Below are 48,662 nucleotides of genomic sequence, written 5' to 3' on the forward strand. Positions count from 1 at the left end.
GACGCGACTTTGGTTGAAGCGGCCGTGTCGGGTCCGGGGGCGAGCGGTTCCTACGTGCGGCAGTTGAGCCTGCTGGCCTACGAGTTATTGGGTGGGCCGCGGGGGGTGTTGGAGAGCCAGGGCCGGTACACGCCGTTGGCGGCGTTGGCGGAAGAGGGCAACCAGGTGCTGCGGCGGGGATTGGTTGACGAGATCGGCACGGCGGAGGAGTTGGTGCGGGCGCTGGCGGCCAGCCTGGGCAGCCGTCCGGGTGCTGCTTCCTCCGTTCAAAGCGTTTCCACTGCGTCGCTGGCTGCCGCAGCGTCGAGCAGGACCGGCCCACCGGCCTCGCAAGCTTCAACTCCGGTCAGCTCATCCCTTCCGGACTCAGCGGAATCGCAGGCATCAACGGCGCGAGGCCGCGAAAAGGCGCCGACGCCGAGACGTGGATTACTGTTGGCCCTGCTTTTGACCGCGGTTGCGCTGGCGGCCATCGCATTATACGGCTACAGCGTTTACCGGTCCGTCAATTCCACCCGGAAGAAATCGTTTACGCTGCAGTCGCCGACTCCGGTGCTGCGACCCACGGCCAAGCCGGCGTTGCAATCCCCGGAGCTCATGACGACATCCAGACCGGCCGCTTCATTTACCGCCAGAACCGCGCTGCCTTCTCCGGCGCTGGAAGCCGCGGGGCGGACCGCCGTGATCGGTATCCCGGAAGCGGATTCGCTTGAGCAGGCGTTAGGTGACGCCCAGAACGCCGGCCGAAACGGGAATTGGGACAGGGCGCTTTCTGCGTACGTCGACTTGGCTGAACGTTATCCCAACCGGCCGGAACCGCGCCAAAGGCTGGCCAACCTGCTGGCTGAAGGCCACAGAAATGGCGTTCGCGTCAATGAAGAGAACTTCGCGACGTTGAGACCCGTTTTGGAACGGGCTTCCCGTCTGGGGGTGGTCCCGGCGATGCTTCTCGTCGCCCAAAATCTCCGGGCGAACCAGCCGTATGAGGCGTTATCCTGGTACGAGAAAGCGGCCCAAAAGGGGAACTCTGATGCGATGGTCCAGGCCGGGTTGCTCTACAGCGTTCGCCACACTGCCGAGGATAACCGGAAAGCCCTTGAATACTTCATCCAGGCCGCCGATGTCGGTAACAGGGATGGAAAATATCTTGCCGGCGAGTGCTATTTTTACCCGAAGCCGGGCTTGGTTCCCGATGAAGCCAAGGCGTTGCAGTACCTGCACGACGCGGCGGCTTTGGGCGAATTGAGATCCATGAACCTGCTCGGCACGTACTACCGCAAGATTCGCCGGTACGACGAGGCACGACGGTATCTGGAAGAGGGAGCGCGCGGGGGCTTACCGCTGGCCATCGCGAACCTGGGCGTGCTTTATATAAACGGCGAGGGCATACCCAAGAACTCGGAAAAGGCCGTTGAGCTTTTCCGCCAGGCAGCCGAGCAGGGTGAACCGGGCGGCATGTACCTGTACGGGCAATGCTTTTTCAACGGGGTTGGCGTGGCTAAGGACGTCCGCACGGCCAATGAATGGTTCCGCAAAGCGGCGCGCGCCGGGAACCCGTCGGCGATCGAATACTGCCGGCGCAATAACCTGGAGTACCGGTAAGGGGTGCCGGGTGTCGGGTGTCGGGTAAAATTCGGGATTCGGACACCTCCCGAAAGGCACGGAGGTCAGTGGCGCCACCTGGCTCCACGGCCAAACACACGAGCACGTCGGTCAGCGCCGGGAGCGGGTGATAGAAACACAACGTACGACGTTGGTGTGGAATTTAGCATCGTAACCCGATCGAGATGCGCTAACCTCCAAGGATGAGCTTGGACGAAATCATGGCCGAAGTTGCCTAAGTTTACGGGCGCGGCCAGCAACGGTGGCGGCCTTCCTCATGCGCTGCCTGTTCACCAGGTTGGCCGAGTACCCCGCCGGGCCGGGGTGGTGCGCGATACAGGGTTCGAACCTGTGACCCCTACCGTGTCAAGGTAGTGCTCTACCACTGAGCTAACCGCGCATGGTTTTCCGAGGAGTGACAGCGTAAACGGGTCTGGCCCGAATGCAATCGGTTTCGTTCAACCCTCGACCGGCTTGCGCGCCCGCTGCGCCAGAACGTGCGCGAGGAACGGCTGCTTGTAGTTTTCGAAAACCGTCGTGACGATGGCGGCATCGTCTGCACGCCCCATGCCTGGGATATGGTCGGGGATGATGTCGATATGTTTGTGCACGTAAAACAGGGCGAACGCCGATTCGGCAACGGCCGTGTATGGAATGTCCCGGCTCAGGCCCGAATGGAAATCCTCGATGATTTCCGCCAGCAATTCCACCTGATCGGCCAAGTGCGGAAACTCGTGGACCTGCGTGACGGCCAGCCGAATCCGGGGCAATAGACGGATGAGTTTCTCAAGGCGGGCAGGCGTGATCCCGGCCGCACCTTCGGCGATAAATCGTTTAAGTTCGTCGTTCATAGGGTATCGGTCAGCAGCGTGGACCAACACCCTATCATGAACGAACGGCCGAGGGCCAGCCGGGATGGTGCCGGCCTTTCATCCGAAGCGTTTGCGCAGTTCCGCGAGAACCTCGTCAACCTTGCCCGGCTCCTTGCCCATACCCCGGGCCAGATCCGGACGGCCCCCGCCTTTACCACCCAGGCGGCTGCAGACTTCCTGAGTCAATTTGCCGGCGTGATACCCTTCTTTCGCGGCGTGCGGCCCGACGTACACCTGCACCCCAACCTGGGCGTCCCCGGGGGCAAGGAGCACCGCCACGCCGCCGTAGCCTTTGGCTTTCAGGGCGTTGGCCAGGTTCTGGAGCAAGTCGCCTGAGGCTTGCGCCACGCGCTCAATGAGAGCCGGCCGGGTCAGGTCCAGATGGGCCAGCATCTCGTTGGCTTCCCGTTGCAACGCCTGCGCCCGGTCTTTTTCGATCTGTTTTTTCAGCTCGAGATTTTCCCGCTGCAGCGCCTGCAGGCGGCTTTCCTTTTCCGCCAACACGTGCTGGACATGATCGTACGATGCCAGACCCGTCACCGCCTCGATCCGGCGGACGCCGGCCGAAATGGCGCCCTCGCTGACGATTCTGAAAAGCCCCAACTGGCCCGTGCGCAGGACGTGGGTGCCCCCGCAGAGTTCCATGGAATACCCGTCAAAACGCCCCGCACTGCCTCCGATCTGGACGACCCGAACCAGTTCGCCGTATTTTTCGCCGAAGAACTGCATGATGTCAGGACGCGCCTTGACTTCGGCGTACGGAACTTCGATCCAGGACACCGCGTCGTTGGCGATCACGCGAGCGTTTACGAGGCGTTCGACGGCCCCGATCTGTTCCGGGGTCAACGGCTGGCTGTTGAAGTCAAACCGAAGCCGGTCCGGCCCGACGTACGAACCTTTCTGGCTCACGTCGGGGCCGACGATTTCATGCAATGCCCAGTGCAGGAGGTGCGTGGCGGTGTGATTAGCCTCGATCTGGCGCCGGCGTTCCCGGTCAATGGCGAGGACAACCTCGGAATCAGGAGACGTTTCCAGGGGCTCGGCCAGCCGCAGGTAAAAAGTCCGCCCCTGTTTAACCGCGTGCTCGACCCGGACGCGCGCACCGGAGGCGGTGCGAACCTCACCGGTGTCACTGACCTGGCCGCCCATTTCGGCGTAAAACGGTGAACGGTCGATGGCCGCGAGGATCGCGTCGCCCTGCCGGAGCAGACTCACCACGTGCCCCCGTGTCTCGCCCTGCTCAAAGCCGACGAACTCGGTGGCAACGCCTTCCTGGATGGCGGTGATGGTTTCTTTCTCCTGGGCCGCCCGCGACCGTTCCCGCTGCTGATCCAGCAGCGCCTCGACTTTTTGCAGATCCAGCGTCAGTCCCCGCTCCCTCGTGAGCACCTCCGTCAAGTCAACCGGGAAACCGTAAGTGTCGGAAAGTTTAAAGGCGACCTCAGCCGAGAATTCGTTCCCGCCCTGTCCGGCCGCGGCCTCCTCGAAGATACGCAAGCCGCGGTCGAGCGTGCGGTTAAAAAGGGCTTCCTCAGACCTGAACACTTCGACGATTTTGGTTTCCTGGCGTTTAAGTTCCGGGAAAACCGGGCTGAACTCCGCCACAACGGTCGGCGCCAGCCGGTCGAGAAAGCCTTCCGAGCCGAACCCCAGGTAACGGCCAAACAGGACCGCGCGGCGCAGAATCCGCCGGAGCACGTAATTGCGGTCGGTGTTGCCGGGAATGATCCCGTCGGCAATCGCGAACGACAGCGTGCGCAGGTGGTCGGCGATCACGCGGAACGCCACATCCACTTTTTCCTGCTCGGAAAGATTGGCCCGTGAGCTCGGCAGGGTGGCGGTATAGCGTTTGCCGCTGAGGCGCGAAATCGCGTTAAAGAGCGGCCTGAACACATCGCTGTCGTAATTGGAAGTCGGCCGGGAAAAATCCTGAAACCGGCGGGAACCCGCGACGATTCCGGCCACGCGTTCGAACCCCATGCCGGTGTCGACGTGCCTGGCCGGCAACGGCGAAAAGGTGCCGTCAGGATTGGCGTTAAACTGGATGAACACCAAATTCCAGATCTCGATGCAGAGCGGGTCGCCGGCATTAACCAAGGCGCCGGCCGTGTTCCCCTGCGGCGTCAGATCAATGTGAACCTCCGAACACGGGCCGCACGGCCCGGTGTCGCCCATCATCCAGAAATTATCTTTCCGGCCGCCCGAGACGACGTGGACCTCCGGATCCAGGCCGGCTTTCCGGAAGCGGCCAGCCCAATGATCGTGGGCTTCCTGGTCGAAAGCAGCCGGGTCACCCGGGCCGGGTTGATAGACCGTGGCATAAAGCCGTTGCGGTGGAAACTTCCAATGTTCGACCAGCAGATCCCACGCCCAGGCGATCGCCTCCTTTTTGAAATAGTCGCCAAAGCTCCAGTTGCCCAGCATCTCGAAAAACGTGTGGTGGTAGGTATCGAACCCGACGTCATCGAGGTCGTTGTGCTTGCCGCCGGCCCGGATGCACTTCTGGGTGTCGGCGGCCCGCGGCGGCTGGAAGGGCGCCTTTTCCCGGCCCAGGAAATAAGGCACGAACTGGTTCATGCCTGCATTGGTAAAAAGGAGGTTCGGCGAACCCGGCAGCAAGCTTGAAGAGGGCACGATCGTGTGCTGCCTGTCCCGAAAGAAATCGAGGAACGACTGGCGAATCTCGTTGGCGGTCATGCGTTGCGTTATCGCCGCTTGGCCGCTTCCTCTTCGAGGGTGGCTTTCACCGTGGCCTCGATCTCCTCATAGAGGCCCTGGTCAGCCCGCAACGCCTCCTTGGCCGCATCGCGGCCCTGGGCCAGTTGCTGCCCTTTGTAGGAGATCCAGGAGCCGCGTTTCTCGAGAATATTTTTCTCGAGGGCTAGGTCAAGCAGGGCGCCGATGTTGGAGATGCCCTCGTTGTACATGATGTCGAACTCAGCTTCCCGAAAGGGGGGCGCCACCTTGTTCTTGACCACTTTCACCCTGGTCCGATTGCCGGCTACTGTGCCGTCAGTCAGCTTGATCGCGTTAATCCGGCGGATGTCGACGCGAACGCTGGAGTAAAATTTCAGCGCCTTGCCGCCCGGGGTCGTCTCCGGGTTGCCGAACATAACGCCGATCTTTTCCCGGATCTGGTTGGTAAAAATGCAGCAGGTGCGCGCCTTGGCGATGAGGGCGGTCAGTTTGCGCAACGCGGCACTCATCAGCCGGGCCTGCGACCCTACGGTCGCATCGCCGATTTCGCCTTCGAGTTCCGCCTTGGTGACGAGCGCCGCGACTGAGTCGATCACGACGACGTCGAGCGCGTTGGACCGGATCAGCGTCTCGCAAATGCGCAAGGCTTCTTCGCCCGAGCTCGGCTGTGAAACCAGCAGGTCATCCAGGCTAACGCCCAGACGGCGGGCGTACTGGGGATCAAGCGCGTGCTCGACGTCGATAAAGCCGGCCAGCCCGCCGCGCTTCTGCGCCTGCGCGATGACCGTCAGCGTCAGCGTCGTTTTACCGGACGATTCAGGTCCGAAAATCTCAACAACCCGGCCTCGGGGAAACCCGCCGACGCCCAGGGCGTGGTCGATCAGGATGTTTCCGGTAGGGATCACCTCGACGGCAGCCACCCGTTCATCGCCAAGGCGCATGATCGCGCCTTCGCCGTAGTCTTTGGCAATCTGCTGGAGAGCGAGGTCAAGATTCTTCTTACGCGCCGCCGATGCGGGATCAACGGCCGCAACATCATTGTTTTTAGCTGCCATGTTCTTCAAAAGAGCTTACCGGGACCGGGTAAGAAAACAATCCATTACCTTGCCTTGGATCGCGCACACGGAGAACATAAAACCCAGGCCCGGGCACGCGGTTAAATGCTGTTGAGTCGAGACGACGAGAACTTATCCGGACTCGCCGCTTTTTCAAGCTGCCGGTGCGCTTTGAAAGGATCTTTTGAAGGCCAAAAAACGCTGGGAACGCCACCGCGGCAGCAATGGCGTTCCCTCTGCGATACTGGTCAGCCTGACCAGCGGGCTCCGGCCATCCTGGCGGCCGGCAGCCGTGCAAAATCAGGTCTTTATTCGACGTTGATCCGCCGCGGTTTCACCGCCTCGGCTTTGGGCAGTTTCACGGTCAGGATGCCTTGATCGATCCTGGCGCTGACGCGGCTCGCGTCGAGCGACGGATCAAGTTCGTAAACCCGCCGGAAATCGTGCTCGCGACGTTCGCGGTAAATTCGCCGGCCGCTCACCTCGGCCGGGCGACGATGGCCCACCAAGGCCAATTGGCCGTTTTCGACGGTGATCTCAACGCCCTCTTTGTTTACTCCCGGCATTTCAGCCACTAACTCATAGCCGTCTCCCGTCGAACGGATGTTCACAAGGGGAGTAGCATAATAACGAGCCTGCTCATTTTGCTGGCCCTGCGGGGCCTCGCGATCGGGTTGTGAAACCATGCTCATATAAAAAACCTCCGCCGCCGCCCGGCGCGCCCGGATCGGGCCCGCCGGACAACCGGAAAAATTGATGTTGATCAGCTAACGGAAACTTCGATCTGTTTCGGCTTCGCCTCTTCAGCTTTCGCCAACTCGATCTTCAGGATGCCGTCCTGGAGACTGGCGCGAACCCGCTCGGCGTTGACTTCCGCCGGGAGGGTTACCGTGCGCTGGAACCGGCCGAAGTAGCGTTCGGAACGCAGCCCTTCTTCTTTACCTTGCGATTCCTGTTTACGCTCGCCCGAGATGGTCAAAGCCCCTTGATGGAGGGAGATTTCGACCTCATCTTTTTTGAACCCGGGCAGGTCAACCAGCACTGTAAATTGATCCTTGTCCTCGTACACATCCAGCGCCGGTGCCCAGCCGCTGAATGAAGCGGTACTTCCGAAGAAGGGACCGAACGAGGTGTCAAACAGGCGGTCCATCTCCTCACGCAGATTCGAGAGACGATTGAAAGCAGAGGGAAGCTCAGAATGTGGATTCCGTTGATAACGGACGATATTCATAGGATTGAACCTCCTAACGATTTGCATTTACGGCCATACTGATAGCTAGTTCGGTGCCAGCGGTGCCCGAACCATGTAAAGAAAACGAAATCAACGAGTTATGCAAAAGGGCCAACTGAGCGAACCGCTTCACCAGCGACAATATGTCTCACACCCCGGGCGCCGTCGCGCCCCATGCGACAATATGGCTCAAGGGCGCGCCGGAGGGGGTCGGCCGCCGGGTTCGGGAACGCCGCACGAGGGACTGCTCGATGCCGGCGGGTTGAGAGGCTGGGATCTCCAAGCTGCGCTGCACCCTGGCCGCCCCGGCGGAGGCATGCCGGTAACCGGGCAACGCGGTTGGGGGCGCAAAATCTGCCCCGGCAGGTAAGGTCATCCACCATCAACGGTGGGAGATCATTTTACCTGGTACAACAGCCGGTCTTCCTGCTTTTCCAATTCTTTGACGACGGTGCAGAGGTATACTGTCCGGTCTGTGAACCGCTTGTATTTCGTGATTTCCGACCGGTTCAACACTTTGAAACCGTAACGCTTGAAAAGTTTGAAGCCGCGCCGGCTATCGAAGGTAACGATTTGGGCGTGCACCTGCTTCACGCCGGATTCGTAAAGAAACGCCAGATAAGTTTCGAGCAGTTGCCGGCAGATCTCGATACTGCGCGCTCCCGGCAGGATATTGAGGTGGAAATGCCCGATCGACCGGGGTGCGGCCGGGACTTCCCGCCAGGCGTTCAGGATGATCCAATGCACAAAACGCCGCGATTCAGGCTGGTACCGCCAATAGCGGCAGGCGAGTTTGGCCACGAGGCGTATGGTATGGAAGAAACTGAACGCCTGATGTTTCAGGGGAAACCGTGAACCGAGCAAGTAACCCTTGGTTTGACCGTCGACCGTAACGACGAAAGCCGACTCGGGTTCGTGGTTCAGGTAATATTCGGTGAGGAAGTCGGCAAAAAGTTCGCGATCTTCGAAAACTGGATCAATTGGGTCACCAAGGAAGCCGGTGTCGCAGCACAGCGCGCGCAGCGTTGCTCGATCTTCCGGCCGGTACCGGCGGACGATCACGCCGCGAGGTTCCATAGCCGTAAAGTGCATCGCTATCTAAATCCTGATCTGCTGGTAAATGTCAAACATGGTGCGGAAAACCGAGTTCCAGGAATAGCGGGCGGTGACCCGTTTGCTCGCTTGCAGACCGGCTTTGGCCAGGTCGGTCTCGCTTATGGCGAGAATGGCGGCCGCCAGGGATCCCGGTGAATTTTCGGCCGACCAGTGGGATTGGTCGGCAAAGATTATACGGTCCATGTAACTGCCGCGGATTCCGACGACCGGGGTGCCGCAGGCCTGGCTCTCAAGGGCGACCAGCCCGAAGGTTTCCTGCACGCCCGGATGGACGAAAAGGTCTGCCGCGCGGTAATAGCGGGCAAGCTGCGCCTGATCGGAGCAATAATTGATCCAGGTAACGGCGTTTGTGCGTTTCTGAAGTTCGACCAGGTGTTCACGCTGCGGGCCGTCACCGACCACCAGCAAGGCAAATCTGCCGGGAGCAAGCTGGTCTTCAAGCAAGCTGAACGCGGCAAACAAAGTCTTAACGTTTTTTTCCGGGGCGAGCCGGCCGACGTAGAGCAGCAGCCGGCGCTTCGGGTCCATTTGCAGCGTGTGCCGGGTTTCACAACGGTCGTGACCGGCTCGAAAGGTGTTCGTGTCCACGCCGAGTTCGCAGAGCACGGCATTTTCCACGCCCCATTCCCGGAGCACCTGGGCGAGCCCGAGGGAGGACACGAACGTATGGGTAAAATGATTGTAAAGCGACCGGACGTAATGCTTCACCACGTCCATCATGATGTCGCCGGCGGTCTGGCCGAAGTATTTCAACGTGGTGCGCAGGTAAGCCTCGGGAAAATGGGAATGGTAAAACCCGACGACCGGAATTCGAAGGGCGTCCCCGGACGCGATGGCTTTCCAGGCGACCTGGTAAGGGTCACTTGACTCGATCACATCCGGGCGTTCGGCCTCAAGGATGGTTTCCACCGCGTTGAGGTTCAGCAGCACACGGTAACGGGAGGTCTTGGAGACGAGCGGGGCGGCGATGGAGTAAGTACGCGCCTGGGGCGTCGCGATGGTCTCCGTTTTCGGGCCCGGGATGATCAGGATGTGCTCGTGGCCGGCGGCCTCGGCGTATTTACGCTTTTCCTCCAGGTAACGCTTCACCCCGCCGCTGAGTGGCGAATAAAACTGCGTCAGATCGCAGACCTTCATCGAAAACATGCAGACAACCGGCACGCCGGCTCGTTGCGGGGGCGTACGTGCAGCTGGCGCCGGTGCTGGGCCGCTCGTGCTTTTTTCCTAATAGAGCGGCAGCGAAGTGCCGACCTCCTCAAGCCGGGCCGAGTCGATCTCAACCAGGTAATGCTCGGCGTCGATCGCGGCGGCGCAACCCTGTCCGGCCGCCGTCACGGCTTGGCGGTAGATCGGGTCGGCAACGTCGCCGGCGGCAAACACGCCCGGAAGGTTGGTCTGGGTGCCTTTTCGCGTCAGCAGGTAACCGTTTCCGTCCATGTCCAGCTTACCACGAAACGGCTGGGTGTTGGGCGTGTGGCCAATCGCGACAAAAACGCATTTCACCGCCAACCGGTTGCGTTCGCCGGTTTTCAGGTCAAGCAGATCCACAGCTTCCATTTCGCCCTGGGCGTCTCCGACGTAGCGGGTAGCGACCGTGTTCCAGACGGGCTCGATTTTCGGGTGCGAAAGCGCGCGGTCAGCCAGGATGGCCGAAGCCCGAAGGTGGTCGCGCCGATGGATCAGGTAAACCTTGGAAGCGAAACGGGTCAGGAAAACGGCTTCCTCGCAAGCGGTATCGCCGCCGCCGATCACCGCTACGGGGACGTCCCGATAAAACGCGCCGTCACAAGTGGCGCATGACGTCAAGCCGTGGCCCTTGAACTTTGATTCATTCTCCAGTCCGAGCCACCGGGCCGAAGCGCCGCTGGCGATGATCACGGTATGGGTCTCAATCCATTCGCCGTCAATCTTCAGACGATGGTAACCGGCCGCCGGCTCGAAGGCTTCCACCTCGCCGAAACGGAAACGGGCACCAAATCGCTCAGCTTGCCGGTGCATGTTGATGATCAGGTCCGGGCCATCAATGCCTTCGGGAAAGCCGGGGAAATTCTCGACGAGCGTCGTCGTCGTCAGCTGACCGCCCGGCTCGCGCCCTTCCAGGACAAGGGGATTCAAATTTGCCCGCGCCGTGTAAATGGCTGCGGTGAGGCCTGCACACCCAGTGCCGACGATGATGACTTTCTCCATGGCCCCCTTAAGTGACATCAAAAGCACCACCCTGCAATCGCCGGTCACACGGTCACACGGCGGGCACAGCGGGTTTGGCGGGCACGACGTAAGAGTTCACACGGCGAACACGGAGGGCCACGGCGACCACGGCGGAAAGAGGGGGAAAGCGTTCGGAGTTCGGGGTTCGGAGCGACAGAGAATGCCACAAATGAGGAGAAGTGCCGGGTGCCGGGTAAGAGAGACGCTATATCCGCCGTGTGCCCTCTAATCTGTGTCAATCTGTGTAATCTGTGGATGTTTTCTCTTTTCTGCGTGTTCTGCGGATGATTTATCTTCTCACTGTGGTCGCCGTGGCCCGCCGTGTTCGCCGTGTGAACTCTTACGTTGTGCCCGCCACACCCGCTGCGGCTGCCGTGTGCCCCCTAATCTGTGTCAATCTGTGTAATCTGTGGATGTTTTCTCTTTTCTGCGTTCTTCTGCGTGTTCTGCGGATGATTGGGGGAGATCGGACGTGGTTCTACGACCCCTCCGAACTCCGAACTCCGAACTCTTTCTGCTGTGCCCGCCACCCGTTACGCGTTATCCGTTACCCGCAACTGATCGATCAATCATGTTTACCGGGATTGTCGAAGCAACTGGCAAGGTGGAACGCCTGGAGGAAACGGGGGTGGCCGGGTCATTTCGGCTGCGATTGGAAACGCGTTTGGCGGCAGCGCTCAAGATCGGGGACAGTCTGGCGGTCAACGGTTGTTGTCTGACGGCCGCCGAATTGCGCGGAGAAACGATTCGTTTCGATTTGCTGGCCGAAACGCTGCGGCGGACCAATCTCGGGGCACTTCGTCCGGGCAGCCTCGTCAACCTCGAACGGCCCATGGCGGCCGACGGCCGTTTTGACGGCCACCTGGTGCAAGGGCACGTCGACACGGCGGCCGAGATTCTGGCGATTGAACCGGCCAGCGGCGATCACCGCGTCGAAATAGCCTTACCGGCTGCGTTCGCGCGTTACGTCGTCTTCAAAGGCTCGATCGCCGTAAACGGCATCAGCCTGACGGTGGCGGAACTTCTCGAGTCGAGTTTCGTCCTGTGGATTATCCCGCACACCTGGGAGGTAACCAACTTGCGCGCACTCAAGCCGCGAGAGCGTGTAAACCTGGAATTCGACCTTGTGGCCAAATACGTCGAGCGCATGATGGCGGAATCGCTGAAAGCCGGTCGAGTTTAGGTTAGGGTTGGTCGGGCAACGCAACCCGCCGGCGGGTCCGTTTCACGGCTGCCCGCCGCTGTTTGGATTCGTGGATTTCCCGCTTCAAGCCGGCCGGCCGCCGTGAGTTCTGGCGGCGCACCTTTTCGCGGGCGGCGCGTTTCGCGGTCCGCTCGTCCTCGCGACGCCGTTCCAGCAGGTTGATAAGGCGTTCGAGGGCCAGTTGGCGGTTGCGGTATTGGGACCGCGAATCCTGCACCGTGACGGCGAGGCCCGAACCCCGGTGACGCAAGGTGACAGCAGTCGAAACCTTATTCACATTCTGTCCCCCTGGTCCGCCGGCACGCGCGAAGATCTCGTCAAATTCCTCCGGCCTGAAACCGAGTTTTTCGAGCCGCCTGAGCTGGGTGTTATCGCTGATCAGCATGGGATACTCCTTTCGCACAACCTTGATATGGATTGCGGACCAAACGGTAGTTTACAGCCTGTGGCCGGCTAACAACCTTTGACCGGCGTCCGTATAACCCGGCCTGCGGTCAGGGAGCAACCCGGTGAATCGCTCGAAGCTGCCGGTGCCGGGTTGCTTCCGTGGGCAGAGTCGCCGGGGCCGGCCTCAACGATCGATCCCGGTGCACGCCACGGATCAGGAGCACTTTTCCCGGTTGACGCCTTTTGAAGCCCGTCCTATGTAGCAGAACGCTTACCCCCCTCAGCAGAGACAGCGACCCCCGCCATGAACATCCACGAATACCAAGCCAAACAGCTTTTTGAACGTTTTGGGATTGCAACCCCGAAGGGAGGCCCGGCCGAGGCCCCTGAACAAGCCGAAGCGGTCGCGGTGAGTCTGCACACCTCCAACCTGGTGATTAAGGCCCAGATTCATGCCGGCGGCCGCGGCAAAGGCACGTTCCTGAACGGGTTCAGAGGCGGTGTGCACCTCTGCTCGAGTCCGGCGGAAGTACGGGCGGTGGCCGAAAAGATGTTAGGCCAAACGCTGGTCACGCACCAGACCGGGCCGGCGGGTAAAATCGTCCGCAAAGTGTTGGTAGCCGAATCGGTCGAGATTGCGCATGAGCATTATCTGGCCATCCTGACGGATCGCGCGACGGGCGCCCCGGTCGTGGTGGCCAGCACCGAAGGTGGAGTCGAAATCGAAAAGGTAGCCGAAGAATACCCGGAAAAAATCATCCGGGAACCGGTACACCCGCTCGCCGGGCTGCAACCTTACCAGGCCCTGAAAATTGCGAACGAGCTAGGTTTTGGAGGAAACCAACTCAAGGCTGCGTCGAAGCTGATGAACAACCTTTTCAAACTTTTCATCGCCCTGGATTGCTCCCTGGTTGAGATCAACCCGCTCGTGGTTACCAAAAAGGGTGAGGTCCTCGCCCTGGACGCCAAATTTAACTTCGACGATAACGCGCTCTTCCGGCATCCGGAAATCGTCGCGATGCGGGACACCGAAGAGGAAGACGCGCGTGAAGTTGAAGCGTCCAAGTACGGCCTTAACTACATCGGGCTGGACGGAAACATCGCTTGTCTGGTGAACGGCGCGGGGTTGGCGATGGCCACGATGGACATCATCAAGTACGCCGGGGGTGAACCGGCCAATTTCCTCGATGTGGGCGGCGGCGCGAGCGAGGAGCAGGTGACGGAGGCTTTCAAAATCCTGGTTTCGGACAAAAACGTGCGGGCCATCCTGGTGAACATTTTCGGCGGGATCATGCGTTGCGACGTCATTGCCCAGGGCATCATCAACGCGGTAAAGGCCGTGAGCCTGCCGGTGCCGCTGGTGGTACGGCTGGAGGGCACCAACGTCGAGCGTGGCAAGCAGCTGCTGGCCGAATCGAAGCTGCCGATCCAAACCGCTTCGGACCTTGCTGAAGCCGCGCGCCTGGCCGTGTCCGCAGCAAAAGCCGCCTAGCTCCGTAGATCACCCTCACTCACACCCAACTACTTTCCATGTCTATCCTGGTCAACAAACAGACTCGATTGCTCGTACAAGGGATTACCGGAAGTTCGGGCGCCTTCCATGCCCGTGGTTGCGCCGAGTACGGCACCAACGTCGTGGCCGGAGTCACGCCCGGCAAAGGCGGTCAGAAGTTTGACGATAAGGTACCGGTATTCGACACCGTCCATGAGGCCCGGCGGGAGACCGGTTGCAATGCGACGATGATCTTTGTGCCGGCGCCATTCGCCGCCGACGCCATTCTGGAGGCGGCGGATGCCGGTGTCGAACTGATCGTCTGCATCACCGAAGGCATCCCGGTGAATGACATGATGCGGGTCAAGGATGTTCTCAAAGACAAATCTAACCGGCTGATCGGTCCGAACTGTCCGGGCATCATCACCCCGGGTGAATGCAAGATCGGCATCATGCCCGGCTACATTCACAAGCCGGGTACGGTGGGCGTGATATCGCGCTCAGGCACATTGACGTACGAAGCCGTCTGGCAATTGACCCAGCGCGGTTATGGCCAGTCAACGTGCATCGGCATCGGCGGCGACCCGATCAACGGGACCTCGCACCTCGATGCGGTCAAAATGTTCGCCGCAGATCCCGGCACTGAGGCGTTGATCCTGATCGGCGAAATCGGCGGTACCGCGGAAGAGGAAGCAGCCGCCTGGATCAAGGATAATTACAAAAAGCCGGTGTGCGGGTTCATTGCGGGTGCGACCGCGCCGCCTGGACGGCGGATGGGGCATGCCGGAGCGATCGTGGCCGGCGGGAAGGGAACGGCCGCAGGCAAGATCGAAGCGTTACGAGCGGCTGGCATCGCCGTGGCCGAAACGCCGGCCTCGATCGGTGAAACCCTGATCGGCGTGATAAAAGGATAACCAGCGTATGACCGCGCTCAGCAAGGGACTTGAAGGCGTCATCGCCAATGAGACCCGGATCGGGGACGTCAGGGGACAGGAAGGCCAACTCATTTACTCCGGTTACGACATCAATGAACTGGCCGGAAAAGTCTCTTTCGAAGAGGTTGTTTACCTGCTGTGGAACAACCGGCTGCCGAACCGTGCTGAGCTCCGGTCGCTTAAAGAACAGCTTGCGTCTGAGCGGCAGCTTCCCGAGCAGGTCATTGCTTTCATCAAAGGAGCGCCGAAGGCTGCCGCGCCCATCGATGTATTGCGGACGGCGGTCTCGATGCTTGGTTTGCACGACTCGGCCGTGGCCACGGACAACAGCCCCGAGGCGAACCGGCATCGTGCGGCCAGCCTGGTGGCCAAGAGCGGGGTGATCATCGCCTACTTTCACCGGGCCCGGAACGGCCTGGAACTCCCCCCGGTACGCCAGGACCTGAACGAAGCCGGCCATTTCCTTTACCTTCTGGACGGTAACGAACCTTCGAAGCAGAAAACCAAAACCCTCGACGTGGCCTTTGTGCTGCACGCCGAGCACGGTATGAACGCTTCCACCTTCAGCGCGCGGGTGACCATTTCCACCCTGACCGACATCTATTCGGCCGTAACGGCGGCGATCGCGACGTTGAAAGGACCGCTCCACGGGGGGGCCAATGAAGGCGTCATCCATATGCTCCAGGAGATCGACACGCCGGACCGGGTGGACGCCTACATCGAGAAAGCGTTGGTTGAGAAAAAAAAGATCATGGGCATCGGCCATCGCGTTTACAAGGTGCTCGATCCCCGGGCGCCGCACCTGCGGAACATGGCGGTGGAACTCAGCCAGGAGCTGGGTGAACCGAAATGGATCGAGATGTCGGAACGGATTGCGGCCTTGATGAAGGAGAAAAAGGGGCTGTACGCAAACGTCGATTTCTATTCGGCGACCGTCTACTACTCCCTCGGCATCCCGACGGACTTGTTCACCCCGATTTTTGCCATCTCCCGCATGGCCGGTTGGACTGCCCACGTGTTGGAGCAATTGGCGGACAACCGTCTTTACCGGCCCCTGAGCCAATACACCGGTGAACCGCCCGGCCGCACGTTCGTGCCGATCGAGGAACGGTAGGAGTTCGGGGTTCGGTCACACGGCGGGCACAGCGGGTTGGGCGGGCACAACGTGGGAGTTCACACGGCGAACACGGCGGGCCACGGCGACCACGGCGGGAAGAGGGAGAAGGGGAAAGCGTTCGGAGTTCGGAGCGGCAGGATGGGGGTCGGTGCGAGTGTCAACCTTAGAGTTGCCGCCAAGTCCTCTTAATCTGTGTCAATCTGTGTAATCTGTGGATGTTTTCTCTTTTCTGCGCTCTTCTGCGTGTTCTGCGGATGATTCCGTCTTCCCGCCGTGTTCCGCCGAAAGATTGGCTCCAGTTATAGGACGTCTCCGAGCTCCGAACTCCGAACGCCGAACTCCGAACTCCGAACTCCTACGCCGCGATGGTCGCTGAATCGATGCCGCTCAACCGGTTGAACTCCGTCAGGGCCATCGCCACGACCTGGTCCATGTTACAATAACGGTAGGTGGCCAGCCGGCCGATAAAGCTGACGTTGCGCTGGGCTGCAGCCAGTTGCGCATACCTGCCATAAGCGGCTCTGGCTTCGGGCGTAGGGATCGGGTAATACGGTTCTCTACCCGGGCCGTAATCTTCCGGGTACTCCCGGACGATGGTTGTTACCGGCAGGACCTGGCCCGTAATGTGTTTGGTCTCCACAATCCGGGTGAACTCGAAATCGTTCGGATAGTTAACCTGCACCGCCGGCTGGAAAAACGGCACCGGCAAGGTCTCGGGTTCGAAACGCAGCGACCGGTACGGCAACGGCCCGAACCGGTGCCGAAAGAACTCGTCCACCGGTCCGGAGTAGACGAGGTGCTTGAACGACACCTTATCGATCACGTCGCACAAGCTGGTGCCTAACCGCACCTCAATTTTAGGGTGGTCAAGCATGCGCTGTATCAGCGGGGTGTAACCGTCCGCCGGGAGCGCCTGGAACCTTTCGGTCAGATACCGGTTATCCCGGTTGGTCCGGACCGGGATGCGGCCGCACACCCCGGGGTCAAGTTCGGACGGGTCGCGGCGCCATTGTTTACGCGTGTAGTGTTTGAAAAATTTCTCGTACAGCTCACGCCCGACCTGGGCGACGATGACCTCCTCGGAGTTCCGGGGTGGTCGAGCCAGCGGGACCCGCCATTTGGCGAGGGTCGCGTCCATTTCTTCGGTGGATGAGGGGCGTCCCAGGAGCTGTTCGAACGTGTTAAGGTTGATGGGGAAATTCCAGAACCGGCCGTCGCTGAAGGCCAGGATCTTGTATTCGACGGCGCGCCACTCGGTGAACTGGCTCAGGTAGGCCCGGACGCGCTCGGAGTTCGTGCGGAAATAATGGGGACCGTACCGGTGGACCAGCACGCCGGCACGGTCGTACTCGTCGAATGCATTACCGGCGACATGAGTCCGGCGATCGATAACCAGAGAACTCTTGCCAAGCACTCGAGCAAAGCGTTCGGCGAGCACCGCCCCCGCAAAACCTGCCCCGGTTATCAGGAGATCAAATGCGGGCTTCATCTTTCGCGCGACCAACGCACATCGAGCGGCCATCTTAATGACTCGCCGCGCGGACGCGACTGAAATCAGCGTTTTTTCGTCGCTTGACGCCGGGCCTTTCGTACGCACGTCCGGCGGTTTCGGTCGGCACGGGTGGCCAATTTGTGGTAGACGAATTCCCTCGCGTAACTCGCATGAAAGTGGCTTTCATCACGACCGATAACCGGGAAAACGAGCGGCAATACCACCTGACGCAGCCGGCGTTTGGTTCGGCTCCGGAGGCTTTACTGAGCGGGTTCCGTGAACTGAAGGGTATAACCGTGCACGTTATTTCCTGCACGCAGCGGGTGGTGCAAGCCCCCGAAAAGCTCGCCGATAATCTGTATTTTCACAGCCTGCACGTCCCCAAATTTGGCTGGCTCCGAACCGGTTACCAAGGCTGTATCCGGGCGACGCGCAGTCTCTTGCGAACGTTGCGTCCCGACGTCGTGCACGGCCAGGGAACGGAGCGGGATTGCGGCATCGCCGCAGTCATGAGCGGCTTGCCGAACGTCATCACCATTCACGGCAACATGCGGCTGATCGCAAAACTTGCGAAGCCCAAAACCTGGTCCTACCTGAACCTGGCCGCGTTGCTTGAGGGACCTACCGTGCGGATGGCGGGAGGGGTGGTCTGCATCAGCCGGTATACCCAGGCGGCCGTTAGCGGCATTGCGCGCAGGACGTGGCTGGTGCCAAACGCGGTTTACCCAAGCTTCTTTGACGTCGAACGCAGGCCGGCCGATCCGCCCTTGATTCTGTGCGTCGGCGTGATCAGCCGCAGAAAAAATCAGCTGGCGCTGCTCACCGCTCTGGACCGGCTGGCACCCAAATTCCGCTTTCGAGCCCGCTTTATCGGGCCGGCTTTTCCAGGTGACCCGTACGGTCAGGAATTTCTCAGCCGGGCCGCCAGGGCAGCTTGCGTCGATGAAGTGCGGCCGATGGGGCGGGACGATCTCCGCGAAACGTTAAAGCGCGCTTCCCTGCTGGTGTTGCCTTCGCTTGAGGACAATTGTCCGATGGTTATCCTGGAAGCGGCGGCGGCCGGCGTGCCGGTGCTTGCGTCCAGGGTTGGCGGAATTCCGGAGTACGTCGAAGATCGGGTGAACGGATCCCTTTTTGACCCGAACGAACCGCATGCATTGGCTGAACGGCTGGCAGAGTTTTTGACGGATCGGCAACCGTTCGAAAGAGCGGCCATCGAAGCGCGCCGGAGGGCAATCGCCGAGTTCCACCCGCGCGTGATCGCGACGCGGCACGTCGACGTGTATCACCAATTGCTGGAATCGCCGATGCCCGCATGCGCCTGAGCCGCTATGGCCGCCATAATTCGATGGATGCCGTGACCACACCGCAGCCTGTTTCCGGAAAGGTTCCACTAAGCGTTTTCTGCGCCCTCGTTTTCGTCCTTTTTGCGACGTGGCTCAACCTGTGCGGCTGGATCCTCTCGGGTGTCCACGCGCTCAATGCTGCCGGGTACGCCTTTTGCCTGCTGCTCTTCTTCAGTTCCGCCGGCTTCGTTTTGAGGCGGGGCCGGTTCGGGGCCGCTGCGCTCCTTGCCTTAACCCGCTGGCGACGCCGGGTCCTGCGGCCGCTGCCCGCCCTTTGGCTCCTGGCCTTCGTCCTGGCCTTCGCGGGCGGGCTTTTCTTTGAACCGAGGAACTATGATTTTTTAACGTACCGGTTAAGTCGCATTCTGCACTGGTGGGCTGAAGGCCGGTGGCACTGGATCACGACAAATAATGACCGCATGAACATCAGCGGGCCCGGCTTTGAATGGGTGCTCACCCCGTTCGTGATCCTGACCCACTCGGCGCGTCCTGCCGCGTTGCTCAACCTGCTCAGCTTCGGGCTCATGCCCGGGCTCCTGTTCCGTTCTCTAACCGCCTTGCGGGTTCGACCCTCAGTCGCTTACCAATGGATGTGGCTTTTTCCAGGCGGCTATTGTTTTGTTACCCAGGCGGGCAGCGCTGGAAATGACGCTTACGCTGTCACTTACCTCCTGGCCGGCATAACCTTCGCCTTGGAAGCTGATCGAACCCGCAACGTGGCCTGGTTGTACGCCAGCATTCTGGCGGCCGCCCTGCTCACGGGCGTCAAAGCCAGCAACATTCCACTGATCGTACCGGTCGTGACGAGCTGGTGGCCCGTTCGCAAACTGCTGTTCCGGCGGATCACACTCCTGGTTGCGGTGGTGGCCGTTGCAGCCCTGAGTTCCTTTGCGCCGGTCGCGATCGCCAACCACCTTCTCACAGGCCAATGGGCCGGTGACGCCGGAGGGGCAAGCGGGCTGCAAATCTTCAACCCCATCGCCGGCGCCATCGGCAACCTGCTGCAGCTGGCGGTGAACACGTTGTTATCCCCCTTTGTGCCGTTTGCCTCCCTGTGGAGCAACGTTGTCGCCCCGCGCATCCTGCAGCTGCCGTTCGGGACGTGGCTCCGTCACGGCTTTCCCCGGCTCGACCTTACCGTTCGCGAGGTTGCGTCTGAGGAAAACGTCGGTATCGGGCTGGGCGTCGCCGTCCTTTGGATAGTGTTGGCGGCTCGTAGAGTCATCCCGCACGCCGGTACGGCATCCGTGCCTTCCCGTTCCTGGCCGGTGGGTAGGATGCCTGTCTTCCTCTCCATCGCCGGCCTCCTCAGCCTGGGCGTGTTTCTGGCGAAAATGGGATCGGAGGCAGGCCCCCGGCTGCTTGCGCCGTATTACCTCATCTTCCTGATCGTTGTCCTGCTGTTTGCAGGTAGCCGGCACCCGAGGCTGCGCGGGGCGTGGTTGGGCTTCTGCGTCGTGGTTCAATCCGTTCCGGTGCTGCTCCTGCTGGTAGAACCTAACCGGCACCTGCTTCCGGTGTCGCCGATCGCCCATTTTGTGATGCATTCCCCAAACGCGCTCCTGGCGCGGATCGACGTGGTCTATTCAACTTACCAGTCGCGTGCTGACGTCCTCGCCCCGTTGCGGGACCTGATTCCTTCCGAGGCGACCACCGTCGGCTTCATCGCCGATCCGGACGAACCAGAGGTTTCGTTATGGCGCCCTTTCGGCAGCCGCAGGCAGGTGGTGGATGTGGTTGATTTGGAGAAGAGGGAGTCCTTGCCTGACTATTGCGTGGTGCTCAACTCGTGGATTGAAGAAGCCAGGCGAATGCCGCTGGGCGAGTGGGCGCAACTGATGAGGTTGCATGAAGTCGGACGCAGGACTATCTCCATGCGGGCGCACGACGAACCCCAGATCTGGGCGGTGTTGACAAAAGTCGGCCCGCCTCCAGCGGAGGCCGAGGCCGCCGCGAAACCGTCCGATCGATCAACTGACTGCCAGACCATTCAATCGTTCGGACCACGACCCGCGCTGCCCTGGCTGACTCCCGTACGGTTTATGGAGGGAAAGTCAGGATCGGGGTGCGTGCTGAATCCGAGGTCTTGTTTCCAGTAAGTTGTCCTGCGTTGCGGCAGAAATTCCGGTCGCACCGAAGCGGTCAGCCCGATGATCCATAGCTTGCCCCGGAATGGAATAATCAGCACGCGTCCCAGCGACTCCCCGGTCCGCTGGTCTTTCAGCCGGACGCCAAAGGTATGAGCGCATCGTAAAAGGATAATACGAATAATCCTGGTCAGCAGTGCAATGGGAAGGCGATCAAAGGCGGCGACCATAGGATTTATTCGTCCCAGAGCGTCTTGACCGGGTGCACGGACCACGCGCCGGCCGCCTGAAGCTCGCCCATGCGGGACTGCAGTTCGCCCGCGTTTTGGATAAAGCGTTGTTGGCGGACCATCCCCCGAACCCTGAAGCCAAGGTGATGGGCTGCGGTCGGGATGAAAAGTTCGAGGTACACCGGAGGAGTGTCGCGCAACCCTGCCACCGCGTCGAAGGCGTCGCGGCGCCAAAAGGAGCCGGTGCCGAGCATCGACAGTACGACCGAACCGTTCTCGCGCACCGTAATCTCGCGCCAGAAGTTCGCGAACCTCGGGTCGAAAGCGTGATTCAGGAAGTGAGGGTTAGACGTGCCATCCACTCGGACCACATGAAAACCCGCCACGTCGCAGGCCTCCGTTTGGATAAAAGCCAGATGCAAGGAAACGAAATCTTTCTGCACCGGCACCTGGTCGTACTCGACGAAGTGCACGAACCGGTAATCTTTTCCGCGCAGCCATTCCCGGGCAGCATGGAATAAATCCTGATAGCTCTGCTTTTGTCTTTGATGGTCCCTGGTCTTCAGCCTCGGCGAGTCGATGAGGATGCGCTGGTCGTGATCAAGGTGGCGAAACTCCGGGGGCGGGCCGCCGTACGCGATGAGAATGTCCTCCACGGGAACGAATTCACGCCAATGATTCAGCATTCGCCTGATCTGGGGCGCCTTCTGGTGCGTGAGGAGAAGGGTCAGGGTGTCCGGCATGGCCGGCGTTCAACATGGGCCGGGTATGCTGACGCGTCAAAAGGGGGCCATCTTTCCCGGGCCGGAAACCATGGCCGGAGCGGCACCGGACCCGGCGCGGCGATGAGGTGATGCGGCATCCCTGATCGGCTATGCTGGAGGGGGGTGCAGTGTCGCACCGGTAAGAATTCTCAGGAACCGCTAAAGCGGACGCGGCGGCTCCCGTATTACCTTCCATAAATACCATAATAACCATGTTTAATGTATTTATGAGAAACTGGAAGCGGCGCCTCGGTGCCGCGATGCTCTTCAGCAGCGTTGTGTTCGCCGCCGCCGCCGCCGTCGCCAACACCGATATCTATCTGGCCGTGAGAACCGACGGGAAATCAGGGTCTGGCACGCAGGCCGATCCTTTTGACGCAAGTTCAGCCCCGAAGTTTGATGCGCTCCTCGCCCGCTTCAAGGCCAACACCAATTTCCATTACGCCGCCGGCACCTACCAGACCACCGGCTGGCATTTCCAAACCGCCCAGACCGCGAACCCCGGGTGCGTCCACCTCGGCGCCGGGATTGACCAAACCGTCATCCAGTTGACCGGCGTGACCAATTACCCGACCAGCGGGGTGATCTTCGGGTGCGATTATAACCTGACCTGCGACGGCTTTCAGCTTCAGAACATGACGCTGGACGTCAACGCTACCAAAAACCCGGTGTGGTCCGGCGCCACCGGGTCCCTCGGCGCCGTCGCTGTGCAAGGCAACAACCTCCTGATCAGCGGCTGCAAAATGATCAATTTCGGCACCTCGCGTTCCGGCAGCGAATGCTTCACCCTCTTTATCTGCCCGGGACCCGTCTTCGCCGGGCGCACCTTCAACAACATCCAGGTCCAAAACTGCATCTTTACCAATCCCGCCACCGGTAACCAGGACGGCTTGACCGCGTGCACCGTCGGCTCGGACCACACCGTGACCCTGACCAACGCTGCCGTCACCGGCTGCTCCTTCGTGGACGTCGAGTCCGACTTTACCTACTCCCACGCCTTTTCGGCCAACGTTGCCCAGAACAACTTCGTCACGGGTTGCGCCACGGGTTTTTATTGCGAACCCACTCAGGTATTCAATGCCGCCGTGAGCGTGGTCAACAACACCTTCATCGACGTGTCCGTCGCCGCCGCGATCTGCTTCCATGCAAACGGCGGGTTCGGCAGCCTTAATTTCAGCGGCAACAAAGTCGTCCTGCGTGACCAGTACAACACGTATTCGGCGGCTGTAAACGTGATGAACTTTGACCAGCAAGGCGCCATCCCGGTCATGCAGTCACTGTCCATGACCAACAACCAGATCATGGGCGTCGGCCAAGGCCCGCTGGCCACGCCGGCTTATCGTGCCGTCGACTTGCGTTGTCCGGCCGCCAACCTCATCATCAAGAGCGTCGCCATCCAGGGCAATGCGCTGGGAACGTCCATCCCTAACGGCGTTGAATTCGACGTGACGCGGTCGAGCACCGTGCTGCCGAATCTGCAGTACGGTATTAACCGGTACGCGAACGGCCTGCCGGTGTCGATCATGCGAGAAATGTGAGAAGAAACAACGATTGCAAGTTTGCGCGCTGCCGAACAAAGAAGGCTGCCGGTCCGAGTGCCCGGCAGCCTTTGTTTTGTATTGAATGGCTGGCGCGAGCCGGCTGACGCTTGCGCCGTTTTCAGGATCATTGGCGCTTGCGGAATGAACCGGTTGCTTCACGCGCAAGCACGCCGAAGGGTCCGGCATCGTGCCGAGTCCGGCGGCCGATCTAAACCAAGCCGTTCAGGAACCAAACTACCTTGCCGGCCACGACGCTTTGTCTAGTTTTTGCGTATTCCACGGAGCATAAACCTGAATGGGCCTGGATTTCAGAAGCGCGGAATTTCTTTGCACAGAGGTGAAACGAGGAATCTCCCTTGGAGACCTGCTGCTGCTCGGCCGGCAAACCGTTTACATGGCGCCGCGGGAGATTGCCACGGTAAAGGCCTGGACTGGAATCGGGCTTGAGCCGTCCGGTTTCGCGGACGAGTTTTTCCGGGCGCTTGGTGCTGAAAGCATTTCATTTCTTGACCACTCAGACTACGAGGGAGCAAACCTCGTGCATGATCTGAATGAACCCCTTGCGCCGGAGTATCACGCGCGGTTTCACACCGTCATCGACGGCGGCACCCTGGAGCATGTGTTCAACTTTCCGGTCGCGCTCCGGACGTGCATGGAATCGGTCTGCAAAGGCGGGCGGCTGGTGATTCTATCAATTGCGAACGGGCACATGGGCCACGGATTTTATCAGTTCAGCCCGGAGCTTTTCTATCGCGCGCTTGCTCCGTCCAACGGGTTTGAAGTCGAGCGCTTGCTCATCAGACACGCCGGCCGGTGGTACGAAGCGAACGATCCGGCGGCGGTCGGGTGCCGAATCGAGGCAATGACTTCCAGGCCGGCCTCGATTTTTGTGTCCGCCAGACGCGTTCACCTCACGAAGATTTTCGCCAACTGGCCGGTCCAGAGCGATTACTCCCTGCCCGCGTTGGCGCAGGGCGGCGCATCCTCCCCGGCATCCTCGTGGACCGATCGAGTGGCGGCCCGATCCATGACCATGGCTGAACTACGAGCCAGGTGGCGATCCTACCGGGGTTCACGGCACCGGCGCTTATCGAACCCGAGGTTTTTCCGGCAGCTGGGCGCGTCTTTACTTTGAGACCGTGGCCAAGGTCCGGCGGTGGCGAGGATATCCGGCGCGCCGGCGACCTGCCGGCCTGGATCGATCCGCGTGCCCTCGAGTTGACGCCCTTGGAACGACTTCCTAGAACTCACTCAGTCCGTGCACGAACTCCACGAGGAACCCTCATGGCAACGAATCGTCAGAAATCAGTCAGCTACGCCTGCCGAAAGTTGGTCGCACTCACTTGCAATCTGCTCAGGATCAGTCGAGCCAATCCATCCGGACTGCGTCACGTGCTCGGGGTAGCGCTTTCCGGGAGCAGCGACGTGATCGACGCGGACGCCGATGTGCGGTCGCTTCCGGAAATCACGGTGGCCGCGCTGCTTGGGGACCAGCCCTCGGTTCGCGCCGTGGTCGAGGTGTTCAACGACGGCGGAGCCGCCATCTCCGGGTTGGAGTGCGTCGCCCTCTCGGCTTTGATGGTTGCAAACCGGTGCCGCCGAGTGTTCGAGTTCGGAACTTACAAAGGCATCTCCACTACCCAGCTCGCCCTGAACCTGGCGCCGGGGGGAACGGTTTTCACCATCGATCTGCCCGAAGGCGATTCCCGCTACCGCCTCGACATTTCTTCACCGGCAGAGCAGAGATTGACCAAGGAAGCGGGTAAAGGGCGGCTGGTCCCGGAGGATCTTCTGGCCAGGGTGACGTTCCTGCGGATGGATTCCGCAGAGTTTGATCCTGCACCCTTTCTCGAATCGATTGACCTGGCCTTCGTGGATGGCGCGCATAGTTACGACTACGTGAAGAACGATTCGCTGAAGGCATGGCAGATGTTGCGTCCGGGAGGCTGGATCGTCTGGCACGATTGCAACCCGCGGCATGGCGACGTGGTTAGGTTTCTGAAGAATTTTCCGTGTCCGGTAAACCGGGTGGCCGGTACCGATCTGGCGTTGAGCCGAAAGCCTGAATCGAAATAGTCAGTCGTACGTTCCGCAAGCCGCCGTGCATCATCCGGCCCGTCGAAAGATGAGGATCCTTTACGATCATCCTACCCCGTTCTTCCTGGCGCACGGGGGACTGCAAATTCAGATCCGGCAGACCATGGCGGGTGTGCGGGCTGCGGGTCACGAGACAGAGTTCTTACGGTTTTGGGAGGAAGAGGCCGGCGCCGACGTGATCCATTACTTTGGTCGCTGCTCGGGTTTCTACATCGAGATGGCCCGCAGCAAAGGCATTCCGGTGGTGATGTCGGACCTCCTTTCCGGCACCGGTTCCCGAGCCCCTTGGAAACTCACGCTTCAGGCCGCCGCGATTCGCACGGCACGCTCTGTCCTGCCCGGTTTCTTCACCAACCGGATGGGGTGGGAGTCTTACCAGCAGGCTGCCGCCCTGGTGGCGCCGACCAAGGTTGAGAAACGGCTGATGATCCGCCTTTTCGGTGCGGACCCGCACAAGGTGCACATCGTCACCAACGGGGTCGAGGATTTTTTCTTCCGGCACGAGCCGGGTGACCGGGGCGCGCGGCTGGTTTGCACCGCGACAATTACCGAGCGCAAGCGGGTTTTGGAACTGGCGGAAGCGGCCGTGCTGGCTGCGATCCCCATCCGCATCGTCGGCCGGCCGTACTCGGAACAGGACCCGTATTACCGGGCGTTTGCTTCCGTGGCACGAAAGCACCCTGACCTGGTTCTTTACGACGGGCCGGTTAACGATCGAAGGGCGTTGGCGCGCCTCTACCAGCAGAGCGCCGGATTCGTGCTGTTAAGCACCATGGAAAGCCTGAGCCTCTCCTCCATGGAAGCCGCGGCGAGCGGGTGCAAGCTGCTGCTGGCTGATCTTCCCTGGGCACGGGACGCCTTCGGGGCAAAGGCGTGGTATTGCCCGGTGCCGGCTGCCGTCGAACGTACGGCGCAGATCCTCAAAAATTTCGTACGGAACCTTTCCGGAGTGCCCACCCCGCCGGTTCCGTTTACCTGGAACGAGATCGGGCGGCAATTTGCCCGAATCTACGAGGGCGTGGCGAACCCAAACACCGCCGGAAAATCCGGCGGTGGTGGGGGCGGTGGTGGTGGTGCCGCGTCGTGACGCGCGGCGCGACCCGGGTTGCAAATCTTCACACCGTCCGGTATCAAGAGCTCCCATCATGCTCCGGGTCAGCCATCCCCGTTGGAAAGCCCATGACGTCCGTCCGCATTTCAAGCCGGCTCGAGAGCATTATGCACCTGCCGACCAGCCGATGTTTGAGGCTGCCTATGCCGAGCTTTGCCGGATTGACCTGAATGGGAAAAACGTCCTCGAGGTCTGTTGCGGAGCCGGCATGCTGGCAGTGTGCCTGGCCAGGGTTTTTCCGGATGCCCGGATTACGGCCCTCGACCGGTACGCCGATGCGGGCGGCGAGATCACGGCCGTGCAACCTGAGTTGCCCAACCTCAAGTACGTCGTCGGCGACGCCTTGAACCTTCCGCAGTACGCCGATGGGTCATTCGATCTGATCTATGGGCAGGCCACCCTTCACCACCTCGCGCACGATTGCACCCGCGTGGCGCTGGAGTACTCACGACTGCTGAAACCGGGCGGCCGCCTCATTTTCATCTATGAGCCGCTTGGTCATAACCTGCTGGTGGACGTAATCCGAGCGGCACGGATCGCCCGCCGGGAACTTGGTGATGAAAGTAACCTCTACCTTTCCATGCTTGAAGGGATCACCCGGGCTTTTTCCCACTGCGCCGGCTGCGAAGTCCAGGTTTTCAACCTGCTAAGCTATGCGGTCAAGGGAGTTCAAAACCAGGCGATCCTGGCGGCGGCGCACAACCTGGATGCATGGATCCTGGAGCGTCATCCGAAACTTTTAAGGTATTGCGCGAACTGCAACATCGTCTTCACGAAGGCTGCCCGGCAAAATTCTCCGGCCGAGCCCGCCGGGTGAGGCGCGTAAGGATAACGTCGTCTTTCGCGGGAGAATCTGCGCGCGACGCCTTCTGTCGCCCCTACAGGGCTCATCATGATTTTACGGTTCCCCAGGGTAAACCCTGGGCTATGTTCTACCGCCCCTTCGGGGCTGAAATCCGGTCGGAATTCTATCAATACAACTGTGTAAATGATAAAGGCCGATTTAACGCCGTGCGGAGCCTCCGGCGGCGTCGCCCTGCCAGAATTTTATCTGAACAACTGTCTAAATGGTATTAGGCTCGGGTACCCCCCGCCATAAAGGTATCACCTTACTAACTGCCCTTGGAGGGGAGGAGGCTCCTGATGATTCGCTCGTAGCCGTCGAGCACACGCGGCCAATGGTACTGCCGTGCGACGGCCGTCCGGCCCGCAGCCGCCAGATCCGCCCTGGTAACGTTGTCAAGCAGCACGCGGCGGAGCGCCCGGACCAGGCCAACGTTAGTGAGCGCAGTGATCCCTCCCGGCATTTCCGTAATTGCTCCGCTTGGTACGGCGACGAACGGAACACCGTTTGCCATGGCTTCCAAGAGGACGATCGGCTGGGTCTCGGCGTTAGCCGTCAACAGGAATGCGTCCGCGGCCCGGTAAGCGGCGCAAGTCTCCGCTCGAGAAAGCCCGGCCAGCAGCCTTACGTCGCCCGTGAACCCCCCTGCGCGCAGCTTTGCCAGCGCAGCTTCCAGCTCATTCATGTATTCATTGTGTTCACTCCCGATAAAGACCAGGGCTGCACCGGGCACGGCGGCTTCGGCGAAAACCCGGAGCGCCCGGATTTGGTTTTTTCGTCCGCTGTAATTCGCGACGCAAAGGACCAGCCTGGCACGATCATCGATGCCGTGGAGGGCGCGAAAAGGGATTGCGGCATTTGCGAATTCCTCCGGCCGTACGCCGTTTGGAAGCACCGTATGGCGCCGGTAACCGGTCAGATCGGCAACCAGATGGTCGATGAACCGGCGAAGATTGCGCTTCTCGCTAAGTAAAACGACCTGGTCATAACGGCGCAGGTCCGAGGCCAATCGAAGCGCGATCGGCAACCGCCCGATCCATTGGCCGATCCCGAAATAAGGCGGCCGATGGAACGTCAGCAGGTGAGTGGAAAAGCCATGACTTACCAGCACCTTGCGCGCCGTCGTGGCCGGAAAGACGTTTTGTGCCAGGAACGTTGACCAGACATTCCAGTATTGGCAGATGATAACATCGCACGGAAACTGTGCGACGAAGCGCTGATAACCGGCAACCTCACCCCGCATGCCGGTCCGCCACCCGGGTCGACCTTCAACATCGAATTCATAAACCGGGATCCCGTTTACCGGCGATCCTTTGCGCTCAGGATGCGGGCAGGTGACGACGGACACGGCAAATCCGCGTTCGGCGAGGCCCTCGGCCAGATTGGCTGCGGCCACGGCAACGCCGTCGTAAGCCGGCAGGTAGGTTACCGTGGTGAGGAGAACTCGCGGCGGTGCGCTCATGGAACGCTGGTGACGGAACGCTGGCGCGCACGCTGAAAAAGTTTGTGCACAAACGCGATCCTTCGCAGGTAACCGGCCAACTCCAACCGCAGGTGCGGGTCCAATCCCACCGACCAGGCCAAGGCGGCGCCGATGAGGCCGGCCGTGCCCGAGATTAGAAACAACGGCAGGCCGCGTTCCGCGCCGGGCAACCGAAAAAGCGCTTCGCAACACACGGAAAAACTGAGGATGAAGGCAAAACTCCGTTTCAACCAGCCCCAGGTGACCTGGGGCCACGGTAATGAGAAATACAGGCTCACGAAGCGGGTTCCGAACCACATGCCGCAAAGCAGGTTGGCCACCAGTGACGAGATGAACACACCGGTAAACCCGAGCGGTTTGGCCAGGATCAAACTCAGGGCGACCACCAACACGCCTTCGGCTAACGCATAATACTTGTACTTCCCGACCAGCTTGGTAATCCCGGTCATGCCCGTGTAGCATCGGCTTACGCAGAAAACAAAAAGGCAGGCCGCGGCCGCGAGATCACTGCCTGCATCCCAGGTGACTCTACCGCCCGTCCAGACAAACACGAAATGCCGGTTTGCCGCGGCTCCCAGGACTGCAAAGGTGCCTGCCAGCACCGCGGACAGAGAGACGACGTTTGCCAGCCGGTACTGCAGCCTGGCCCGTTCTCCCCTTGCCACCATCTCGGAGAGCGCCGGTGAGGAGGAATCGAAGAGTCGCGAGATGAGCTGCTGGGTCATCGAGAACGCCTTGGTGCAGATCGACCAGACACCAGCCGCTCCAAAACCGAGAAAATGCGAAACCACGACGAGCTGCGTCGCCGAGGTGAGTTGGGCCGCGACGGATAACACAAAAAAATCGCGGCTGAGGCCGGTGACCGCCCTGAACAATGGAAAGTTTAGCGGGCCCCAGTACCTCGTGTGAGGAATAAGCTTGAAATGGATGGAAAAGAACGCCGTCGACAACGTGTAGATCGTGACGCCGACCAGGCCGGCATAACCCAGGCTGAAATAGGAGCAGCCCGCCTTGAGCGCGATCCACAGCGCCAGGAGGCTCGCCAGGTGCACGGCGATGTTTGTGTAATGGATGATGTCCAGGCGCTGGTGACTCCAAAGGGGGAGCCCGAAAGGCTGGGCCAGCATGCTTACGCCGAGCACGGTGCATTGAAGCAGCAGAAGGGACGAGAAATCCCCTGCCCGGTCCGCACTGACGCCAAGGAGCGTTGCGAGCCATGGGCCTGCACAGGCGCCGCACGCCACGATCACCAGGCCGAGCACGGCAAACACGATAAACGCGGCTTTAAACACGGCCCCGTACGTTCCCGCTTTGGGATCATCCTTGAAGTCGATCAACACCCGGGAGATAGACTGGGCGAACCCGAGGTCGAGCAACGTCAGGTAACTTGCCACCTGGGTGACCACGGCCCAAAGACCGAAGTCGGACGCCTTCAGGTAATGCAACGCGATCGGGATCGACAGCCCGATCGAGATGGCATTGGCCGCCAGAGCGAGGTACCCGGCGCCGACCGCCACCATAAGGCGTCTGGTACGACTCATGAGGATGCCGGTTCAGGTCACGCTGTGGTCGAGCGCGGCAACCGCCGTATGGGGGGCCTGCACTTGGTTCCAAGCGGCAAAATTGTTTTCAACAAGTTTGAACAAGCCACACGTAAAAAGCGTGGTCGGAAGACCTGAATCGTAGCCGCCAAAGATGAACACGTACTGAAACGGCTCGTAGAGGGCCGGCAACACGGTCATCATCGCGATCGGGAAATAAGGCGAACCCATGGTGACCCGCAGCAATCCGAACCCGTGCACCGCCAGGTACACAAGCAATGCCAGGTAAAGCATGAGGCCCACCACGCCGACAAAACGAACGGCCGAGATCGGCCCGCTGTGAAACGCGCCCTGAATCATGAACACCTCCTGGGCTTCGTGGCCGATATAATCCTGACCGGATTGCATGATGGAAAGCTCGTAGGCGCTGAACCCGAAGCCGTCGCCGAAAACCTTGTCCTTGATGAAGTCACTCGTGCTCAGAGCCGTGCGCCACATGTACACGCGCCAGTCGACGGAGGTTTCGGCATCGCTGACCGCTTCAGGGTCCCACTTGCCCGGCAAGAACGAAAGGGCGCGCTGCACGTTGACCGGCAGGTGAACGCCTTTGGCCTGCAAACCGCATAGCAGCAGGAGCATCAGCGCGAGGACGGCCCCTAATTGTACCAGCTTCGAAAATCCGTGCCGCACAAAGGCGGAAAGCGCGAACAGGCAAACCAAAAAGAGAATGCCGTTCCGGAACCCCGCCAGACCCATCGCCGCGAAGCACGCCAGAAACCCGAGGCACCGGGCCGGGCGAAGGGGATTGATCAGCGAAAACGGATCGAAATAGCTGGCCAGGGCGACGCCGCACGCCCGCGCCCCGGTTGCCAGATCGAAGATACGGTCCACGCTTTCATCCGCTGCGCCTGCCGGTTTAAGGTCTCGAAAAAAGCTCGAGACATCGATGCCGCCGTAGAAGTAAGCGATGTAGGGCAGGCTGCCCGGAAACAAGTACCCGATTAAGCCGAGCAGGGAAACCAGGGCTGAAGGAATGACCGCCAGCGCCGGCAAACGCAGGGCCAGTTTTGGGCCCATCCGGCTCCGGGAGAGCACAAAGTAGGCTAAAAACCCGATCAGCGCGTCAAAGTAAGGCCGCCCTCCAACCATCGACGAGCCGAAGGCGGCAACCCCTACCGGGTGACGTGCATAGACAAACATCACGTAAGCCAGGTTCAGATAGAGCAGAAGGTCAACGGCGGTGGTGCGTGTGCGGAGGGGCAGCCCGCGCAGGGCCATCAGCGTGAGAAAAACGGCCGCGGCCAGCAGGACGGCGAGTTCCCTGACGCTGAACGGCAGCGGCAAAAACCCGAGGCGGCCGGTGAGAAACCAGGCGAGCGGAATGAAGACCCACACGTAGCTCTGCATTCGAAGCACCAGGGCAACGATTGCAGCCGCACCGAATACCGCCAGCACGGAAACCCATTCGTCCGAGCCGATGCAGATGCCGAGAGTCACCGCACCGACCACCCCAAGGACGGTGACCACCGTGAGGGTAAGGCGTGCTTCAAGGAGTCTCGGGTCCATACGTCAACAAAGCCACCGCTGCATCTGCCGGTGCAAGATATTGATTATCGGCGGTAATCAACCACCCTGTACCGAATCCGTGGGATGATTGGAAAGCCAAAACCCGCCGGTTTTTCGAGGTGCGGCCATGAAAAGCTTGACTCACTTCCAGCCGGTTTTGCTTTGCGGGAATTCCGGCGGGAGAGTTGCGACCCGATCTGACCGATCTGATTTATGGATTCCGCCATCTCAATCGTCACCCCCGGTTTTCGCCAGCCCGACCTCCTGAAGCTGTGTTCACGGTCCGTTCTTGATCAGGCCGGCGTCGAGGTGGAGCACGTCATCCAGGAAGGCGGCGGGCCCCCGGCGCCGGGCGCCTGGCAGCCGGACGATGCTCGAGTGAAGCTGACCGTGGAACCGGATCACGGAATGTACGACGCCCTGAACCGCGGTCTGCGGAAGGCGCGCGGGGCGATCATCGGTCACCTGAATTGCGACGAGCAATACCTGCCGGGTGCGTTGCTGCGTGTAAGCAGGTTCTTTGCGGCTCACCCTGGTATCGAAGTGGTGTTCGGTGATGCCGTTTTGATCGACCTGGAGGGAACGCCGCTCAGTTACCGGCGAATTTTGGCGCCCAAGTGGAACCATACGCGGCACGCTCACCTGGGCACGCTCACCTGTTCCACCTTTTTTCGTCGCTCGTTGCTGGATCGCGGATTCTTCTACCCCGACCATTACCAGGCAATTGGTGATGCCGCGCTGGTTTTGCGATGGTTAAAGGCCGGGGTGGCCATGGCGACCCTGCCCGTGGCCCTGGCCGCATTCACTTTCACGGGACGTAACCTCGGCGCCAGCGAAGTGGCCGCCAGGGAAAAGGCGATCCTGGAGCGAGAGTTTGGGACGGACCTTGCCCGGCTCCGGCCCTACTTCGTCCTCCAGCACCGCTTCCGCAAGGCCCTTGCAGGGGCCTACTGGCCAAGGAGGCTGGCGGTCCCCGTTTACAGCCGGCGTTCGCCCGAACGCCGGGAAACCCGGATACTCAGCGGCTGGCGGTATCGCTGGCCGGCCGAACTGGCCCGGTAGAAAGAACGGGTAACGGGTAACGGGTAACGAGTAACGGGTAACGAGTAACGGGTAACCAATAGCGGGTGTCGGTCACACGGCGGGCACAGTGAGGAGGGCGGGCACAACGACTGAGTTCACACGGTCACACGGCGGGCACGGCGGGTTTGGCGGGCACAACGACTGAGTTCACACGGCGAACACGGCGGGCCACGGCGACCACGGCGGGAAGAGGAAAGAGGAAAGAGTTCGGAGTTCGGAGTTCCAGCATGGGGGTGGGTGCGAGTGTCAATCTGTGTAATCTGTGGATGTTTTGTCTCTTTTCTGCGTTCTTCTGCGTGGTCTGCGGATAATTTTTTGTTTTATCTGTGGACCCGCTGAGTGAAAGGAACGCCAGCGCTGGCGTAGATGCCGGCGACGCGGCGCAACCAAAGGTCCCGGCCGAACTCACGGCGCAGTTTGCGTTTGCCTTGTTCGGCCAGGGTGGCGGCAAGTTTGCGTTCCTGCAGCGCTCGTTCCAGCGCGCAGGCAAACCCGTCCGTATCCTCCACCCGGGCAACCAGGCTCGCCCCTTTTCCGGTTTCAGGAAGCGAGCCCCAGTCGGAAACCACCAGGCCGCGCCCGTTAGCCCAGGCCTCAAGGACGACCAGGGGAAACGGTTCATCCCAAACCGAGGGGATGACGGCGAACTTAGCCCCGGCCCAGAGCGCGCCTTGTTCGGACGGCGGGACGAACCCCGTGAAGGATACGTTAGGCAGATTCAAAGCGTTGACCAGCGCCCGGCATTCCCCTTCCAACGGCCCCGTGCCGGCAATCACGAGCCGGCCCGCTGAGGTCGGGATCCCGGCCCAGGCACGGATCAACTGGATAACGCCCTTTTCGGGCGAGAGCCGGCCGAGAAACAAGGCGTAGCCATCGTCCGGTACCGCCGTTTGAAAGTTGGGCGTGGGTTCCAGGTAATGGGGGAGGACGTGAAGCTTGCCTTCCGGCAACCCCATCTTGAGGTGGAGCCGTTTTTGCACCTCGCTCAGAGCCACCCACGCGTCGACCTTTGAGAAGGTTTTGAGCCAGCGGACCCGCTGGAGGGTGATTCCCATGGTCCCGCAGGCAACCCGGCTCTCCCGCCAACACCTGGTCAAAACCGCGGGAAGAAAATTCCCACGAATGCACCGGTGACACGGTTGGCCGTGGTTGAGGAAAAAGCCGTTCACGCACGACAGACGATAATTGTGGAGGAAGTGTACGACCGGCACGCCAAGCTCGAAAGCGGCTTTATAGATGCCGGGCGACAATGCCGGAAGGACGTTGTGGATCTCAAAGGCCTGATACCGGCGCTCACGCTGCAACGCGCGGAGGTGATTCGCAGCCGGCGCGTTATGCACCACTTTGAGCGGAGCCTGGATGCGTTGTCCCCAGCTTTTACCCAGGAGGTCGTCCGTGGAGTATTCAAACCAGTCCGCTTCCAGGTAATCTTCGAGGTCCGCATGAATCCTCTTCGCCACGGCTTCTTCGCCCCCGAAACGCTGGTAACGTGCGAATATCCGTAAAACGCGCGGCCTCATTTTGAGCTTACAAGATGGCCTCGAAACCTCCCTTTGTCGAAAGGACCGGCCACCGGTTACGCGCGGCTCCGAGGTCTACGCTTGTCCATTACCCGGAAATTGTGTATCGAACCGTCCGCACGTAATGAATTGGCGCCGGCTTTCTACCCGTTACGATTGGCTTATTCCGGCAGCGACCAGCGCGGTGGCTTTGGCTGTCTTATTCGCGGGAGTCCCGTACTCTCTCGGGTACGGCCTCCGGCCAAGTTCGCTGTTCAGGCAGACCTGGTCGATGTGGATGGCGTATCCGGAGTGGGGCCACGGCCTCCTGGTCATTCCGCTCGCCGCGTTTCTGGTTTACCTGAAGCGAAATGACCTGAAGCAAATTCCCATTCGAGGATCGTGGTGGGGGCTGCCCGTGCTGATCCTGGCGATCGCATTATTTTGGGCGGGTTTTATCACCGACCTCCAATACGCCGGGTATGCCGCCCTGCAACTTTTCACGGCCGGCCTGGTGATTTGGTTTCTGGGCACGCGCTTTTTCGGCGCCGTCTTTTTTATCTGGCTGTTTCTGAGCTTCGCGTGGCCGCTGGTTTTCCTTGACCAATACGTGGCGTTCCCGCTCCGCCTGCTCATGAGCAGCGCGAGCGCGCACGCCCTGAACCTGCTGGGAATAGCGACCATTCGAGCCGGGACGGCGATTTTGTCGGGGCCGGATCCGGCGGCCGGGGTTGTGACCGGCCAGCGGTTCAGCGTGGATGTGGCCGACCCATGCAGCGGGTTGCACTCGCTGTTTGCGCTCACGATGGTTTCAGCCCTTTATGGCATCGCGGTTTTTCGGCGCTGGTGGCAGGTCCTCGTTTTAGTCCTGGCGGCGTTTCCGCTGGCCATCTTCGGGAATTTCTGCCGGATCATCCTGCTCACTTTCGGCACCATTTCCTTCGGGAGCCGTTTCGCGTTGGGTTCGGAGGAACACCCTGCCTGGTTTCATTCCGCGGCAGGATTTTTCGTCTACGGCGTCGCGCTGGCGGGCCTGCAGTTGCTTGGGATCGCCCTCAGCCGTCTGTCCGCGAAGCCTTCGGCTGCAGATTGATTCGTTACACCCTCACGCCATGAGCCTTCATGCCCCGGAAACCAAAAAAGCCGCGCCAAATGCTTCCGGCAGTGTTCCAAACCGCTTTCCGTGGTGGCGCTCGGCCCTGGTTCTGGCGCTGGTCCTGATCGCCGCCGGCATGATTCTGCTCGACGGCGGAATCAACCGGCCCAGTGAAGCCGGCGTCGTGATGGACTTGCCGGACAGCGTTGGGGCTTACCTTGGGTTTAATCAGGACGTCACGGAAGCTGAAAAGCGTATCCTGCCGCCCGACACGGAGTTTGCGAAAAAACAATATATAGGCGGCCCGTTAGGCGAGGTTAATTGTGAAATTGTCCTCAGCGGATCGCAGAAAAACAGCATTCACCGCCCTCAGGTCTGTCTGGCCGGCCAAGGCTGGACGATTTTGCACGAACAGCCGGCGACTATACCCCTGCCGGATGGGAGAAAACAACGGGTGCGGGTTCTAACCCTCTCACGAGAGATCGGCGCACGCGCGGTCAACGGGTATTTTGTCTACTGGTTTGTGGGCCGGGATAAAACGACCGATGACCATTTCAAGCGCATCCTTTACACCAGTTGGGATAGGCTGGCTCACAGGGTTAACCATCGCTGGGCGTACATCATTGTCAGTGGGATGATTCCAGAAAAATCTGACCCGCAGGCTCCGGCGGCACAACGTATCCTGGAACGGCTGCTCGAGTTCACGCGGGACGTGATTCCTGCAGTTGAGAAGCCAGGCGTCGTACCGGAGGGTTAGGGTAGAAGGCTCAGTCCACATAGTGAGGATCCTTGAAGTCAGCCGCGAGCCACTGCTGAAATCCGTTTGCCGGGCGCAAACCGACTGGCTGAGCCTTAAACCGCCGCTGGAACCTTCCCGGCGCGAGTATGACCATTTATCCACGGGATTTGGTGAGTTAATGCTTCTGGGATGGCGTTTGCTGTGGCGCGAATATGCCGTCATTCTGTTGCCCGCGGTCCACGGCGGCTGGCCGCACGATCTCTCGCGGCTGAAGAGGTGTGTGCGCAGGGGCCTGGCCGCACTAAGCCGGCAGCCGCTGGCATCACGATTGATCGCCTGGGGTCTTGGAACGGGAACAAAGATCGGAGTTTATGATTTTGATGATCACCCCGGCATCTCCAGTGAGACCATGCGGTTAATTCCAAATCTCAGCTGCTATTTCAAGAGGGAACTCAACGCCGCCGACCCTAAGCGCGATGCCCGGATCCGGTTCCTGCCGTATGCGTTGGAGAGGACTCCCTTCGACGCGGTGCACGCCGCTGAGAAGACGACCGACATCTTCTATGCGGCTTCCTTAAACTCGCCGGAGCGAGAAGAGGCCACTCAGGTTCTGCGGCAGATGGGCAATGATGGGTTTCAAATCGACATGCCCGAAGGCCGGATGAATCGTGACGAGTTTTTGCGGCGTTTGGCCGCGGCCTGGCTGGCCGTGGCGCCTCAAGGATGCGGTTGGCATAGTTACCGGCAGTACGAGGCTGGATTTCTCGGCACGGTTCCGGTGAGTAACCGGCCGGCGGGGCCATGGGCAAATGCGGTCTATGAACTCCAGGACGGCGAACACTGCTTTTATTACCAGGCGGGGACCGGACAACTTCGGACCGTGCTGGAGCAGGCCTTGGCTGACAAGGAGAAACTCGCCCGGATGGCGAGTTCGATTCAGCAACTTTGCCGGGAGCGCCACACGCGTGAAGCGGTGGCGCGCTACATTCTCCGCACGCTCGGCCTGGAACCCGATGCAGGCGTCGAGTGCCGGCCGCCTGCGTAGTTTGCGCGCGCGCGTTGTTCCTAACATGATCAGGACGGCTCCAACGAGGTGATGAAGTGCAGGCAGTAAGCGTTCGAGAGATCGTTAAGGCGATTACCAAAGCGACGGTCTTCAGAAACCTTTCGCTTGCTAGCCGGCTCTATGGCTTCGTGCAAAGGGCCGGCTTCCACGTCGCGCCCGGCCCGGACCCGACGGCTGCACTACTGCGCGCATTTGCGATCTCGTGCGTTTTGGACGTCGGCGCGAACAGCGGTCAGTTCGGGCGCCGTCTGCGTCTGGCAGGGTATAACGGCCGGATCGTCTCGTTTGAACCCGTTGATGAGCCTTACCGACGGCTGGCGGAAACTGCAAAGCACGATGCCCGGTGGCGCGCCGTGCAACTGGCGCTCGGCGATCGCGCCGGGAGCGCAACGATCCACGTGTCATCATACAGCCAGTACAGCTCGTTGCTCGGGCAGACCGGTTTTTGTATCCAGAACCACCCTGGCGCAGAGCCGATTGCCGACGAGGTCGTGCCCGTCAAGCGCCTGGACGACGTCTTTCAGGATTATGTGCGTGCGGACGACCAGGTTCTCCTGAAGGTCGACACGCAGGGCTTTGAGCGCGCCGTTCTGGACGGAGCGTCTGCGGTGCTCCCGCAGATCCGCGGCGTTCACCTGGAAGTGTCGTTCAAGGCCATGTACCAGGGGGAATTGTTGGCTCCGGAGATGATCGATCGACTCTCGCGTGACGGCTTTACCCTCGTCCTGCTTGAGCCGCTTTATCACATGCTCGAACCCGGGAAGCTTGCCCAGGCTGATGCACTCTTTTTCCGGCTACCCTAAACCCATTCTCAGGATGGTTGAGCCGCTATAGTTGCTGAACCAGCGGACCGACAACCCCTTTCTCGGTGCCCCGCGAGTGAAGTGGTAGTTGCAACCTGGTGAACTTATCTTCTAATCGGGACGGTGGTGAGGGGACCGCAATAAACCCGCATTTTTGAAGAACACGAATTGCCGGACCATTTTTGCTGAAACACCGGGCCTTCAATTTAGACAGGGTAGGAATCCTGGCGGCAACGCCCACGAGAGAACAACACACTTCGGAACCGAATCCGCGGTTCTGGTAGGGGCTGCCGATCCAGAACGCGATCTCCGCCTCTTCACGTTCCGTGGAGAAACTATGCAGGCCGCAACACCCGATCAGGGTATCCCACGCGATTAGCGCGAAAGTTACAGATGATCCCTTCTCGGCTTCAGCCATCCGCCGGGCGATGAAATCCGCTGCCGACGCGACGGAATCGATGAATCCGACGTTTGCCCATTTGGAGATGCATGGGTCGCCGGCCAGGAGCGCTAGAGAAAACGCGTGTTCAGGGCGAACCGGGACGAGACTCGCGCCGATTGCGGGAGCGATTGCTAACCGCATCGGGGCCAAAAGGCTCTTCGTATCCATATCGTTGCCCACAGACGCAACGGTCGATCACCTCATTTATTCTCGCCGTTCGCTTTCTGCTGAAGCCTTTGTCTCGCCCGATCGAGAGCGGCGTGCAAACGACTCTTTAGCATGCCGACCGGGATAGGACGCGCGAGTTGAATCTGCATCTTGTCATCTGCCTTTTGCGTGGCGCGGATGCTCTTGCGCGATTCCTTTACCAAGGAGTGCGCGCCTTTGTTAAAACCGGACGCGTCGCCCAGATAAGCGTCCCGGATGAGAAGCTCTTCAAATGGCACTTCCGCCCATTGCCCGTCCTTGACATGAGCATGGAAACGGAGCGCAGTCACCTTACCTTCGCGTTTCAGCTTCCACAGAACGGGCAGTTCATCGTTCCAGAAAATACTTCCGACCGTCAGCCCCCTTGGGATCCAGACGTGCACCTCTCCTTGCAACCCTTCCGCGTACACGGCAGAAACGGCGCCCCAAAACTTGAGCGCAGGTGCCAGGGTGTTGGCGAAGTCTTCTTCCTTTGCGGAATCCGGCTTAGGATAGAGACGCATGGCTTTGACGTTCCGCGCAAGCTCGCCGAGAGCGGTTTCCGCGAGCACATGACCGGTGCCGCCAAGTTGTACAAGGTGTTCTTTCGCCTTTTCCTGGCCAACCTTGGGATCAGCCCAAAATGCGCCTGTGGTGGGCATTGCGATTTGGGCATCCCTAACCAACTTTTGGGCAAATTGCAGTAAGTTTTCCTGGTCGCCGAACGCGACGCCGGTAACAAAAAGATCCGTAAGGTCGGACTTCCATGTTTTGTTGTTTATTTTTTTCTTAAGCATAGGCGCCTGATCGGCGGGTAGGTGGTCACATAATTTACCGAGGGCGCTGCCCAGCTGATCGGTAAGGTTTTTCTTGGTCTTTGGATCAACTACCATGACCGCTACCGGCTGGCTTCCCCGCGCTGTTGGTTCGCTAAACTCCGAGACCTCCAATTTCAGGCTAAGTTGCGGCGGGGGGTTCGGCTTGCTGGTTTGGTTTGATTCTTCCATCGTTAACTTTCGCTTTCCTTTTTTATTGGTTAGGCGCGCCTGGGCTTCGGTTAAGGGGCCAGGCTTGTCCTTGGCTCGCCGCTGCGCGAGCGGTGTTTACTTACTCCAACGAGGCAAACGCGCCGGTGCCTCAAAAAATTTTTTGCCGGGCCGAAAGAAATGCTGAGGGCTGAAGCCGCCGCCGTCGTTTAATCGATAAAGGGGATTTGAAAGCCCGGATGCCCGGCCTAGGGTTCGACGGCGCAAAATGGATGATTCACGTTTAGACGAAGACCTTAAGGCGCTGGCCAAGCGTCCCCGGCCGGACGTGCCTGCCGGCTTCGACGCCCGGGTCTGGTCGAAGGTTCGGAGGCGCGAGGAGGCCCCCCGGGCAGGCTGGGGGTCCTGGCTTCAGACGCTTCGGTGGGCGTGGGCGACCCCGCAGTGGGCAGCCGGCGCATTGGCCCTCGCCCTAATGGCCGGTTGGGGGTTGGGGCGTCTCACGAGCCGTTCACCAGGACAACCGGCTGAGACCAGGGTGGCCGGGACCGTGACGGGCGAAGCGATCGATGTGGCGTGTTACTTTGACGACGGGGCCAGCGGGCCGGCGCATGCGGCTTGCGCCAGGCGCTGCATCGAAAGCGGGTTGCCCGTCGGGTTGAAGACCAAGGACGGCAAAGTCTATGTGCTGATCGGCGAACAAATGCCGCCGGGCCCGCAACCGGGTCCCAAGCACGAGTCGTTCAACGCGCAACTGGCGCGATATGCGGCCATGACGGTGACCGTGAGCGGCACCCTGGTGAGCAAGGAAGGGGTGACCGTGATCGAGAACGCCCGGTTGCTCACGAAAGACACCGCCACCGGCGAGGGCATCGACAGCGTTCGGTTGAGGGGCGGCACCCTGGCGGCGGCAGAAGCAGAAGATTGACGCGCGCCCGCCGTGCGTTCACCCCCCCCGGTTTTAAAAGCCCATCTTGTCCATCCTGGCCAGAAGCAGTTTGCGAGCCCGGTAGACCTTCATGCCGACGGCTTTCTGCGAGAGCCCGAGCAAATCCGCAGCCTCCGCCTGGGAGTACCCCTCCAGCGCGGTCAGGATCAAGGGTTCCTTGAGGTCCGGAGGCAACTCGCGGATAGCCTTTTGCAAGGCGTCCAACTCTTCGCGACGCTCGGTTTGTTCCAGCGGATCGCGTTCGCCGGCCCGGATCGGCCCTTGTCCTTCGCCTTCCTCGGCAGGTGCATCCGCGGATATGGTCTGAAGGGAATCGCGGTAAGCCCGGCTTCGGGCGTGGTCCCGGCAAAGGTTTAACGCGATTTGGTACAACCAGGTCACGAACCTGGCCGTGGGCTCAAAGCTGCCGATGCGGAAGTAGGCGCGGACAAACACCTCAGCGGCAAGTTCCAGGGCGTCGGCTTCGTTCGGGACGTGGCGCAAGACGAAATGAAAAATCCCTTGCCGATGCCGGTCCATGAGGGCCGTGAGGGCCTGATCTTGGCCCGCCTTGAGCGCCTGCACGAAGCCGAGGTCTGGGTCGTCTGAGATCATTGCGCTCCCAACGGGGCTTGTCCTTCCCAAAGCCCCTTGCGCCAACCCCCGGGCCAAACTTTACGCCGGATCATTCCCAAACTCACGCGCAATACTTTCCTCCCTGGATGAAACTGAGGGATTCACCCGGCAAGTGAGGCCCGCTTATGTTTACCCCACCCGCTGAGCGCAGCGCCGTCTTAGCGACTACCTGATCATAGATCCATTGATAGGTCGATGTCAGGCCGTCCCGCAGACGGATTGACGGTTCCCAGCCGAATACGCGTTTGAGCAACGTATTGTCGCTGTTGCGCCCATTAACCCCTTTAGGCGCGGAAAGGTTATAACGCCGCTCGAGGCGGATTCCAGCGATACCCTCCACGATGTCAACCAATTGGTTGATGGACACAAGCTCGTTGCTGCCCACGTTGATCGGATCGACGAAGTCACCGGCCATGACCATCCGGGAGCCGTGGATGCAATCGTCGATGTACATGAAGCTGCGCGTCTGATGGCCATCACCCCAGATCTCAATTTCATGCCTGCCCGAGAGCTTGGCCTCGATCACCTTGCGGCAGATCGCGGCCGGTGCCTTCTCCCGTCCGCCGGCATAGGTGCCGTGCGGGCCGTAAACGTTGTGATAACGGACCATCCGCGTCTGCAGCCGGTAATCTTCCCGGAAATGCCGGCACATCCGTTCGCCGAAGAGTTTCTCCCAACCGTAACCGTCCTCAGGCAGGGCAGGGTACGCATCCTCCTCCTTTAACGCCGTCACTTTCGGATCGCGTTGTTTGTCGGCGTTGTAAACGCACGCCGAAGACGCAAAAAAGAATCGTTCGGCACCGGCTTCTCGAGCGGCTACGAGCAGGTGCGTGTTGATGAGCACGCTCAACATGCAAGCCGCCTTGTTCAATTCGATAAAGCCCATCCCGCCCATGTCGGACGCCAGGTTGTAGATCCATTTGGCGTCTTGCACCGCACTCCGGCAGGCCGGCAGTTCCCGCAGGTCGAGCACCTGATTGTCCAGGTCGTCAAACCGCTGGAGCCATTCGGAAACAGGTTTGCGATCCACTGCCCGGAGCCGCTTGAAGCCTTCCGCCCGCAGGTTAGCCGCCAAGTGGCCGCCGATGAAGCCCCCGGCGCCGGCGATCACGATGAGGTCGTCACGATCGATCATCATTTCCGCTAAAAAGGATGCACCTCAATCCGGCTTTGCGGTCGATGCAGCCGCCGGCGCTCAGACCGGCAGTTCATACCGGCGGATGCCGGCAAGTTGCAAGCTGATTGCGTAAACGAAAGCCGGATTATTGACCAGGTACCGCCGCCATAACCGGCGGGGTTCGGTGCACAGGCGAAAAAGCCATTCCAATCCACTCCGCTGTATCCAGCGGGGCGCTTGCTGCAGCAGCCCGGCATGGATGTCAAAGGCGGCGCCTACCCCGATCATGATCGGGACGGGCAACCGGTCCAGGTACCGGTGCATGAACCTCTCCTGCTTCGGCGTGCTCAGGCCGATCCAGAGGATGTGCGGTTTCGCGGCCGCCAGGGTTTGCACCAAAACGTCCTCTTCTTCGGGGGTGAGAGCACGGAACGGCGGAGTGTAGGTTCCGCAGATCACGGCCCCGGGAAAGGTGTCCCCCAGTCTCCGCCGGAGGCGCTCAGCCACGCCCTCCTTGCCGCCGTAAAAGAAATGCCGCACGGAACCGTCGGCGGTTTGGCGGAAGATCTCCAACATCAGATCCGGGCCGTAGACGCGGTCCATCTCACGATGTCCCTGAGCGCGTCCGACCCAGGTCATGGGCATGCCGTCGGGCGTGGTGAGAAACGCGCGGTTAAGGATGCGTTTAAATTCGTGGTCACGCTGCGCTTCCATAACCCCATGCACGCCGGTAACGGCAACGTAGCCTTTGCGGCCCAGGCGCGCCGCCCCGATGATGAGCTGCGCAGCTGCCGGCAGGTTCAGCGCGCTGAGACCTACGCCCAGTACATTGGCACGGGCATGGTTTCGTTCGGCGGCTAACGTCCCGGACGTGGTTTGCTCCTGCATGACTACCGTTTTGATGGAACGCCGATACCGCTGGGGTTGTCCTGCCGGGCGCTCCAAATGCATGGCTTCGCCGCATTCATTACCCTTATCGGCACAAATCAGTCCGGGTACACCCCTCGAAGCAACTCGAAGCGATGGGGCTGCGCCGGCCTTGATCATGCGGGCTAGTGAACACCGTGGAAAAGCATTGACGCAAGACGCAAATCCGGGTTGCGCGCCGGATCGGACCTCAACCTGGCCGGCCAAACACCCGTGCCGGCCTCGGCGCGCGGCCTGCGAAAGAGTGGCTTGGCGCACTGAGCGGCGAGCCGGATTCAGGGGGAGCTTGGCTTGGCCCCGCGCGATTGGTCATGCGAATCGCAACCGTGGACAAGTTTTTTCGGTGAGCCCATGCGAAGATCAATGACACAGACGCAACCGGGATTGCGCATCAGAAGGGGGGGCAGGTGGCGGAGGGAAACCGCCTTTTTGACACGCAACCTGCAGAAATGACAGATGTTGCCCAAGGTCCATATCGCCGTCACGGGTTTGCAGGGTGAAGCGGTTTTTTCCGAACCGTTCGACCTGCTCGCGACTGAGTTGGCGCCGCGTCTGTGCGAGCGAGGTCACCGCGTCACGTTGTACCGTGCCGCTCAGTCCGGGCCAACGTGCCCGGCCCGGCCGCCGGGGCTGAACGAAGCGGCGCTGCCGGGCACTGAGGCGACGCTGGGCCGGAGTCTGACTACGAACCTGTTTGGCACGATCCAGGCCTGCCTTGGTTCCGCCGACGTTCTGTTGCAAGTGCACGCCGGGGGTGGCTGGTTCCAGTGGTTCCCGCACCTGCTCGGGCGCCGCATCGTTTTGCAGGTGGCCGGCCTGGATGCGCTTGACCGGCGGCACGGCCCGGTCGCGGACGCCTGGTTGCGGCACGCCGCCACCGTCGGATGCCGGCTCGCTTCCCGGGTGGTGGTTGAGTCGGAGCATGCCCGTCGCATTTACGAGCGCCGCTTCGGTAAACCGTGTGAACTCATCAGTTACGGTGCGAACCTGATCAGTTCGACGAACCCGGCGTTGCTGGCGCCCCTTGGCCTCATTGCCGGCGGTTATTACCTCTGCGTGGCCGAGCTCCTCGGCCTCGAGCGGATCGAGCTCATCGCGGAAGGGGGCATGCGATCCGGCACCCTTCGGCCGATCGTGGTGGCGGCCCGGCAGGAATGGCCGCTGGACCATCCTGCCTCCGAGAGTAATCTCACGCAGGTAACCCAGGAAAGACTCGGCAAATCCACGAAGGTAGTCAGGGTTCCGCCAGATTCGGCGTTATGGCGGGAGTTGCTGGTCCATGCCTTCGCCTATATCCACAGTGATCCGCCCGGCAGGCCTCACCCGATGATCCTCAATGCCCTGGGCGGCGGTGCCTGCGTACTGGCCGAAGACACTCCGTATGCCCGTGAAGTGCTCGCGGAAGGTGCCTACGGCCTTTTCTGGACCGCATCACCGAGGAACGTGGCAGAGCAGATCCGGCAACTCGAGCACAACCCGGCGTTACCGGAAAGATTTCGCCAGCTTGCCAAACGCCGCATCCAGGAACGCTATTCATGGGACCGGATCACAGACGAATACGAGCGGCTTCTGGTCCAGGTCTGCTCAGAATCCGCGCGTCCCACGGAGAGAGAAAGTTAGGCCGGTTGCCGCGCGCCCGGACCGGCCGACGGGGCATATAGGGGTTGCGGATCAACCGGGGTTATCCCGTAAACCGCAACCGCAAACGGCTGCTTTGATCCGCAACCCGCAACCCGCAGTCCGCATAACTGATCAACGTCTCGGGTTAACTTCTTAACTTCTCTACCGTCCCGCCATCGTCAGCGTGACTGTTCTAACACGTAAATATGCATTGCCGGGGGAAGCGACCCGGGCGTGAGCTCGAGTTGGGGGCCGCCGACCCGGGTGATCGACTCGGCCGGATAGCGTGCCAGGAAGTCGTCAACCGGCAGGATATTGAGCACGCCGCGCGGGCTGTAATAATGCATCGGAATAATCGCCCGGGGTTGGATCGCCTTGATGGCGGCATCCAGATCATCGTATCCGATCGTCGCGTGGGCACCGGCGAGTGCCAGAAGCAGGTCGACGTTCCCCCGTAACGCCTCCAGATGGGCGGGTAAGATGGGGTTTCCGATGTCGCCCATGTGCAGCACGCGGATGCCGCCGAGGGTGAAGAGGTACAACGCGTTCGCGTCCGGATCGCGTCCGAAATCCCACGTGTAACTCTCCATGGCCGGAAAGGAACGGATCTGCAACCCTCGTACGGTCTTTCCCTCCGGCGGCAGTTCCAGCGCGTTGATCACGGTTGGGCTGCCGAGCACGTGACTCGGGTCGGAGTGGAACGAATCGGTGGCCGAACTCATGATGACGAGGTCGGCGGGTTCGTTGATCGGGTCAAAGCCGGACCCTTTCGGGCCGGGCGTGTAAGGGTCAGTAATGACGGTCAGCCCGTCAGCTGCGAGGCGAAAACTGGCATGAGCATAAAAGGTGATCTTCATTAGCCTCCTTCTGAGGTGGGAACAATCAAAGTGTGTGTTGGGTAAGCTGGCATGGCCGCGTCAGGATGCGTGCCGGCCTCGCGGCAGGCGGCGGCAAGTACCGCATCGCCGAATCCATCGCCGTTGCGAGTCAGGCAGAAGCCACCTTCTCACCTAAGAACAGATCCCAAACTTCCACCATGCCTTCGGTGTTGTTCGGGAACGCCTTCAGGTGCGGAGATTCCATGTGCCGCTCCCAAACCGGACGGTTGGCCCAGTTTTCGTAGAACATGATCGTGCCCGGGTCTTCGACCGAGCGGAACATGTCATAGTTTATACACCCTTCCTCAGCCAGGGTCGGCGCGATGAGTTTACGACACTCCTCAAAGAGTTTATCCTCGGCGCCGCCTTTGGCTTTCAATTTGGCGATAACGGTGAGTTGCGACATTTGGCCACCTTCTTTGATCCGCTGAAAAAGTGTCAACAAAAATGCCGCCGGCGGACTTTACCCGCGCTTTTAAGAACGGTTTGGTTGAGATGCGCCGGCCGGCTTCCGGCCGTGCATAGAACTGCATTCGACTGAAGGCGGCTGCCCCGCCTCCGGAAAGGAAGTTAGCTGCAACGGGCCCGCCTCTCCGGGCATCTGCTCACAAATTGCGGGTTATTGCATATCCCCGCAAATTATGTTCTCCCGGTCCGGCAGCCCGTAAGACGGGCTCCTGACGACTACCTGTGCGGGTAAGGCCCCAAACCCAGCCGGTGCAGGGCAGACACGAATGTCTACCCTGACTCCGGCTGCTCAAAGGCGCTTCCTGATTTTTTCTGATCACACCGGGCGGCGGGCAAAGCCGGCCGGCTCAGACTCCGACCGATTCCAGGGCTTCTTCCGGCGGGACGGTTACAGCGGTTGCAAACCGGTCGTTGAGCATCCGGTTAACGGCATTCAGGTAAGCCCGGGCGCTTGCCTCGATCACATCGGTGCTGGCGCCTTTTCCACTGATGAGTTTGCCGTGACCGAAATCGCATTTCACCGTGACTTCACCAAGCGCATCTTTACCGCTGGACGTCGCATGGACGTGGTACTCAACCAGGTTCCCTTGCTGGTTCAGGATGCGGTCCACGGCTTTCATCGAGGCGTCCACCGCCCCGTTACCCGGCGCAGAATCCTGCCGGACTTCGTCGCCGCGACGCAACCGCACGGTGGCGGTCGGAACGGTGTTGGTTCCGGAAGTCACGTTGATGTAATCCAGTTGCCAGGTTTCGGCGGCCAACCCCATCGTGTCATCCACCAACGCCCCCAGGTCGTCGTCGTACACGAACTTCTTCTTGTCACCGATCTCCTTGAACCGGACGAAGATCTGATCCACCTCCGGTTCGCTCAGCCGGTAGCCCAGGTGCTCGAGGCGCTTGGCCATCGCGTGGCGGCCGCTGTGCTTGGTCAGGGGGAGTTCGGTTTCGCCCCAGCCGATTTCCCGCGGGTCCATGATTTCGTAAGTTTCCCGCTTCTTCAGGATGCCGTCCTGATGAATGCCGGCGCTGTGCGCGAAAGCGTTTTCACCGACGATCGCCTTGCTGCGCGCCACGTAGAGGCCGCTCATCCGGCTGACCAGGCGGGACGATTTCACGATTTCCTGCGTGTTCACCCCGGTGCAGAAATCTCCGAAGTAATCGTGCCGGGTCTTCAGGGCCATGACCACTTCCTCGAGAGCAACGTTGCCGGCGCGTTCGCCGATGCCGTTGATCGTGCCTTCGACCTGGCGCGCCCCCGCCTGGATGGCGGCGAGCGAATTGGCGACGGCCAGACCCAGGTCGTTATGGCAATGGACGCTGATCACGGCATCGTCGATGCCGCGGACGTGGTCACGCAGGTACCGGATCAGGCTGCCAAATTGTTCCGGGACGGCAAATCCGACCGTATCCGGGATATTGATGGTTGTAGCGCCGGCATCGATGGCTGCCTGCACCACCTGCGCCAGGAATTCCGGTTCGGTCCGTGAAGCGTCTTCGGGGGAGAATTCCACGTCGCGGATCAGGTCGCGCGCCCGTCTCACGCCCTCAGTCGCCAGACGAATGATCTCGTCGTGCGCCTTGCGCAGCTTGAATTCGCGATGAATTTTGGAGGTCGCCAGGAAGACGTGAATCCGGGCCAGGTCGCCCGCCGGTTTGACGGCAGCACCGGCCGCGTCGATATCCTTCGGGTTGCACCGGGCGAGTCCGGCAATAACGGGGCCTTTCACCTCGGTCGCGATCTGGCGTACCGACTCAAAATCCCCTTCGCTGATGACCGGGAAGCCGGCCTCGATCACGTCGACGTTGAGCCGCGCCAACTGCCGGGCAATCTCCAGCTTTTCCCGGAGATTCATTGCCGCCCCGGGACATTGTTCACCATCGCGCAGCGTGGTGTCGAAAATGATAACTTTTTCGGCCATAATAAGTTTTGACGTTGATTCGATGGATGGAAGCCGCGGCCAGAAGCGCCTCCATCGTGAACGTTCCTGACCGAAATTAAAAACTAGCGAATGAGAAGGAGAGAATGGTTCGGGGCGCCACTCCCAAGGAGGAGAAGATCCGGAAGCCGGAGCTGAAGGCTCGCGTAGCGCATTGCAGGAAGAGCCTTAGCAGCAAAGGGCCGGGCCGTCAAATAGTTCGGTCACACGGTCACACGGCGGGCACGGCGGGC

At 60.6% G+C, this 48,662-nt stretch carries 42 protein-coding genes and 1 tRNA gene; 19 read left to right on the forward strand and 24 right to left on the reverse strand.

Annotation, left to right across the window (positions count from 1 at the left end; all coding sequences use genetic code 11):
- A partial coding sequence (locus JO015_08460; GenBank protein MBV9999131.1) for a sel1 repeat family protein occupies window positions 1-1,602 on the forward strand: 1,602 nt, incomplete at its 5' end.
- Window positions 1,603-1,927: 325 nt separating this feature from the next.
- Here JO015_08460 and JO015_08465 read toward each other — a convergent pair.
- The 9 genes from JO015_08465 to trxB all read right to left on the reverse strand — a co-directional run bounded on the left by JO015_08465 (window position 1,928) and on the right by trxB (window position 10,760).
- Window positions 1,928-2,002, reverse strand: a tRNA-Val gene (locus JO015_08465).
- A 58-nt stretch (window positions 2,003-2,060) separates the two neighbouring features.
- Window positions 2,061-2,453 carry a DUF1232 domain-containing protein gene (locus tag JO015_08470; protein ID MBV9999132.1) on the reverse strand — a complete coding sequence of 131 codons (393 nt, stop codon included), beginning with the start codon at window positions 2,451-2,453 and terminating at the stop codon, window positions 2,061-2,063.
- 78 nt (window positions 2,454-2,531) lie between these two features.
- The gene (alaS, locus tag JO015_08475; GenBank protein MBV9999133.1) at window positions 2,532-5,171 is read right to left on the reverse strand and encodes an alanine--tRNA ligase; all 2,640 of its coding nucleotides are present in this window, start codon (window positions 5,169-5,171) and stop codon (window positions 2,532-2,534) included.
- 8 nt (window positions 5,172-5,179) lie between these two features.
- Window positions 5,180-6,226 carry a recombinase RecA gene (gene recA / locus JO015_08480; GenBank protein MBV9999134.1) on the reverse strand — a complete coding sequence of 349 codons (1,047 nt, stop codon included), beginning with the start codon at window positions 6,224-6,226 and terminating at the stop codon, window positions 5,180-5,182.
- Between the two features lie 308 nt (window positions 6,227-6,534).
- Complete coding sequence (locus JO015_08485; protein ID MBV9999135.1) at window positions 6,535-6,918, reverse strand: Hsp20/alpha crystallin family protein; 384 nt, start codon at window positions 6,916-6,918, stop codon at window positions 6,535-6,537.
- Between the two features lie 71 nt (window positions 6,919-6,989).
- Window positions 6,990-7,484 (reverse strand): Hsp20/alpha crystallin family protein, encoded by a 495-nt coding sequence (locus tag JO015_08490; GenBank protein MBV9999136.1) that lies wholly within the window; start codon window positions 7,482-7,484, stop codon window positions 6,990-6,992.
- A 369-nt stretch (window positions 7,485-7,853) separates the two neighbouring features.
- Window positions 7,854-8,549: a GNAT family acetyltransferase gene (locus JO015_08495; protein ID MBV9999137.1), complete on the reverse strand. Its 696-nt coding sequence runs from the start codon at window positions 8,547-8,549 to the stop codon at window positions 7,854-7,856.
- 6 nt (window positions 8,550-8,555) lie between these two features.
- Entirely contained in the window at window positions 8,556-9,710 is a 1,155-nt protein-coding gene (locus tag JO015_08500) for a glycosyltransferase (GenBank protein MBV9999138.1), read from the reverse strand.
- A gap of 87 nt (window positions 9,711-9,797) precedes the next feature.
- A complete protein-coding gene (trxB, locus tag JO015_08505; protein MBV9999139.1) occupies window positions 9,798-10,760 on the reverse strand; it encodes a thioredoxin-disulfide reductase in 963 nt (320 codons plus the stop codon).
- Window positions 10,761-11,352: 592 nt separating this feature from the next.
- Between trxB and JO015_08510 the strand changes: the two genes are divergently transcribed.
- Window positions 11,353-11,964 (forward strand): riboflavin synthase, encoded by a 612-nt coding sequence (locus tag JO015_08510; GenBank protein MBV9999140.1) that lies wholly within the window; start codon window positions 11,353-11,355, stop codon window positions 11,962-11,964.
- Between the two features lies 1 nt (window position 11,965).
- On the opposite strand, the gene JO015_08515 is transcribed toward JO015_08510, so the two are convergent.
- Window positions 11,966-12,370: a peptide chain release factor-like protein gene (locus JO015_08515; protein ID MBV9999141.1), complete on the reverse strand. Its 405-nt coding sequence runs from the start codon at window positions 12,368-12,370 to the stop codon at window positions 11,966-11,968.
- A gap of 306 nt (window positions 12,371-12,676) precedes the next feature.
- Here JO015_08515 and sucC point away from each other — a divergent pair, with 306 nt between their 5' ends.
- From sucC to JO015_08530, 3 genes are read left to right on the forward strand one after another with little or no spacing between them, the layout of a single operon-like run.
- Complete coding sequence (gene sucC / locus JO015_08520) at window positions 12,677-13,864, forward strand: ADP-forming succinate--CoA ligase subunit beta (GenBank protein ID MBV9999142.1); 1,188 nt, start codon at window positions 12,677-12,679, stop codon at window positions 13,862-13,864.
- A 38-nt stretch (window positions 13,865-13,902) separates the two neighbouring features.
- Window positions 13,903-14,778, forward strand: a complete 876-nt coding sequence (gene sucD, locus JO015_08525) for a succinate--CoA ligase subunit alpha (protein ID MBV9999143.1) — start codon at window positions 13,903-13,905, stop codon at window positions 14,776-14,778.
- A 7-nt stretch (window positions 14,779-14,785) separates the two neighbouring features.
- The gene (locus tag JO015_08530; protein ID MBV9999144.1) at window positions 14,786-15,913 is read left to right on the forward strand and encodes a citrate synthase; all 1,128 of its coding nucleotides are present in this window, start codon (window positions 14,786-14,788) and stop codon (window positions 15,911-15,913) included.
- Window positions 15,914-16,271: 358 nt separating this feature from the next.
- On the opposite strand, the gene glf is transcribed toward JO015_08530, so the two are convergent.
- Complete coding sequence (gene glf / locus JO015_08535; GenBank protein MBV9999145.1) at window positions 16,272-17,405, reverse strand: UDP-galactopyranose mutase; 1,134 nt, start codon at window positions 17,403-17,405, stop codon at window positions 16,272-16,274.
- Window positions 17,406-17,578: 173 nt separating this feature from the next.
- On the opposite strand from glf, the gene JO015_08540 reads away from it, so the two are divergent.
- Together JO015_08540 and JO015_08545 are read left to right on the forward strand one after the other, a co-directional pair.
- Window positions 17,579-18,733: a glycosyltransferase family 4 protein gene (locus tag JO015_08540; GenBank protein MBV9999146.1), complete on the forward strand. Its 1,155-nt coding sequence runs from the start codon at window positions 17,579-17,581 to the stop codon at window positions 18,731-18,733.
- Window positions 18,724-20,853 carry a hypothetical protein gene (locus JO015_08545; GenBank protein MBV9999147.1) on the forward strand — a complete coding sequence of 710 codons (2,130 nt, stop codon included), beginning with the start codon at window positions 18,724-18,726 and terminating at the stop codon, window positions 20,851-20,853. The genes JO015_08540 and JO015_08545 overlap by 10 nt, the downstream gene beginning before the upstream one ends.
- 223 nt (window positions 20,854-21,076) lie before the next feature.
- Here JO015_08545 and JO015_08550 read toward each other — a convergent pair whose 3' ends face one another.
- The gene (locus JO015_08550) at window positions 21,077-21,814 is read right to left on the reverse strand and encodes a hypothetical protein (GenBank protein MBV9999148.1); all 738 of its coding nucleotides are present in this window, start codon (window positions 21,812-21,814) and stop codon (window positions 21,077-21,079) included.
- 248 nt (window positions 21,815-22,062) lie between these two features.
- Between JO015_08550 and JO015_08555 the strand changes: the two genes are divergently transcribed.
- The 5 genes from JO015_08555 (at window position 22,063) to JO015_08575 (ending at window position 27,401) form a co-directional block, all read left to right on the forward strand.
- Window positions 22,063-23,373 (forward strand): hypothetical protein, encoded by a 1,311-nt coding sequence (locus JO015_08555; protein MBV9999149.1) that lies wholly within the window; start codon window positions 22,063-22,065, stop codon window positions 23,371-23,373.
- A 340-nt stretch (window positions 23,374-23,713) separates the two neighbouring features.
- Window positions 23,714-24,511, forward strand: a complete 798-nt coding sequence (locus JO015_08560) for a hypothetical protein (GenBank protein MBV9999150.1) — start codon at window positions 23,714-23,716, stop codon at window positions 24,509-24,511.
- Between the two features lie 149 nt (window positions 24,512-24,660).
- Entirely contained in the window at window positions 24,661-25,452 is a 792-nt protein-coding gene (locus JO015_08565) for a class I SAM-dependent methyltransferase (GenBank protein ID MBV9999151.1), read from the forward strand.
- Window positions 25,453-25,501: 49 nt separating this feature from the next.
- Window positions 25,502-26,560 (forward strand): glycosyltransferase family 4 protein, encoded by a 1,059-nt coding sequence (locus tag JO015_08570; protein ID MBV9999152.1) that lies wholly within the window; start codon window positions 25,502-25,504, stop codon window positions 26,558-26,560.
- A gap of 58 nt (window positions 26,561-26,618) precedes the next feature.
- Window positions 26,619-27,401, forward strand: a complete 783-nt coding sequence (locus JO015_08575; protein MBV9999153.1) for a class I SAM-dependent methyltransferase — start codon at window positions 26,619-26,621, stop codon at window positions 27,399-27,401.
- A gap of 295 nt (window positions 27,402-27,696) precedes the next feature.
- Here JO015_08575 and JO015_08580 read toward each other — a convergent pair whose 3' ends face one another.
- From JO015_08580 to JO015_08590, 3 genes are read right to left on the reverse strand one after another with little or no spacing between them, the layout of a single operon-like run.
- Window positions 27,697-28,890: a glycosyltransferase family 4 protein gene (locus JO015_08580; GenBank protein MBV9999154.1), complete on the reverse strand. Its 1,194-nt coding sequence runs from the start codon at window positions 28,888-28,890 to the stop codon at window positions 27,697-27,699.
- Entirely contained in the window at window positions 28,887-30,452 is a 1,566-nt protein-coding gene (locus JO015_08585; protein ID MBV9999155.1) for a hypothetical protein, read from the reverse strand. Before JO015_08585 ends, JO015_08580 begins: the two co-directional genes overlap by 4 nt.
- Before the next feature lie 12 nt (window positions 30,453-30,464).
- Window positions 30,465-32,018 (reverse strand): hypothetical protein, encoded by a 1,554-nt coding sequence (locus JO015_08590; protein MBV9999156.1) that lies wholly within the window; start codon window positions 32,016-32,018, stop codon window positions 30,465-30,467.
- Between the two features lie 213 nt (window positions 32,019-32,231).
- Here JO015_08590 and JO015_08595 point away from each other — a divergent pair, with 213 nt between their 5' ends.
- Window positions 32,232-33,080, forward strand: coding sequence for a glycosyltransferase (locus JO015_08595; GenBank protein MBV9999157.1), 849 nt, complete (start codon window positions 32,232-32,234; stop codon window positions 33,078-33,080).
- A 341-nt stretch (window positions 33,081-33,421) separates the two neighbouring features.
- Here JO015_08595 and JO015_08600 read toward each other — a convergent pair whose 3' ends face one another.
- On the reverse strand, window positions 33,422-34,621 hold the full coding sequence (locus JO015_08600) for a glycosyltransferase family 4 protein (protein MBV9999158.1): 1,200 nt from the start codon (window positions 34,619-34,621) through the stop codon (window positions 33,422-33,424).
- A gap of 124 nt (window positions 34,622-34,745) precedes the next feature.
- On the opposite strand from JO015_08600, the gene JO015_08605 reads away from it, so the two are divergent.
- The 4 genes from JO015_08605 to JO015_08620 are packed head-to-tail and all read left to right on the forward strand — an operon-like array spanning window position 34,746 to window position 38,304.
- Window positions 34,746-35,693, forward strand: coding sequence for an exosortase/archaeosortase family protein (locus tag JO015_08605; GenBank protein ID MBV9999159.1), 948 nt, complete (start codon window positions 34,746-34,748; stop codon window positions 35,691-35,693).
- A gap of 19 nt (window positions 35,694-35,712) precedes the next feature.
- Window positions 35,713-36,453, forward strand: a complete 741-nt coding sequence (locus tag JO015_08610) for an EpsI family protein (protein MBV9999160.1) — start codon at window positions 35,713-35,715, stop codon at window positions 36,451-36,453.
- Between the two features lie 22 nt (window positions 36,454-36,475).
- Window positions 36,476-37,480, forward strand: a complete 1,005-nt coding sequence (locus tag JO015_08615) for a glycosyltransferase family 1 protein (GenBank protein MBV9999161.1) — start codon at window positions 36,476-36,478, stop codon at window positions 37,478-37,480.
- A gap of 56 nt (window positions 37,481-37,536) precedes the next feature.
- Window positions 37,537-38,304, forward strand: a complete 768-nt coding sequence (locus JO015_08620) for an FkbM family methyltransferase (GenBank protein ID MBV9999162.1) — start codon at window positions 37,537-37,539, stop codon at window positions 38,302-38,304.
- A gap of 25 nt (window positions 38,305-38,329) precedes the next feature.
- Here the strand turns inward: JO015_08620 and JO015_08625 are convergent, their stop codons facing one another.
- Both JO015_08625 and JO015_08630 read right to left on the reverse strand, forming a co-directional pair.
- Window positions 38,330-38,914 carry a GNAT family N-acetyltransferase gene (locus JO015_08625; GenBank protein MBV9999163.1) on the reverse strand — a complete coding sequence of 195 codons (585 nt, stop codon included), beginning with the start codon at window positions 38,912-38,914 and terminating at the stop codon, window positions 38,330-38,332.
- A 32-nt stretch (window positions 38,915-38,946) separates the two neighbouring features.
- Window positions 38,947-39,939 (reverse strand): hypothetical protein, encoded by a 993-nt coding sequence (locus tag JO015_08630; GenBank protein ID MBV9999164.1) that lies wholly within the window; start codon window positions 39,937-39,939, stop codon window positions 38,947-38,949.
- Window positions 39,940-40,186: 247 nt separating this feature from the next.
- On the opposite strand from JO015_08630, the gene JO015_08635 reads away from it, so the two are divergent.
- Window positions 40,187-40,846, forward strand: a complete 660-nt coding sequence (locus JO015_08635; protein ID MBV9999165.1) for a hypothetical protein — start codon at window positions 40,187-40,189, stop codon at window positions 40,844-40,846.
- A gap of 33 nt (window positions 40,847-40,879) precedes the next feature.
- Here the strand turns inward: JO015_08635 and JO015_08640 are convergent, their stop codons facing one another.
- The 3 genes from JO015_08640 to JO015_08650 all read right to left on the reverse strand — a co-directional run bounded on the left by JO015_08640 (window position 40,880) and on the right by JO015_08650 (window position 43,487).
- Window positions 40,880-41,461 (reverse strand): sigma-70 family RNA polymerase sigma factor, encoded by a 582-nt coding sequence (locus tag JO015_08640; protein ID MBV9999166.1) that lies wholly within the window; start codon window positions 41,459-41,461, stop codon window positions 40,880-40,882.
- A gap of 82 nt (window positions 41,462-41,543) precedes the next feature.
- Window positions 41,544-42,617: an NAD-dependent epimerase/dehydratase family protein gene (locus JO015_08645; GenBank protein MBV9999167.1), complete on the reverse strand. Its 1,074-nt coding sequence runs from the start codon at window positions 42,615-42,617 to the stop codon at window positions 41,544-41,546.
- A gap of 60 nt (window positions 42,618-42,677) precedes the next feature.
- Entirely contained in the window at window positions 42,678-43,487 is an 810-nt protein-coding gene (locus JO015_08650; protein MBV9999168.1) for a WecB/TagA/CpsF family glycosyltransferase, read from the reverse strand.
- Between the two features lie 495 nt (window positions 43,488-43,982).
- Between JO015_08650 and JO015_08655 the strand changes: the two genes are divergently transcribed.
- A complete protein-coding gene (locus tag JO015_08655; protein ID MBV9999169.1) occupies window positions 43,983-45,146 on the forward strand; it encodes a glycosyltransferase in 1,164 nt (387 codons plus the stop codon).
- 179 nt (window positions 45,147-45,325) lie between these two features.
- Here JO015_08655 and JO015_08660 read toward each other — a convergent pair whose 3' ends face one another.
- The 3 genes from JO015_08660 to JO015_08670 all read right to left on the reverse strand — a co-directional run bounded on the left by JO015_08660 (window position 45,326) and on the right by JO015_08670 (window position 48,411).
- On the reverse strand, window positions 45,326-46,003 hold the full coding sequence (locus JO015_08660; GenBank protein ID MBV9999170.1) for an MBL fold metallo-hydrolase: 678 nt from the start codon (window positions 46,001-46,003) through the stop codon (window positions 45,326-45,328).
- Between the two features lie 130 nt (window positions 46,004-46,133).
- A complete protein-coding gene (locus tag JO015_08665) occupies window positions 46,134-46,430 on the reverse strand; it encodes an antibiotic biosynthesis monooxygenase (GenBank protein MBV9999171.1) in 297 nt (98 codons plus the stop codon).
- A 409-nt stretch (window positions 46,431-46,839) separates the two neighbouring features.
- Window positions 46,840-48,411, reverse strand: a complete 1,572-nt coding sequence (locus JO015_08670; GenBank protein ID MBV9999172.1) for a 2-isopropylmalate synthase — start codon at window positions 48,409-48,411, stop codon at window positions 46,840-46,842.
- Window positions 48,412-48,662 lie beyond the last annotated feature (251 nt).

The sequence above is a fragment of the Verrucomicrobiota bacterium genome (genome assembly GCA_019247695.1).
GTDB lineage: Bacteria > Verrucomicrobiota > Verrucomicrobiia > Chthoniobacterales > JAFAMB01 > JAFBAP01.

Excerpts from the sequence above, each read along its gene's own strand:
- JO015_08470 (MBV9999132.1), bottom strand. The coding sequence starts at position 2,453 with ATGAACGACGAACTTAAACGATTTATCGCCGAAGGTGCGGCCGGGATC.
- alaS (MBV9999133.1), bottom strand. The coding sequence starts at position 5,171 with ATGACCGCCAACGAGATTCGCCAGTCGTTCCTCGATTTCTTTCGGGAC.
- recA (MBV9999134.1), bottom strand. The coding sequence starts at position 6,226 with ATGGCAGCTAAAAACAATGATGTTGCGGCCGTTGATCCCGCATCGGCG.
- JO015_08485 (MBV9999135.1), bottom strand. The coding sequence starts at position 6,918 with ATGAGCATGGTTTCACAACCCGATCGCGAGGCCCCGCAGGGCCAGCAA.
- JO015_08490 (MBV9999136.1), bottom strand. The coding sequence starts at position 7,484 with ATGCAAATCGTTAGGAGGTTCAATCCTATGAATATCGTCCGTTATCAA.
- JO015_08495 (MBV9999137.1), bottom strand. The coding sequence starts at position 8,549 with ATGCACTTTACGGCTATGGAACCTCGCGGCGTGATCGTCCGCCGGTAC.
- JO015_08500 (MBV9999138.1), bottom strand. The coding sequence starts at position 9,710 with ATGAAGGTCTGCGATCTGACGCAGTTTTATTCGCCACTCAGCGGCGGG.
- trxB (MBV9999139.1), bottom strand. The coding sequence starts at position 10,760 with ATGGAGAAAGTCATCATCGTCGGCACTGGGTGTGCAGGCCTCACCGCA.
- JO015_08510 (MBV9999140.1), top strand. The coding sequence starts at position 11,353 with ATGTTTACCGGGATTGTCGAAGCAACTGGCAAGGTGGAACGCCTGGAG.
- JO015_08515 (MBV9999141.1), bottom strand. The coding sequence starts at position 12,370 with ATGCTGATCAGCGATAACACCCAGCTCAGGCGGCTCGAAAAACTCGGT.
- sucC (MBV9999142.1), top strand. The coding sequence starts at position 12,677 with ATGAACATCCACGAATACCAAGCCAAACAGCTTTTTGAACGTTTTGGG.
- sucD (MBV9999143.1), top strand. The coding sequence starts at position 13,903 with ATGTCTATCCTGGTCAACAAACAGACTCGATTGCTCGTACAAGGGATT.
- JO015_08530 (MBV9999144.1), top strand. The coding sequence starts at position 14,786 with ATGACCGCGCTCAGCAAGGGACTTGAAGGCGTCATCGCCAATGAGACC.
- glf (MBV9999145.1), bottom strand. The coding sequence starts at position 17,405 with ATGAAGCCCGCATTTGATCTCCTGATAACCGGGGCAGGTTTTGCGGGG.
- JO015_08540 (MBV9999146.1), top strand. The coding sequence starts at position 17,579 with ATGAAAGTGGCTTTCATCACGACCGATAACCGGGAAAACGAGCGGCAA.
- JO015_08545 (MBV9999147.1), top strand. The coding sequence starts at position 18,724 with ATGCGCCTGAGCCGCTATGGCCGCCATAATTCGATGGATGCCGTGACC.
- JO015_08550 (MBV9999148.1), bottom strand. The coding sequence starts at position 21,814 with ATGCCGGACACCCTGACCCTTCTCCTCACGCACCAGAAGGCGCCCCAG.
- JO015_08555 (MBV9999149.1), top strand. The coding sequence starts at position 22,063 with ATGAGAAACTGGAAGCGGCGCCTCGGTGCCGCGATGCTCTTCAGCAGC.
- JO015_08565 (MBV9999151.1), top strand. The coding sequence starts at position 24,661 with ATGGCAACGAATCGTCAGAAATCAGTCAGCTACGCCTGCCGAAAGTTG.
- JO015_08570 (MBV9999152.1), top strand. The coding sequence starts at position 25,502 with ATGAGGATCCTTTACGATCATCCTACCCCGTTCTTCCTGGCGCACGGG.
- JO015_08575 (MBV9999153.1), top strand. The coding sequence starts at position 26,619 with ATGCTCCGGGTCAGCCATCCCCGTTGGAAAGCCCATGACGTCCGTCCG.
- JO015_08580 (MBV9999154.1), bottom strand. The coding sequence starts at position 28,890 with ATGAGCGCACCGCCGCGAGTTCTCCTCACCACGGTAACCTACCTGCCG.
- JO015_08585 (MBV9999155.1), bottom strand. The coding sequence starts at position 30,452 with ATGAGTCGTACCAGACGCCTTATGGTGGCGGTCGGCGCCGGGTACCTC.
- JO015_08590 (MBV9999156.1), bottom strand. The coding sequence starts at position 32,018 with ATGGACCCGAGACTCCTTGAAGCACGCCTTACCCTCACGGTGGTCACC.
- JO015_08595 (MBV9999157.1), top strand. The coding sequence starts at position 32,232 with ATGGATTCCGCCATCTCAATCGTCACCCCCGGTTTTCGCCAGCCCGAC.
- JO015_08600 (MBV9999158.1), bottom strand. The coding sequence starts at position 34,621 with ATGAGGCCGCGCGTTTTACGGATATTCGCACGTTACCAGCGTTTCGGG.
- JO015_08605 (MBV9999159.1), top strand. The coding sequence starts at position 34,746 with ATGAATTGGCGCCGGCTTTCTACCCGTTACGATTGGCTTATTCCGGCA.
- JO015_08610 (MBV9999160.1), top strand. The coding sequence starts at position 35,713 with ATGAGCCTTCATGCCCCGGAAACCAAAAAAGCCGCGCCAAATGCTTCC.
- JO015_08625 (MBV9999163.1), bottom strand. The coding sequence starts at position 38,914 with ATGGATACGAAGAGCCTTTTGGCCCCGATGCGGTTAGCAATCGCTCCC.
- JO015_08630 (MBV9999164.1), bottom strand. The coding sequence starts at position 39,939 with ATGGAAGAATCAAACCAAACCAGCAAGCCGAACCCCCCGCCGCAACTT.
- JO015_08635 (MBV9999165.1), top strand. The coding sequence starts at position 40,187 with ATGGATGATTCACGTTTAGACGAAGACCTTAAGGCGCTGGCCAAGCGT.
- JO015_08640 (MBV9999166.1), bottom strand. The coding sequence starts at position 41,461 with ATGATCTCAGACGACCCAGACCTCGGCTTCGTGCAGGCGCTCAAGGCG.
- JO015_08645 (MBV9999167.1), bottom strand. The coding sequence starts at position 42,617 with ATGATCGATCGTGACGACCTCATCGTGATCGCCGGCGCCGGGGGCTTC.
- JO015_08650 (MBV9999168.1), bottom strand. The coding sequence starts at position 43,487 with ATGCAGGAGCAAACCACGTCCGGGACGTTAGCCGCCGAACGAAACCAT.
- JO015_08655 (MBV9999169.1), top strand. The coding sequence starts at position 43,983 with ATGTTGCCCAAGGTCCATATCGCCGTCACGGGTTTGCAGGGTGAAGCG.
- JO015_08660 (MBV9999170.1), bottom strand. The coding sequence starts at position 46,003 with ATGAAGATCACCTTTTATGCTCATGCCAGTTTTCGCCTCGCAGCTGAC.
- JO015_08665 (MBV9999171.1), bottom strand. The coding sequence starts at position 46,430 with ATGTCGCAACTCACCGTTATCGCCAAATTGAAAGCCAAAGGCGGCGCC.
- JO015_08670 (MBV9999172.1), bottom strand. The coding sequence starts at position 48,411 with ATGGCCGAAAAAGTTATCATTTTCGACACCACGCTGCGCGATGGTGAA.